This is a genomic window from Peribacillus sp. NPDC006672 (assembly GCF_050274955.1).
Lineage (GTDB): Bacteria > Bacillota > Bacilli > Bacillales > DSM-1321 > Peribacillus.
The window spans coordinates 1-57,671 of record NZ_JBNNOR010000005.1 but is presented as its reverse complement, the minus strand read 5'-3'; the positions used below and the strand labels follow the sequence as shown (position 1 = coordinate 57,671).

At 38.6% G+C, this 57,671-nt stretch carries 38 protein-coding genes, 3 pseudogenes and 1 riboswitch (1 of these 42 running past the window's edge); of the genes and pseudogenes, 8 read left to right on the top strand and 33 right to left on the bottom strand.

All coding sequences use genetic code 11. The annotated features are described in order from the left end of the window. From ACQKKK_RS09730 to ACQKKK_RS09720, 3 genes are all read right to left on the bottom strand, one after another. Positions 1–681 carry the 5' end (the start) of an ATP-binding protein gene (locus tag ACQKKK_RS09730; RefSeq protein ID WP_427615905.1) on the bottom strand. Its footprint begins 2,208 nt before the window's first position, so only the first 681 of its 2,889 coding nucleotides appear in the window; its start codon is at positions 679–681; its stop codon lies beyond the left edge, outside the window. Next, entirely contained in the window at positions 656–1,039 is a 384-nt protein-coding gene (locus ACQKKK_RS09725) for a response regulator transcription factor (RefSeq protein WP_427616204.1), read from the bottom strand. The genes ACQKKK_RS09730 and ACQKKK_RS09725 overlap by 26 nt, the downstream gene beginning before the upstream one ends. 157 nt (positions 1,040–1,196) lie before the next feature. After that, the gene (locus ACQKKK_RS09720; RefSeq protein WP_427615903.1) at positions 1,197–2,819 is read right to left on the bottom strand and encodes a diguanylate cyclase; all 1,623 of its coding nucleotides are present in this window, start codon (positions 2,817–2,819) and stop codon (positions 1,197–1,199) included. Between the two features lie 299 nt (positions 2,820–3,118). Here ACQKKK_RS09720 and ACQKKK_RS09715 point away from each other — a divergent pair, with 299 nt between their 5' ends. Then, positions 3,119–4,309: a hydrolase gene (locus tag ACQKKK_RS09715; protein WP_427615902.1), complete on the top strand. Its 1,191-nt coding sequence runs from the start codon at positions 3,119–3,121 to the stop codon at positions 4,307–4,309. A gap of 97 nt (positions 4,310–4,406) precedes the next feature. Here ACQKKK_RS09715 and ACQKKK_RS09710 read toward each other — a convergent pair whose 3' ends face one another. Both ACQKKK_RS09710 and ACQKKK_RS09705 read right to left on the bottom strand, forming a co-directional pair. Continuing rightward, positions 4,407–4,820, bottom strand: a complete 414-nt coding sequence (locus ACQKKK_RS09710) for a hypothetical protein (RefSeq protein WP_427615901.1) — start codon at positions 4,818–4,820, stop codon at positions 4,407–4,409. A gap of 80 nt (positions 4,821–4,900) precedes the next feature. After that, positions 4,901–5,092 (bottom strand): hypothetical protein, encoded by a 192-nt coding sequence (locus ACQKKK_RS09705; RefSeq protein WP_427615899.1) that lies wholly within the window; start codon positions 5,090–5,092, stop codon positions 4,901–4,903. 142 nt (positions 5,093–5,234) lie between these two features. Between ACQKKK_RS09705 and ACQKKK_RS09700 the strand changes: the two genes are divergently transcribed. Then, positions 5,235–5,756 (top strand): N-acetyltransferase family protein, encoded by a 522-nt coding sequence (locus tag ACQKKK_RS09700; RefSeq protein ID WP_427615897.1) that lies wholly within the window; start codon positions 5,235–5,237, stop codon positions 5,754–5,756. 39 nt (positions 5,757–5,795) lie between these two features. On the opposite strand, the gene ACQKKK_RS09695 is transcribed toward ACQKKK_RS09700, so the two are convergent. Continuing rightward, on the bottom strand, positions 5,796–8,045 hold the full coding sequence (locus ACQKKK_RS09695; RefSeq protein ID WP_427615895.1) for a HelD family protein: 2,250 nt from the start codon (positions 8,043–8,045) through the stop codon (positions 5,796–5,798). 578 nt (positions 8,046–8,623) lie between these two features. Beyond that, a pseudogene (locus tag ACQKKK_RS09690) lies at positions 8,624–9,004 on the bottom strand (transposase); the annotation flags it as partial. Between the two features lie 488 nt (positions 9,005–9,492). Here ACQKKK_RS09690 and ACQKKK_RS09685 point away from each other — a divergent pair. Further along, positions 9,493–9,732: a hypothetical protein gene (locus ACQKKK_RS09685; protein WP_427615894.1), complete on the top strand. Its 240-nt coding sequence runs from the start codon at positions 9,493–9,495 to the stop codon at positions 9,730–9,732. A 411-nt stretch (positions 9,733–10,143) separates the two neighbouring features. On the opposite strand, the gene ACQKKK_RS09680 is transcribed toward ACQKKK_RS09685, so the two are convergent. Beyond that, on the bottom strand, positions 10,144–10,545 hold the full coding sequence (locus ACQKKK_RS09680) for an RDD family protein (RefSeq protein WP_427615893.1): 402 nt from the start codon (positions 10,543–10,545) through the stop codon (positions 10,144–10,146). A 340-nt stretch (positions 10,546–10,885) separates the two neighbouring features. On the opposite strand from ACQKKK_RS09680, the gene ACQKKK_RS09675 reads away from it, so the two are divergent. Then, the gene (locus tag ACQKKK_RS09675; RefSeq protein WP_427615892.1) at positions 10,886–12,505 is read left to right on the top strand and encodes an ABC-F family ATP-binding cassette domain-containing protein; all 1,620 of its coding nucleotides are present in this window, start codon (positions 10,886–10,888) and stop codon (positions 12,503–12,505) included. 191 nt (positions 12,506–12,696) lie between these two features. Here the strand turns inward: ACQKKK_RS09675 and ACQKKK_RS09670 are convergent. Beyond that, a pseudogene (locus ACQKKK_RS09670) lies at positions 12,697–12,885 on the bottom strand (IS3 family transposase); the annotation flags it as partial. An 8-nt stretch (positions 12,886–12,893) separates the two neighbouring features. Between ACQKKK_RS09670 and ACQKKK_RS09665 the strand changes: the two are divergent. Then, positions 12,894–13,097 (top strand): annotated as a pseudogene (locus ACQKKK_RS09665) (transposase); the annotation flags it as partial. A 1,020-nt stretch (positions 13,098–14,117) separates the two neighbouring features. Here ACQKKK_RS09665 and ACQKKK_RS09660 read toward each other — a convergent pair. Together ACQKKK_RS09660 and ACQKKK_RS09655 are read right to left on the bottom strand one after the other, a co-directional pair. Next, positions 14,118–15,659 (bottom strand): SPFH domain-containing protein, encoded by a 1,542-nt coding sequence (locus ACQKKK_RS09660; protein WP_427615890.1) that lies wholly within the window; start codon positions 15,657–15,659, stop codon positions 14,118–14,120. A gap of 17 nt (positions 15,660–15,676) precedes the next feature. Beyond that, positions 15,677–16,198, bottom strand: coding sequence for a hypothetical protein (locus ACQKKK_RS09655; protein ID WP_427615889.1), 522 nt, complete (start codon positions 16,196–16,198; stop codon positions 15,677–15,679). A gap of 297 nt (positions 16,199–16,495) precedes the next feature. On the opposite strand from ACQKKK_RS09655, the gene ACQKKK_RS09650 reads away from it, so the two are divergent. After that, the gene (locus ACQKKK_RS09650) at positions 16,496–17,068 is read left to right on the top strand and encodes a biotin transporter BioY (protein WP_427615887.1); all 573 of its coding nucleotides are present in this window, start codon (positions 16,496–16,498) and stop codon (positions 17,066–17,068) included. 258 nt (positions 17,069–17,326) lie between these two features. Here ACQKKK_RS09650 and ACQKKK_RS09645 read toward each other — a convergent pair whose 3' ends face one another. Further along, positions 17,327–17,878 (bottom strand): YusW family protein, encoded by a 552-nt coding sequence (locus ACQKKK_RS09645; protein WP_427615886.1) that lies wholly within the window; start codon positions 17,876–17,878, stop codon positions 17,327–17,329. A gap of 30 nt (positions 17,879–17,908) precedes the next feature. Then, positions 17,909–18,553 carry a PAQR family membrane homeostasis protein TrhA gene (gene trhA / locus ACQKKK_RS09640; protein WP_427615885.1) on the bottom strand — a complete coding sequence of 215 codons (645 nt, stop codon included), beginning with the start codon at positions 18,551–18,553 and terminating at the stop codon, positions 17,909–17,911. Positions 18,554–18,710: 157 nt separating this feature from the next. Here trhA and ACQKKK_RS09635 point away from each other — a divergent pair, with 157 nt between their 5' ends. Then, entirely contained in the window at positions 18,711–19,298 is a 588-nt protein-coding gene (locus ACQKKK_RS09635; protein WP_427615884.1) for a metalloregulator ArsR/SmtB family transcription factor, read from the top strand. 65 nt (positions 19,299–19,363) lie between these two features. Here the strand turns inward: ACQKKK_RS09635 and ACQKKK_RS09630 are convergent, their stop codons facing one another. From ACQKKK_RS09630 to ACQKKK_RS09620, 3 genes are all read right to left on the bottom strand, one after another. Further along, entirely contained in the window at positions 19,364–19,963 is a 600-nt protein-coding gene (locus tag ACQKKK_RS09630) for a cell wall hydrolase (protein WP_427615883.1), read from the bottom strand. 110 nt (positions 19,964–20,073) lie between these two features. Continuing rightward, positions 20,074–20,649, bottom strand: coding sequence for a GNAT family N-acetyltransferase (locus ACQKKK_RS09625; RefSeq protein WP_427615881.1), 576 nt, complete (start codon positions 20,647–20,649; stop codon positions 20,074–20,076). Positions 20,650–20,687: 38 nt separating this feature from the next. Then, positions 20,688–21,092 (bottom strand): secondary thiamine-phosphate synthase enzyme YjbQ, encoded by a 405-nt coding sequence (locus ACQKKK_RS09620; protein WP_427615879.1) that lies wholly within the window; start codon positions 21,090–21,092, stop codon positions 20,688–20,690. A gap of 187 nt (positions 21,093–21,279) precedes the next feature. Between ACQKKK_RS09620 and ACQKKK_RS09615 the strand changes: the two genes are divergently transcribed. Then, positions 21,280–21,648, top strand: coding sequence for a VOC family protein (locus ACQKKK_RS09615; RefSeq protein ID WP_427615877.1), 369 nt, complete (start codon positions 21,280–21,282; stop codon positions 21,646–21,648). 45 nt (positions 21,649–21,693) lie between these two features. Here the strand turns inward: ACQKKK_RS09615 and ACQKKK_RS09610 are convergent, their stop codons facing one another. The 17 genes from ACQKKK_RS09610 to ACQKKK_RS09530 form a co-directional block, all read right to left on the bottom strand. After that, complete coding sequence (locus ACQKKK_RS09610) at positions 21,694–23,583, bottom strand: PTS fructose transporter subunit IIABC (protein WP_427615876.1); 1,890 nt, start codon at positions 23,581–23,583, stop codon at positions 21,694–21,696. 4 nt (positions 23,584–23,587) lie between these two features. After that, positions 23,588–24,508: a 1-phosphofructokinase gene (gene pfkB, locus ACQKKK_RS09605; RefSeq protein WP_427615874.1), complete on the bottom strand. Its 921-nt coding sequence runs from the start codon at positions 24,506–24,508 to the stop codon at positions 23,588–23,590. Beyond that, positions 24,508–25,260 (bottom strand): DeoR/GlpR family DNA-binding transcription regulator, encoded by a 753-nt coding sequence (locus tag ACQKKK_RS09600; RefSeq protein ID WP_427615872.1) that lies wholly within the window; start codon positions 25,258–25,260, stop codon positions 24,508–24,510. Before ACQKKK_RS09600 ends, pfkB begins: the two co-directional genes overlap by 1 nt. A 236-nt stretch (positions 25,261–25,496) precedes the next feature. After that, the gene (odhB, locus tag ACQKKK_RS09595) at positions 25,497–26,765 is read right to left on the bottom strand and encodes a 2-oxoglutarate dehydrogenase complex dihydrolipoyllysine-residue succinyltransferase (protein ID WP_427615870.1); all 1,269 of its coding nucleotides are present in this window, start codon (positions 26,763–26,765) and stop codon (positions 25,497–25,499) included. Between the two features lies 1 nt (position 26,766). Further along, positions 26,767–29,619 carry a 2-oxoglutarate dehydrogenase E1 component gene (locus ACQKKK_RS09590; RefSeq protein ID WP_427615869.1) on the bottom strand — a complete coding sequence of 951 codons (2,853 nt, stop codon included), beginning with the start codon at positions 29,617–29,619 and terminating at the stop codon, positions 26,767–26,769. 366 nt (positions 29,620–29,985) lie between these two features. Next, positions 29,986–30,180: a hypothetical protein gene (locus tag ACQKKK_RS09585; RefSeq protein WP_427615867.1), complete on the bottom strand. Its 195-nt coding sequence runs from the start codon at positions 30,178–30,180 to the stop codon at positions 29,986–29,988. 36 nt (positions 30,181–30,216) lie between these two features. Beyond that, positions 30,217–30,609, bottom strand: coding sequence for a dioxygenase family protein (locus tag ACQKKK_RS09580; RefSeq protein ID WP_427615865.1), 393 nt, complete (start codon positions 30,607–30,609; stop codon positions 30,217–30,219). Then, complete coding sequence (locus ACQKKK_RS09575) at positions 30,581–30,772, bottom strand: hypothetical protein (protein WP_427615864.1); 192 nt, start codon at positions 30,770–30,772, stop codon at positions 30,581–30,583. The genes ACQKKK_RS09580 and ACQKKK_RS09575 overlap by 29 nt, the downstream gene beginning before the upstream one ends. Before the next feature lie 53 nt (positions 30,773–30,825). Then, positions 30,826–31,704 (bottom strand): polysaccharide deacetylase family protein, encoded by an 879-nt coding sequence (locus ACQKKK_RS09570; protein WP_427615863.1) that lies wholly within the window; start codon positions 31,702–31,704, stop codon positions 30,826–30,828. Next, on the bottom strand, positions 31,691–35,140 hold the full coding sequence (gene metH / locus ACQKKK_RS09565; RefSeq protein ID WP_427615862.1) for a methionine synthase: 3,450 nt from the start codon (positions 35,138–35,140) through the stop codon (positions 31,691–31,693). The genes ACQKKK_RS09570 and metH overlap by 14 nt, the downstream gene beginning before the upstream one ends. Continuing rightward, complete coding sequence (locus ACQKKK_RS09560) at positions 35,133–36,980, bottom strand: bifunctional homocysteine S-methyltransferase/methylenetetrahydrofolate reductase (RefSeq protein ID WP_427616203.1); 1,848 nt, start codon at positions 36,978–36,980, stop codon at positions 35,133–35,135. The genes metH and ACQKKK_RS09560 overlap by 8 nt, the downstream gene beginning before the upstream one ends. A 103-nt stretch (positions 36,981–37,083) precedes the next feature. After that, positions 37,084–37,182: riboswitch (SAM riboswitch) on the bottom strand. Between the two features lie 182 nt (positions 37,183–37,364). Then, positions 37,365–38,102: a thioesterase II family protein gene (locus ACQKKK_RS09555; protein ID WP_427615860.1), complete on the bottom strand. Its 738-nt coding sequence runs from the start codon at positions 38,100–38,102 to the stop codon at positions 37,365–37,367. Positions 38,103–38,240: 138 nt separating this feature from the next. Further along, entirely contained in the window at positions 38,241–39,311 is a 1,071-nt protein-coding gene (locus ACQKKK_RS09550) for a DUF3810 domain-containing protein (protein ID WP_427616202.1), read from the bottom strand. 74 nt (positions 39,312–39,385) lie between these two features. Then, positions 39,386–40,450, bottom strand: a complete 1,065-nt coding sequence (locus ACQKKK_RS09545) for a saccharopine dehydrogenase NADP-binding domain-containing protein (protein ID WP_427615858.1) — start codon at positions 40,448–40,450, stop codon at positions 39,386–39,388. Positions 40,451–40,532: 82 nt separating this feature from the next. Continuing rightward, entirely contained in the window at positions 40,533–42,257 is a 1,725-nt protein-coding gene (locus ACQKKK_RS09540) for an ABC transporter ATP-binding protein (RefSeq protein ID WP_427615857.1), read from the bottom strand. A 199-nt stretch (positions 42,258–42,456) separates the two neighbouring features. Then, the gene (locus tag ACQKKK_RS09535) at positions 42,457–53,760 is read right to left on the bottom strand and encodes an amino acid adenylation domain-containing protein (RefSeq protein WP_427615855.1); all 11,304 of its coding nucleotides are present in this window, start codon (positions 53,758–53,760) and stop codon (positions 42,457–42,459) included. 11 nt (positions 53,761–53,771) lie between these two features. After that, positions 53,772–57,647: an amino acid adenylation domain-containing protein gene (locus ACQKKK_RS09530; RefSeq protein ID WP_427615854.1), complete on the bottom strand. Its 3,876-nt coding sequence runs from the start codon at positions 57,645–57,647 to the stop codon at positions 53,772–53,774. Positions 57,648–57,671: the final 24 nt, after the last annotated feature.

Below are 57,671 nucleotides of genomic sequence, written 5' to 3'. Positions count from 1 at the left end.
AATTTCATTCGCAGCTATTGAAAAATCCGAAAGGGGCTTTCCGATGTTCCTGATGATCGTTCTGACGATGAATAGGAAAATGAATAAAAAAATAAGAACAAACCCAACAAAAGCTCCTTGAAGAATGGATTGCTCCTTCGTGAGGTCCTCCACATTTTTATTTAAGCTTTCCGTTAAAGTGCCAGAGTAGGATTTTATAATACTGCGAAAACCCGTAATTTGTGCCGTAATTTCAGTACTATCCATTTCGACCTTTGAATCCTCCCCTTTTTTCTCGGAATCAAAAAGGGATGGAAGAACTCCTCTAAAATAATATTCAGTAAAAGTCTCAAGCTCGTTGGAGATATCCTTATCCTCCTTAGTAATAGTAATCGCCTTGAATCCTTTAATATTTTCCCTGATTGAGGTTTCCTCTTTTAATGCTTTATCTTTTAATGCGTCATTATTAAATGCAATATATCCTCTAATATCTAAAAAAACCGTATTATATTGATCGAATATTTCATCCATCAACAATTTTTTATCTACAATCCTTTGCCTTTGTTGGATATATTCAGCATTCAAGGACTGTAAAAGGTAAAATAAAATTCCTGTTCCGAAAATAAATAAAATGATGCACCCCGTCATTAAAGACACTACTTGCCTAGATAGGCTCTTAGTAAAGTAAGGATTCAGTTTCATGGAGTATGACCTCTATTTTTTCAATCAGTTTTAACGGACTAAATGGTTTGGTCATGAAATAATCAGCCCCCGCTTCCAATATTCTTTCTTGCTCAAATTGTTGGCTTTTAGCAGATAACATCAAGATTTTCCCTTGGTTCTTAATTTCGGACGAGTGTATTTTTCCAACTATTTCCAATCCGGTATATCCAGGCATCATATAATCAAGAATAATAAGATCATACGTATTGCTTTCGAGAAGCTGTACGGCCTCCATTCCATCCGCTGCTTCGTCAACCTCATAATCTTCATCCTCTAAAGTGTCTACAACGAGCATTCGTAACACTTCCTCATCTTCCGCTAATAATATCCGCTTCATCATTCACCCTCCTAATTAAAATCACTCTCTCATTTAAAATCTGACATTTTCCGAGCACAAAGGCGTCCAAAATCGAAGGGTTTCTAAGTAACTCCTGAAGTGTTTTGCACATAAGATTACATCCGAAATTCACTCCTAAATAACCCTTTGGCAAGGTTTAAATTAACTTAGTCAATAGACGCTCTATCCTAGTCTGAAGCTCCCTAATGCTAAAGGGTTTTGTTACATAATCATCTGCGCCAAGTTTCAATGCATTTGCAATATCATCCTTACTTTTCCTTCCAGTTAGCATTAAAACGGTAAAAAAATCCGCGTTGTTGCTTTGTTTCACTTTTTGCAGCACTTCAATTCCATCCATTATAGGCATTACTCCATCTAGGATTAAAAAATGTGCTACATCTTCTTTGGCCCGATCGGAGTTTAAAAAGGAAGGACCGTCTTCATACACAGCGATATTCAAATCAAAGTGCGGAATTTGAAGCGAATGCAAGGCTTTAGTTAAGACGGTCCGGATAATGATATCATCATCGATAACGGACACATTGAGGGATTTCTTGTAAATACTCGCTTTTTGCACGCTTTCAACTCTTCCGCGACCTGAGCGTTTCGCTTCATATAAAGAAGTGTCAGCTTCTTCAAAAGCCTCCTTAGGCGTAACATTTTCATTTTCAACCGTAAAAACACCCGCAGAGAATGTAACTGAAAATATTTGACCATCCTGGTTGAATTGTTTTGCAGAATAATCCTTGATTAATCCTGTTAATTTGTGTTTAGCTTCTTCATTCGATGTATCAGGGAAAATAATGACAAATTCTTCCCCTCCATACCGGCAGATTAAGTCTGAACTCCTGATATTGCTTTTGATAAATTGGGCAAAATCAGCCAGTACAAGGTCACCCATTGAATGCCCGTATAGATCATTCACTTTTTTAAAGTGATCTAAATCAAGGATACTTAACGAAAAATGGAGTCCCGAACGTTTATAGTCATTAAAATAGCGTGGAAGCGTGTCTTCCAGGAATCTTCGGTTATATACCTGTGTCAACTCATCAATAAGGACCGATTGATCAAAGATTTTCTTCCGGTGAATATGCCTTTCCATCTTGACAATAAACTCCTCGATATCAATCGGCTTACCAATAAAATCATCCGCCCCCATCTTGAATGCTTTTATGCGAGAATGTTTATCGTTCTGAATGCTGATCATGATCTTCGGTATGAAATATTTCTCGTTATGCAGGTGAATTTCCTGAAGGATTTGAAAACCATCCTTGGCAGGTAATTGAATATCAAGGATAAGGCAATCCGGCTGCATTTCAAAATATTGATTTGTCGCTTTTACAGGATCAGCATTCGTTATTACCATCCACCCTTTATCCTCTAAAAGATCTTTCAATAAAATCAACATGGAAATATCATCATCAATGATTTGGATGAGCGGAGCGTGTGAAGCGCGGACAGGCTTTCCCTTTATTTCAACTTCATCAAAATGCTCATATTCGTATGTAAGTTCTATGAGTTCAAAAAGGAAATTCCTAAGGTCAGATCGATTCCAGACCATCTCACCATCTTCATCAATTCCATCTAATAGCCGTTCTGTAATTGCCATAAGTCCACATAATTCCAGCGTTCCAGCCGTCCCTTTGATTGAATGCAGAAAACGGAATATCTCTTGAGCCGGAATAGTCTGTGCTTCATCCAGTTCTAGCCAGTCAGAAAGTTTGTTTTTTATATTTCCAAATAAGCTATTTTTGTATTTTTCCATATTTACAAGATTCACTTGTTATCACTTGACCCTTTCTTGCCAGTTATCTTATTTCCAACAGTTTCGAACATGACCTTTTGACTATAAAGTCACATCCACTTACCTTTAATTAGGTCTAAAGTATAATCTTTCAGGAATATTTTACATTATAACGGTTTGTCTAGAAATAGAATATTTCCATTTTACACAACTTATTTAACATATGTCATAAAGTTTACTTATTTAGCCTGCTAAGCTTCTGCTCCGATAATTTCATACTCAGGTATTTCGGTGATATAATTTATTGATTAACTGAAAGGAAAAAGAAAACATTCATGACAAAAAAATTATATTATACGTCCACCAAGACTTCCGAATGGGATACCAAAATCCGGGAGTCCGTTGAAGAAAATGGCTTTTACTACATTACTCTTGAAGAAACCGCTTTTTATCCAGAAGGGGGCGGCCAGCCTTCAGATACTGGCAAAATAGAAGGAATCACTGTTCTGGATATTATAAAAAGCAATGATGGGAAGATCCTTCATAAGACTGAGAGACGGCCAAGTTCAGAGATAGTTCACTGTGAGCTTGATTGGCCCCGCCGCTTCGATCATATGCAGCAGCATAGCGGCCAGCATTTACTCTCTGCAGTCTGTGTCGAACTGTTTGATTCGAAAACGGTCAGCTTTCATCTTGGAAAGGAATATTTAACGATCGATATAACGCCCGAATTTAAATGGACTGAAGTACATACAGCGGCAGTTGAAAAGCAGGTTAATCAATATATCATTGAGAATCGCGAAATACATGCATATTACGTGACAGAAGAGCAATTGCAGGCACTTCCTGTCGTCAAAATGCCTACTGTGTCCGAAAATATCCGTATAGTTGAAATAGAAGGGATTGAGTATAACCCTTGCGGCGGAACCCATGTAGAGCGAACCGGTGAGATAGGCTTAATAAAGATTTTCAAAACGGAGAAGCAGAAAGAATATACCCGCCTCTATTTTAAGTGCGGCTTCAGGGCATTGAACGATTTTTCCGAAAGTCTTGGTATTCTTTCAGCCTTATCGAATAAATTCAATACCGGACGTACAGATATACTGAATAGGGTGGAGAAACTGGAAAATGACTACAAGCAGCTGCTATCGGTAAATGAAAACTTAAAACTTGAAAATGCAAAGTTCCTTGCTGACTCCCTGCTTGCAGAAAGTGAAAGGGGATTCATCTTTCATATTTTCGAAGATAGCTCAATGAAAGAATTGCTATACCTTTCAGGCACGATTGTAAAAAAGGAAAAGGTAATCGTATTATTAGCATCACGTAATGAGCAAAAGGTGGTTCTTTCGCACAGCGGGTCCTTCCCCTTACATTGCGGAAAATATTTTAAAGCTGAACTCAGTTCGTATAATGGGAAAGGCGGAGGGAACGAACAGACTGCACAAGCAGGTTTTTCATCACAAGATGACCTACTGGCATTTTACCAATATACAATTGAAAGATTAGGCCAATATTCAAGTGAATAAAACCTCTGCAATATGGTCGATGCCCATTCGTGAAAAACACAGAATTTATTTTTTTCAGAATTAGAAGAGAGAGGACAAATTGTGCCCTCTCTCTTTTTTATACTTCTATCTTCAATTTCCGTAACCCTTGTTCTTCAATATGAAAATGATATTTTTCTTCGAGATCCATGATACGTTTAAAGGCTTCCTCCTGATTATATTCATGGTTTTGCGATTCCTCGGCAAACTCTTTTCTTGCCAGATGATAGGCAAGCTTATCCCTGAATACTCCTTCTTCATACTCATCTATGACTTCATGAAGTTGATCCTCCAATTCCCTGCTTAAATCATATATTTCGTATTCCTTCAAAAACTGGACTCCTTCTATGCCGAAATCTTTGGCAAAGGAATTGAGATACTGTTCAACCTCACTGAATTCTTTATTATTTTCAGTATCGGAAGCAATCCAATATCCGTACTGAACCATTTTGAATAATGTTTCAAACTGTTTCTTGGTAAAATTGATTTTCATTGTCCATTAACCCCTTTTCCGGTTTCCTTACACCAAAAAGAATAAACCGCAATGGAACAAAAGTCCAATGCAGTTTATTCTCAATCCAATATTTCGGTTACAGAAAAATAAGCAGCTTTTTCCGTATCTATGACATAATGGCAATCGCCTTTAACCAAATTATAATAACGGTGCTTTTGAATATTTGAAATCATTTGAGTTGAGTCATCTCCTTCTACCTCATGCTCTATTTCTTTGCCTCCCGGAAAATAAAAACCAACTTTCAATTTCATCTTTTTCATCCTTCCCTTCATCTGATTGAATCTCTCTTTTATTTCTTATCCTTTATCATGAAGTTATAAACATAAATTAAATGCTTATTCACTTTTTCCATGATATTCTAGAAAAAAATACTAAAATCAGAAGGTGTTTTTAATGAAAATCAGGAGAGCCATAGAAGAAGATGTAAATGGAATAGCAAATGTACATATAAACAGCTGGCAAACGACTTATAAAGGCATCCTCCCCGATCAATACTTGTCTTCCTTGAATCTGGAAGCAAGAAGAAAAAACTGGTTAAGAAATTTAAAGATGCTGCATAATGCAACTTTTGTTGCGGAAAATGCCCATGGGGAAATCATCGGTTTCGCTGCGGGTGGACCTGAACAAACGAATGATCCGCATATTCAAGGTGAAGTATATGCAATCTATATTTTAAAGGAATATCAACGACAAGGATTTGGCCGACAAATGATAAATGCGGTCATACATGAACTCATTAGAATGGAACATAAGAATTTAATAATCTGGGCATTAAAGGATAATCCTTCATGCGGTTTTTACAAGGCACTCGGCGGTCAAGTCAAAGCTGAAAAAACCGTTAAAATGGCTGGCATCGAGCTCATCGAAGTCGGTTTTGAATGGGAAGATATTAAGGATATCCTTTTGCATTTGTGAGCATAACCCAGAGGATGGTTACATTCCATCCTCCATCTCTCATGTCTCAATTAAGAAAGCATTTTTCTCATTACCTAAAAAATAAAGCCGGTGCAATGGTCTTGTCATTGTTACGTATAGCAGTTTAATATCAAGCTCATTTTCGCGGCAATACGCTTCTTCCAGGGATATTGCAAATACGACATCGAATTCCAGACCTTTTGCTTGATATGAAGGAACAATTAACGTTTTATCTTTAGGAATGTTTCCCGCTTCACCTATTAAATGAAAGCTTTGATGGAATGCACTTAGTTTCTCGTTTGCCAGTTTGCAATCTTTCATCGTTTTGGCAATAACGGCAAACGTTTTGAATCCTTCTCCTTTAAGGCTTTCAATAAGTTCGATCAGCTCTTCTTCCCAACCTTTCTTTTCAATGGAAATGAACTCTGGATCCCTGCCATGACGGACTACAGGTTCAACTTCCGGGAAATCGTAGGTTAACAGCTGAAGAATCCTGTTAGCTTGTTTCATTATTTCAACAGTGGTTCTGTAGCTTTTTTGTAATTCAGTGTAGGTCGCCCGCGGGAAAATACGATGGTGGACCTCATCCCATGTTTGTACCCCCCGGTATGAATGGATGCCTTGTGCAAGGTCACCTACAAGTGTGAACATATCCGTATCCACTGCTGTTTTGAGTGCCTGTAACTGCATGAAACTATAATCCTGAGCTTCATCAATGACGACATTTTTTGCTTTGTTTTCTTTGTCGACACCAAAAAGCCGCTCCTGAAGATATAATAAAGCACCTAAGTCCTCCATCTCATAACTTTTATCAGAAAATAATTTATGATTATACTCACATAAAGCACTTGCATCTTCAAAAGTAAGTTTACCATTACTGTACGAAACCAACCGCTCCGGATCTTGGTATAATTCCTGATAGTAATGTAGAAGATCTTTATTTTTGAATTGCTTAAAATAGCCTTTTACAGAAGAACGGATCGCTTTTTGGATCTGTCCGATTCTTTCCTCTTTTTTATCGAGGCATTTTGTAACAAATTCCTTGCGTATGTCTGGATTTATATTCTTATTGAGTGCCTTCTCAATTTTAGCCTCATAAAAATCAAGAACACGATCAAGCATTATTTTCTTTTTCAATTTAACTTCATTTTGTAAAATGCCCTTCAGTTTGTCCAGCCTGCCGTATAACGGTAAATACCAATAATCCTCTTCCAATAATCTAATGAACTTCTTAGCGGAATAGAGGCGATATTTATCACAATAAAAATCTGCATCCGGATGAAACCCCCTGAAAATATCCTTTACATATTCGTCCAAAATATATTTAAATGCAGGGGAGCCCTTTAGACCTGATATCCAGACAGCGGACTTTATTTCTTCATCATCCTTTTCCAGCATTCGAGTTAGTTTATCATCCGCCACAAGCTTCACTTGCTTTCCTATCGCTGCCTGCACATATTCGGAAAATGTGAATTGTTTTACTTTTTCAACACCTAATTCAGGTAATGCTTCAGATATGTAATCAATGAACACCCGGCTCGGGGCTAGAATCATTAATTGTCGCGGATCGAACAAGTCTTTATAGTGGTAAATGAAATAAGAGATCCTATGTAAAGCAATTGTCGTTTTACCACTGCCCGCTGCGCCTTGAACAATGATGGGTTTATTCAAATCTGCCCGAATGATTTTATTTTGTTCTTCCTGGATCGTTGTAATGATATCTGTCAACCGATTGCTGGAACTTTTAGAGAGGGATTCCTGCAACAATTCATCCGTTGTTGTTAAATCAATGTCCCTCACCTCTTCCAAGATACCTTCTTCAATCATTAATTGTCTCTTTAAGGTGATGTTCCCGCTAAATGTTTCCCCTTCCGCCTCATATTCAATTTCACCAATCCGTCCCTCATAGTAGAGGTTTGCAATCGGTGAACGCCAATCTACGATGATCTGTTCCTGGCTTTCCCTCTGATAAAGGGACGTTTTTCCGAAATAAAGTGCTTCCCCTTTATCACCATCATTCCTTTCAAAATCCACTCTTGCAAAGTAGGGCTTTTTACTTGCTTTACGTAAACTTTCAAGTTCAGTTTTGGACATTTCAAAAAAGTTGGCTGTCGTCAACAATTGAGAATATAAGCCGGATTCAGACCAATCGGCATCACCAAAAGCTTCTTGCATATTCCGCTGAAATTGATCTTTGCTTGTTTCTGATGTTTTGATGACTACATCTATATAACGTTTGGTAAAATCCAGCCGCTGCCGTTCCAGTTCAAAATCAGGGTGACTTCCCAATAAAACCCCTCTCCCTTCCTCGTTTAATTATCAAACTTATAAAAATGCCGATGCTAAGGCGAAATGGACATTTATACTATCAGAAAACCCAATGGTTGACAAATCTGAACAAATAGAATTATATAGTTGAAATTAACTTTTCAGAAAATACGAAAGAGACATATATAATTATTACATCTTTAAAAATGTCATTTCCATTCTTGAATTAGGAAGTTTATCTTTATTTCATCCTATGGATATCACTTTTGCCGATGTAATGATATTAATGGCTATTATTCTATTCTCGTTATTCATTATGATATGCAGTGTATTTATTGGATATCAAAAAGATGTCAAACCCATCAATCAGGCGAACCCTTATCGTGCATTTAGGTTTAATACATAATGGGCCGAGCCGGCCGATCATGATTTTCAAGGAATGACCTTTACCATGTAATTAAAAAACACTTTTGCCTATTAGGGAAAGTGCCAGTTTGTAGACAAAAGGGGTTCGGAATGTTTTAATTCCGGACCCCTTTTGAAATCCCCTTTGAATTTTGCTCAAGATTAAGAGATTGTGCCTCTATGAGCCCCCTATATTAAGCCATTCTTGGACTTTGCCATGTCCAATTGGCCATCTTCTTTACATTCATGGCAGCTAAAGTAAGCATCGCCTGCATCGACAATTTTTTAAGTCCCCTTAAAGTAGTCCAACGCATACCATGCTTTTCTTTTGCATCTGCGAATACACGCTCTCTATTTTTTCTTTACGTTTCGCATATATAGGTTTTACATCCTTGTGATGACACAGATGATCTGCTTCTTCCATATAATTTTGCCAGATATGGCGTGTCACCACTTTTTGATGGTCTTTGCTTTCTGTACACTTTGATAAAAATGAGCATGTCGCACGTGTTTTTGGGTGAATTGTACTCTCGATAGCCCTCTTTATTTGTTGTTGAGTACTTTAAAATCTCGCCCGTAAAGTAATCATTTCAAGTTGATCTCGCTGAATAGAATGATGTTTCGAAAGCATCGTCATCACCTCAAGTTTTTATACTCCTATTTTAAAACAAAAAAGACTGTAGGCAAAAGCGGTTATATCTAATTGTTAAAACAAAGTTGATTGGAACGGAAGGTGTGAGACTCCTGCGGGGAAAGCGCGTCCAAGGGAGACCCCACAGGCTGAAAGCCGAGGGCGGACCGCCCGCGGAAAGCGAGTGCCTGGAGTGGAAATCAACGTTCGAATTTTACAAGCCAAAAAAAAATGTAGACAAACTCGATTTTCATCGAGTTTGTCTACATTCTGACACGTTCCCCTAATAGGGGAACGTGCTCGGTTAGACCTTTCTTCCACAAATGTCATCAATTCTTAACATAAATAACGCTAATTTAATGTTTCATTGGAAACTCACATTATATACTTAAATTACAATTAAATAATTTTCTTACGAAAGTGGGTACTGTCATGGAAATAAATGAGAGACAACCAATGCTATCCCCTAAATTAATCCATGAACTTGAAATTTTATCATCTAAAACAAATATGTCTATCCCTGAATTATTAGAAATATCTGTAGTATCACTGTTAGAAAAGGTGAATAATACCCAAGAAATGAATGTTGGACTTAATAATAAGGAAATGATTTTAAGAAATAAAATCATCATTAATCAAAATAGAGAAGTTCTGAATAACCAAAGCACTTGACCATATAGGTTAAGTGCTTTTTTGTACTTTTACATTTACAATGTATGAACAACACCCGATTACTCCGCTGACATATGTACTTAATGATCGTATTCATGACCTGATGTTTAAAATCAGCATTAAGCCTTTTAATATGGTTATTTTCATTTATTTATTCCTATATCTATAAACACCTTAACTGCCATTATGTTAAATTAATTAGATATTCTAACGTGGTTTCCAATGTAATATTTACTCCTTATTATGTAATTCCTCACCAATACAATCAGTAAATTCCCCTTCATTTGCCCTGTTTATATTTGATGAAAATACACCTAGAGTTCATTCAAGGATTTTCCATGAAAAATTATATCCGTTTGAATTTGTATTTTCGCATAAAAAAAAGCAGCTATTAAACTGCTCATCCATTAATCATGGTTTATTTGATGTCACGTATGTACCAGCTATGAAATCATGTATGGACCTATGATCTTTTCTTAAGCCAACCATGAATGCACTGACAATATACCCTATCCCTAATGTAACGGCATAAACTAAAGTAGCAACAAAATGCCTCATTAGCATTGTGCCTATGCCTAATTTTTTACCGTCCACCCTTACTATACGTATACCCATTATCCTTTTACCCACTGTATAGCCATACCATAGTATCGGGACAATCAACAAGTAAAGAAAGTGTACAAACGTTGAAAAGTTTTCGTTTTCCCAATCACCAGTAATCAACCCGAAAATTATCGCTACTGGTATAGATACTATTAAGAAATCCAAAAATCCTGCTAAAAAACGTTTCCAAAACCCTACTGAATCGCTCATATATGACCCTCCTGTTGTATTAGTTACAGTTACCTTTATTACCAATTATAAGGTTAATGTGTAATGAGTCTTTATGCTCATAATTTTCTTCAGCAAAAAAATACAACTTTCATTACAGTCGATAATTGTTCTTCAAAATTAAACTACTGAGTAATTTTTGCTTATAAACGTTTGTTTTTGCTAATCTAACTTTAATTTTCCTACGAAATAAGATACAATTTAACGAACGGCATTTAATAAATTAATGGACATAAACTGCTGTTTGTGTGAATCAGCGTAAAACTAGTGCAACAAAGTGTTGGAAACGTTGAAACAAAAGATTTTGGAGGAATGTAAATAAATGATTACTGTAAATAATGTTGGTTTACGCTATGGCGATCGTAAACTGTTTGAAGATGTTAATATAAAATTCACGCCTGGTAACTGCTACGGACTGATTGGTGCAAATGGGGCAGGTAAATCGACGTTCTTAAAAATCCTTTCCGGTGAAATTGAAGCACAATCCGGCGATGTCCATATGGGGCCTGGCGAACGCCTTGCTGTTCTAAAACAAGATCACTTCGCTTTTGAAGAAGAAGAAGTCCTTAAAGTTGTCATTATGGGACATGAAAGATTATACGAAGTCATGCAAGAAAAAGATGCCATCTATATGAAGGAAAACTTCACGGACGAAGACGGAATGAAAGCCGCCGAACTTGAAGGTGAATTTGCCGAATTAAACGGCTGGGAAGCTGAACCTGAAGCTTCCATCCTTTTAAAGGGCCTTGGCATAGCAGAAGACCTGCATACAAAGAAAATGGCCGAATTGAACGGTGGAGACAAAGTTAAAGTATTGCTTGCCCAGGCACTATTCGGTAAACCGGATGTTCTTTTACTGGATGAGCCTACCAACCACTTGGACTTAAAAGCGATCAAATGGCTGGAAGAGTTCTTAATCAACTTCGAAAACACTGTTATCGTAGTTTCCCATGACCGGTACTTCCTTAACAAAGTTTGTACACATATCGCGGATCTCGATTTCGGTAAAATCAAAGTTTATATCGGTAACTATGACTTCTGGTATGAATCAAGCCAGCTTGCCCTTAAACTGACTCAAGATGCCAATAAGAAAAAAGAAGAAAAAATCAAAGAGCTTCAAAATTTCATCGCCCGTTTCAGTGCCAATGCATCCAAATCGAGCCAGGCAACATCCCGTAAGAAATTATTGGACAAAATCAGCTTGGATGACATACAGCCTTCTTCGCGCCGCTATCCATATGTCGGCTTTACACCTGAGCGTGAAATCGGGAACGACCTGCTTCGTGTAGATGGAATCTCGAAAACGATCGATGGCATAAAAATATTGGATAACGTCAGCTTCACGATGAATAAAGGAGACAAGATTGCATTTGTCGGTAAAGATGAGATTGCTAAAACAACCATGTTCAAAATCTTGGCAGGTGAAATTGAACCGGATAGCGGCTCATTCAAATGGGGCGTTACGACCTCACAGGCATATTTCCCTAAGGATAATGCAGAATTCTTTGAAGGTGTCGATTTAACATTAGTCGATTGGCTCCGTCAATATTCTCCTAATGACCAGAGTGAGAGCTTCCTGCGCGGTTTCTTGGGCAGAATGTTATTCTCTGGTGATGAAGTCACCAAAAAGGCAAGTGTCCTTTCTGGGGGCGAAAAAGTCCGCTGTATGCTTTCTAAAATGATGTTAAGCGGTTCGAACGTCCTAATGCTTGATGAACCTACTAACCATTTAGACTTAGAGTCGATTACGGCGCTGAACAACGGTTTGATCAGCTTTAAAGGATCGATGATCTTCTCCTCTCATGATCATCAGTTCATCCAAACTGTAGCGAACCGAATCATTGAGCTTACACCAAAAGGTACAATCGATAAGCAAATTAGTTATGATGAGTACCTTGAAAATGGCGAATTGCAAAAGCAAGTAGCTGAAATGTACAAGTAATACTTTTATGAAAGCACATCCTTATTGGATGTGCTTTCATACTGTAGACAAACTCGATGAAAATCGAGTTTGTCTACAGTTTTTTATGGCTTGGCCGTTGATTTCCACTTCAGGCACTCGCTCCAATCAACTTTGTTTTAACAATTAAATATAACCGCTTTGATTTGACCCAATAAAGTTAGACATATAGTTTAAGCAGCTTCTAAGACCTGAGTTCGATATTCAATCGGACTCAGGTCATTTAATTTTACCTTCATTCTTTTGTGGTTATAGTAATGAATATAATCATCTAATTCCTTTTCGAAGTGCTCTATACTTTCAAACTCTTAGAGATAAAGCCATTCGAATTTTAACAAGCCAAAGAAGTTTTCCATGACTGCGTATCTAAACAAATTCGGTAACAAGCCATATCTGGCAAAATTATATGGAAGAAGCAGATGCAAAAGAAAAGCATGGTATGCCTTGGACTACTTTAAGGGGACTAAAAAATTGTCGATGCAGGCGATGCTTATTTTCGCTGCCATGAATGTAAAGAAGATGGCCCAATTGGACATGGAAGGTTCAAGAATGTCTTAATATAGTGGATTCGTAGAGGCACAATTTCTTAATCTTGAGCAAAATTCAAAGGGAATTTCAAAAGGGGTTTGGAATGTTTTAATTCCGAACCCTTTTGTCTACAAACTGAGCACATCCTTATTGGATGTGCTTTCTTCGTTTGCGATTATTCCTACAAGCATTCGTTTCCAGCCTTTAATGCATTAAAGGTATAAAAAACAGTCTGCAATAAATATATAATGATATTCCACGAAATATAACACTGAATAATTTCATGGATAACAAGGTATATTGGTAAGAAAGGAGTGAATTAGAATTGGATGGTCATTCAGTGAAAAATATCTTTGAGGATACAGGATACCTTTTTTTATATGATAAATTCAGTTATCAATTTTATGTATCCGGATTGTTCGACTTAGTGGGTCAAGAAAATATAATTTCTGATTTTTTAAACTCTTATGCCTTTGACGAAAAGAATTCACTCTTTTTTGATGACTTTTCCTTTTACTTTAATTGTTTTCATTATTCGCATCAAAAGCAGAAGATGTTGAATTTCCTTAGAACCGAGTATGATGATCATATTTGTTGAATAAAAAAAGGTAAGAGCGGCCTATTCCTCTTACCTCAGACTGTAAACAACTCGATTTCCGCGAACGGTTCGGAAACCTCGGCTCCTTAGCGACTGCAGGGTTCCCTTGGACACGCTTTTAAGCAGGAGTCTCGCACCCTTACGTACCAATGACTTTGGTTTAAACATGTAGATGGAACCCCTGCCTGCAGTCTTTTTTGTTTTTTTAATAGAAGAAGTAAACTTGAGGTGATAAGGATGCTTTCTTTCCACATATGTTAGAGCCAGTGCAAAAAAAATCAAGATCGTGTAAACCGTGGAAAGACCGGATAAGTTTATCAAGGAAGAAACCAAGGTTGTTAAAAATTACAACTGCTCCGCCTAACCGCGGAAAGGCGTCTCAAATCCAATAAAATTAAAAAAGGTTTCGGAAGGGAAACCATTCCGAAACCTTTTTGGTAAGAAGCGTTCTATAAGCTCTTACCTAGCTTATTTCGCTCCCTGCTGCTCTTCCTTGCCTGCTGCAATATTCGCTTCAACATTCTCTTGATTCATGGTGGATAAAGGTAAATTGCGCTTCCCTGAGAAATTTTCAAGCAAGTCTTTGACATCAATGCCCGAAGATGCCTTTAATGACTCCTGCAATGTTGCCATTAAATTCGTTGCATACCCGGTCACTTTATTAGCTCCGCCATTCGCACCGCTTCCACCTGTGTCAACAACAGTAATTTTGTCGATATTACTAAGAGGGCTTGCCACTTGTTTAGCATACTCAGGCAGCATTTTCAAAATCATATCCATTACGGCTGCTTGACCAAACTGTTCAAAAGCCTCAGCAATCTTTTGCTTGGCCTCGGCCTCTGCTACCCCTTTTAAGCGAATGATTTCCGCATCTGTCGTACCTTGTGCCCTTTGTGCGTCCGCTTTAGCAAGACCGTCCATTCGAACACGTTCCGCTTCCGCTTTGGCCATGGCTTCAATTTTATACTTATCGGCATCCGCTTCTGTAATCTGTTTCATCTTGTTAGCGGAAGCTGCCTGCTCTACCGCATAACGATCGGCATCCGCCTTTTTCTTCACTTCTGAATCATATTGCTTTTCACGGCGGAGGATTTCTTTTTCCTCTAACTCAATCTGCTTCTGCCGTTCGATAATCCTAATTTGCATTTCCTGTTCTGTTACATCCTGCTTAGATCTGGCCGTTTCAAGATCGTAAGCTTGGTCAGCCCGTGCTTTGGCAATATCCTGCTCACGCCGGAATTCCGCAACCTTTAGCTTGTTGATTTTTTCGGCTTCGGCTATTTCAGTTGCCCTCTCAAGTTCGGCTCGTTGGGCTTCCTTCGAAGCTTCGGCTCGCTTGATTCGCGTTTCTTTCTCTGCATCGGCGGTAGCTATATCCGCATCCCTCTTCACTTGTGCAATCCTTGGCTTACCTAGCGATTCAAGATATCCATTTTTATCCCGAACATCTTTAATTGTGAACGATACGATAATGAGTCCCATTTTAGCCAAATCCTGCGAAGCTACCCTCTGTACTTCCTGGGAAAACTTTTCACGGTTTTTATAAATTTCCTCGACTGTCATCGAACCCAGGATGGAACGAAGATGTCCCTCTAAAACTTCCCGCGCTTCCTGTTCACGGTCATCTTTTGATTTACCAAGGAATTGCTCTGCCGCAGTGGCAATATCAGTGATTGAACCACCAATTTTTATAATTGATACACCATCAGCCATGACCGGAACACCCTGCTCTGTGTACACTTCGGGAGTAGAGACCTCAAGTTTGCTTGACAGCAAGCTCAATGGCTCTGCTTGCTGGAACACCGGCAAAACGAAAGCACCTCCACCGCGGACGATTTTAATTTTATTTCCTGATTCGTCGATGTGGACATTCTTGCTGCCCAAGTAACTTCCAGTCACTATCAAGGCCTCATCAGGACCAGCAGTACGGTATTTCGTAACAAACACAGCAATAAGTGCGATTAATAAAAATGCAACAATGGCGACAACAATCCAAATTAAACTAAACATAAATGACCTCCTACCTTTTATTCATTCTCATGGGGCATGACATAGACAACCCCATTTTTAACTTCGATGATCAAGACTTTTGTATCCGAAACAATTCCTTCATTATTATAACTGGCCGCAGTTTTCGCGATGCTCCCGCTGATGCTTTCGATTAAGACTTCCCCAAACCCATCAACCGGGACTGATGTCAGAACCCTGCCAACCCTGCCCCTCAGGTCATTGTCATGAAACGTTAAGCTTTCCTCCGCCGATGAGATGGGAATCAACACAAATACATTCAATAGGGTGACAATTGTAAATGAAATGAGAACAGAAATGCCTGCACTGATTCCACTATTAAGTCCTGTAAGCGATTCAAGCAAAAACCCGCTTGCAAAAAATACGGTCAAAAAACTAAAAATGAGGGTTGGATTAAATATATCCGGTAATTCCAGGCCAGAAAATATATCATTAAACAAGATAAATAGGAATGTTAGCCCCCCGAATATAATTAATCCATATAAATAGACTGTTTCTAATGGAACTCCAAATAACTCCATCTCTTTCATCCTTTTAATTCGATTTTTCTTTCCGCTTACTACTATTAAGACCTAGAATAAGCGTTTTAACTCCTTTTGAAAGAAATATGGCAATAATCCCCCCCATTTACTTCACTTACCATTAATACGATTGACGTTACAGAAAGTTTCATTTTTTTCCAAGTTTTACGAAACTGCAACAACTAGGACTTTATTAAAATAAAAATCATAATATCATTGACAGTGTTTACTTATCATATTAAAATTCTTTATATGTTAACTCATTTTATAACTAGGTTTACAATAGGAGGAAGCACGATGAGGGAAAGTCACGAAAAATTAAGAATGATGATGGTTACAGCCTTATTTGCAGCACTTATTGGGATCCTTGCCCAAATTACAATCCCTCTGCCGTTAGTACCGATTACAGGACAAACTCTAGCTATTGGTCTGGCAGCCACTATACTAGGTTCACGTTATGGAACCTCTTCGGTTTTATTATACTTGTTCATAGGAGCTGCAGGAGTACCAGTGTTCGCTGAAATGTCTGGAGGACTAGCGAAGATATTCGGTCCGACTGGCGGTTATTTATTATCCTATATCCCGACAGCTTATCTTACCGGGCTGATTTTGGAAAAAACACGTTTCTCAGTTGCAATGGCTTTCCTTGCAAATATTATCGGGATGATCATAACATTGATCATCGGTACGATTTGGTTAAAATATATGAGCTCATTATCATGGACAGTTGCATTTGCCAGCGGTTTTGCCCCATTTATAATCGTGGGCATTTTAAAGGCATTCCTTGCATCTTGGCTTGGCATTACAATCCGATCAAGGTTAGCATCAGCTAATATGCTGCCCAAAAAAAATGCACCACTTTCCCAATAATGGGTAAATGAGAAAAGGGTACCGCAAGCGGTACCCTTTTCTTCATTATTCAAAATTCCAGAACACTACAAAAAAAAGACTCTTAAAAAAGAATCTTTTTTGCAAGTATTTATTGCGGTCCTATCCCCATAAGTCCGAATATGAATAGCAAATGTATGTTATCCCCTTTGCTAACCGTAATCATTTTACTATAGGAACAGTAATTTGACAACTATTGAAGGCACATATGAACATGCGGAATATGAAAACGTATTTTAGTTACTTATTATTCACTTTATATTCTTTTTTTGTACCATCTTCGTAAACGACCTCTAAATCAAATTCTTGATAGTCATCCTTCAAATTAAAAGCTTTTGTCACTTCTTGAATGACTTCCTCATCTGTTGAATCTTTGGTGAATGTCAATTTTTCTAGAATCGGGGTCAATTCTTTCATTGCTTCATCACCGTGAACTTCGTGTTTGTTAAGTTTATCCTCAATCGAAGCTTCTGTTTGAGCTCCCATGGTATCATATTCAGCTTCGTATTCGTTATCATTGCCGGTATAATCCACTTCTAATTGAAAATCCTTATATGTGAAAGGCAGTTTTTCATTATTATCCGTGCCTGTTTCAGGATTATTTTCCGCTTGATTTTCATTTTCCTGAACCGGTGGGTTTTTCACTTCATCATTTTCTTCGCCGCATCCAGCCAAAACAAGCATAGTGGCAAACGGCACTATATTTTGATTGATCTTCTCATTAGTTTTTTCCTCCTTTAGTCTGTTTACCTTAATTATTTCCTTATAGGAGTCATTTAAAACCTCAACCAATCTCTCAGATACATCAAATCGCCCAAGTGATCATAGTGGTAGGATATAAAACAATACCGCAAAAAAGTGTGTGGCAGTTCCCCCAAGCACGAATACATGCCAAACCGCGTGATGGAACGGAAAACCGCGCCAAACATAAAAGATGGCTCCAAACGTATAAAGCAATCCCCCAGCAATCAGTAACTGGATACCAGCTGAAGGCATCGTTGCTGTAAGTGGTCCCCAAACGATAACGATCATCCACCCCATGGCAATATAAAGAATCGTCGAAAGGAAGAGGAACTTTTTCACATAGAAAGCTTTAAAGACGACGCCAATGATTGCAACTCCCCAAATGATACCTAGCAGTGTCCAGCCTAGTGACCCTTTGATCACAAGAAGCATGATGGGCGTGTATGTTCCAGCAATGAATATATATATGGCTGAATGATCAAAGATTTCAAATATATCCTTTGTTTTACCTTCTGGAAAACTATGCACTAACGTGGAAGAGACGTATAAAAGAAGCATGGAAACACCATATATGACTGAAATGACAACATTTAAAGGCGATCCTGTCTGGGCTGAGAATATGATTAAAAACACAAGTGCCGCAATACTTAACAAAACCCCGACACCGTGGGTTATCGCATTGACTACTTCTTCTTTTTTTGTATAAACATGTGTATTGGCCATGTTACAGCTCCTTAATACCGGATAATTTTTTAGTATTCCCCTAAAGTATACATCAGATCTTCCAATCAATATAGAAAAGTGAATATTAGCTTGATATCCTCCACTAATTAGATTATCATCTAATTAGATAACAATCTAATTACAGAGGGGGATAAAAGTGCAATTAGAAAAATTGGTCGCTTTCCATAAAACGATTGGTGATGTGACCAGGATTAGGATTATATCCATTCTGGCAAACGGTCCAAAACACGGACAGGCTCTTGCGGGAATATTAAAATTGACTGCCCCGACAATTTCACACCATTTAACGAAATTGAAGGAAATTAATTTAGTGAAGGATCGGAGGGAAAAAAATACGGTATATTATTTTTTGAATGAAGATGTCCTAGAGCATTATTCTTCAGCATTGCCTAAAATCGTTTCAAATAAGGGGGACTCCAATAAAGTGGATAAACAAAAGCTGATTTTAGAGCATAAAAAGATCCTTGAAAACTTTTTTACACCAGATGGTCGACTAAAAACCATACCAGCACAAAGAAAGAAGAAAATGATCGTTCTTTATCATATTGCAGGTCTTTTGGAAAAGGGACGTAAATATTCAGAAAAAGAACTGAATGAATTCATCCAGTCATTCCATGATGATTACGCAACGATAAGACGTGAACTCATTATCGGAAGCATCATGTACCGGGAAAACAGTATTTATGAACTGAATCCCCGCGAGATGTGGGCTGAAATTGTTTAAGGGTTAGTTTTATGCATGAAAAACCGGCCTCCCTTAGTTGGTGAGACCGGTTCTTGAAATGTAGTTTATATGGCAAAATGATGGCCGCCGATGATTTTGATTACCTCCAATTGTTTCATCCATTCGCTGTCCGAAATACTGGGATTCCAAAAATACAAGGCATCATTTGTGTAGCCATGAATAGCCAATGCTTCATTGACAGCCTTCTTGGCATCATCTCCGGCTGCTTTGTTTATACTGCCATCAGCAACGGGCGAGAATTGGTTTTTTTGATATATCACTTCCCGGACCGTATCAGGGAATTCTTTGCTATCAAGGCGATTCAAAACTACTCCTGCCACCTCGACCTTTCCTCTGTAAGGCTCCCCTTTGGCTTCTGCATGCACAAGCCTTGCTAATAATTCTTTATCATTTTCATTCATTGCATGTGGAATAACCAATGTTTTACCAGGTTCGGCAACATTATTTACATTATTATTGACTTCTTTTAACTTTTTGATTGGGACACCATACTGCTTCGCAATATCCCATATCGATTCACCTTGTTTAATGACATGTTTGGTTGCTCCATCAGAAGCTATACTGGTCGCTCCCTTAGGAATAGCTATCCCAAGTACGATGACACTTAGAGTCATTATCACGGTTATTAATACTGATAATTTCATCTTGTAACCTCCTCGTTAAGCATCTTCCTAGGATAACAGACCATATGGGAGAAAACAGTGCTAAATTTTTTCCAAGGAAACCAAGGAAAAACTTTCACGGGCCAATTAACTTAGAAATTTTGAAGATTCCCATTCCATTCTTCACGTAGTATACCCATTCTGATTGAATCATAATAATAACCATCATAATAACGGCATTTTCTCATTCTTCCCTCAACTTGCATGCCTACCTTTTCCCCAACAGCCATCATACGTTCATTACCTGACCATGTCGTCAGTCCAACCCGCTCAATCTCCAAGTTTTCGAATAAATAGTCTATGAACATCATTAACGCTTCTGTCCCATACCCGCCATTCCAATACTTGGGCTCAAAAATCGTAATCCCGATTTCCAGCCAACGTGATGGTTCATGTTCCCAGTAATATACAACAGAACCTATTATTTGATCGTTTTTTTCCATTAACAGCTCGGAATAAGTCCCCATTTTCCCATCATAGGTTCTGTGCTTTGTTTCTTTATCGATATAAGTATGGTAATCCATGATTTCAAGAGGAAAGTAAGGTGCATCCCACTTCTTCCATTCTGGATTGACCTCTCCATATTTCAGGCTCCATAAACGTTTTAAATCGGCTTGTTTAACGTTCCGCAATATTACTTTGCTTCCTTCAATCCAAACATCGTCCAATCCTTTTCCTCCTCTTGTTCCTGACTGTACCTTCCATTTTAACGATCGACAGATAATTTAATGAAATATTGCCTATCTCTGGGACCATCGAATTCACAAAAATATATCCCCTGCCATGTACCAAGGATTAAAGTACCTTTATGGATGATCACCTGTTGTGAAGAACCAACCGTACTTGATTTCAAATGGGCAGCCGTGTTTCCTTCCATATGTAAATCCAATGTATGATTCCATGGGTATTGCTCATCCAATCTTCTTAGCATATCCTTTTTGACATCGGGATCTGCATTTTCATTAATCGTGATCCCTGCTGTCGTATGCGGACAATATATAAGAGCTACCCCCTCTTGTATCAAGTTTTCATTGATGAATTCCTGCACTTCTGCCGTAACATCAATCATATCATCTCTTTTAGTTGTTTTTAAGGTGTTTTTCTTTAGCATGTACATCCACTCCTTTCTTCTTTTTAAAACTCCTTTACCCATAAACATGACATTTATGCTTTAATAAACGATTCAAGAACGAACGATAAGCAAAACCTATCGATGGCGATTAAAAAAACAAGCTATTTTTATTGATCTTTTTATTTTAATATTGGATATATAAGGAAGCGAGAGGGGGGGGAGAAAAATGGGTTTCATTTTTAAAGCAATCGATCATTTCCAATTAGCATCTCCCAAAAATACCGAGGACCAATCAAGGAAGTTTTTCACTGAGATTCTAATGTTCCGGGAAGTGGATAAGCCTGCAGCCTTAAGGTCAAGTGGCGGAGTATGGTTCGAATCAGGATCGATCAAAATTCATGTTGGAACGGAAGATCAGTTCATTCCCGCGAGAAAAGCCCATCCAGCACTTGAAGTAGAAAATCTTAGAGACTTTAAACAACATTTAATAACGAATCGTGTTTCTTTTACTGAAGACAAAAGGTTACCTGGGGCGAACCGGATTTATATATCCGATCCCTTCGGCAATCGGATTGAAATTTTGGAATGGATATAATAAAAGCGGGTCCATAATAAATTTGGACCCGCTTTGTATTATTAATTATTTCTGTTTCTTTTTCCAGAACCCCAACATTAAAGCGGTAATGAGGGATCCTATTAAAATGGCCAGCAAATAGAGAAAAGGATGGTTGACAAGGGGGATGACAAAAATTCCTCCATGTGGTGCGGGCAGAGTTACACCAAAAGCCATTGACAGGGCTCCTGCTGTCGCTGCTCCTACAACACTGCTGACGATAACGCGCAATGGATACGCCGCCGCAAAAGGAATGGCTCCTTCTGTAATGAATGACGCACCCATAAAGTAATTAGTGAATCCAGACTTTCTTTCCATTTCACTGAATTTACTTTTAAAGAATGTAGTCGCAAAGGCAATTCCTAGAGGAGGTACCATTCCACCTGCCATTACGGCAGCATGAGGTCCGAAACTTTGAGCTTCAATAGCTGCAAGTCCGAAAGTGAAAGCGGCTTTATTCAGGGGCCCACCCATATCTACAGCCATCATACCTCCTAGAATCAATCCAAGCAAAATAGCATTCGTACCTGATAAACCTTGCAGCCAGTTGGTCAGGCCCATGTTAATTGCGGTTACTGGTTCATTTATGAGAAAAATCATGATCAATCCTGTAATTAACATACCGAATACAGGATAAAGTAAAACGGGCTTAATCCCTTCGAAGTTCTGTGGCAACTTGGAAAACAATTTTTTCAATAATAAAACGACATAACCTGCAAGGAAACCGGCGATTAGTCCGCCAAGAAAACCGGCATGAGCCTGTGCTGCCAATAAGCCCCCAACCATACCAGGAGCAAAACCCGGACGGTCGGCAATACTTGAAGCAATGAATCCAGCCAGGACAGGGACAAGTAAGAAGAAGGCACCATTTCCCCCGCCAATATCACTTAATGCTTTGGCAATGGGATTATAAGCCGGATTTGCCGGATCGGCTGCCTCAATTCCAAAAAAGAAAGAAAGCGCAACCAAGATTCCGCCTCCTACAACAAATGGAAGCATATTACTTACGCCATTCATTAAGTGCTTGTAAATCCCCAGCCCTCCTTTTGATGAATCACCTTCGTCACTTTTATCATTCCCAGTTCCTTTGTAAACGGGTGAATCCTGATTCAAGGCTCTATTTAACAGCTCCTCGGGCTTCCGGATCCCCTGGGCAACCGGGACAATAATGACATGTTTACCATTAAAACGATCCATCTCCACCTGCTTATCCGCTGCAACGATAATCGCATCCGCCTCATCAATTTCTGCCGCAGTTAAACTATTTTTGATTCCTGTCGATCCATTTGTTTCCACTTTGAAATCGATTCCCATTTCCTTCGCTTTGGCCTTTAACGCATCAGCAGCCATATAAGTATGGGCAATTCCTGTTGGACAAGCTGTAACAGCAAGGATTTTCCCTTTTTTGTTACCGCTGGCAGCATCACTTGATTGCTGTTCTTCTCTTTCTTCTTCATCTGCTTCCATCTCTTTTTGATTGATTATCTCTAACACTTCTTCACCAGAAGAAGCCGAGATCAATCGCTCTCTGAATTTTTCATCCATCAGTAATGAAGAAAGCCGGGAAAGGGTTTCCAAGTGATCCGCATTCGCTCCTTCACTTGCTGCAATCATAAAGAACAGATGAGCTGGCTGTCCGTCAAGCGATTCATAATCCACACCATTAACCGATTTGCCGAAACAGATGGCAGGTGCCCTCACAGCATTTGTTTTAGCGTGTGGTATGGCTATCCCTTCACCAATCCCTGTCGTGCTTTGTTGTTCACGTTTTAAGATGGCAGCTTTGAAAGCCTCCACATCGTTTAACCTGTCGGCCTCGGCTAACTTCCCTGACAGTTCATCAATGACAGCTTGCTTTGTAACACTTTGTAGATTGATTATGATTGTATCCAATTTCAACAAGTCTGTAATTTTCATAGAGTCAGCCTCCTGTTAGTTGATTGATATCAATTTGCGGTAATAACTCTTCGATTTTATCTAATGTACCAAGATCGGATGAAAAGGCTGTAGCACTTCCTGCTGCAAGACTGAATCGGAAAGCAGATAAAATATCGTCTGTCTTTTCATATGTCCCGATGAAACCGGCCACCATGGAATCACCGGCACCCACCGAGTTGAGGACTTTACCTTTTGGCACATTAGCGGAATATGACTCACCACCGGAGCAAAGCACGGCACCCTGTCCTGCCATTGAAACGATAACATTTTGTGCTCCTGAATGAACCAATTTAGAACCATATTCAATAGCATCATCAACCGTTCTAATTTCGGTAGAAAAAAGTTCACCCAGTTCATGGTGATTAGGCTTTATCAAAAATGGCCGATGTGGAAGGACACCCAGTAATTCCTTACCACTTGTATCCACTACCACTTTAATGCCATTATCAGAACAAGACTTTGCCATGGCTTCGTATACATCCGAAGGGACGCTTGGAGGGATGCTCCCTGACAAAATGAGAATATCATTATTTTTCAACTGTTCAATCTGACTAAATAATTGTTGATAATTCCCTTTTGAAATAACTGGCCCTTGGCTATTGATTTCGGTCTCAAGCCCTGTTTTCAATTTAATGTTTATTCTTGTATCTCCTGTTATCTCTGTAAAATCCGTGAAAATCTCTTCCTGTCTTAAAAACCTTTTTACAAATTCACCTGTTTGTCCACCTATGAATCCTAAAGCTGTTGTACTGTTTCCAAGCCTTTTAAGCACCCGGGAAACATTAATCCCTTTTCCTCCAGGGAATTTGGCATCATAACTAGTTCGATTCACCTTGCCCATTTTAAAACTATCCACCTCGACCAGATAATCGATGGATGGGTTAAGTGTTACTGTATAAATCATTAAATGGTCACGACCTTTACCTTTGGATTTTTATGGAGCTGAGCAACAGCCTCTTCATCATTGCTGTCAGTAAGGATTATGGCATCGCTTACATCTGCCACCTTAGCGAAAGTAGCTTCATTTAATTTTGTACTGTCAGCAAGCACGTAGGTTTCGTTAGAGAGTCGTAATGCCATCTTCTTCAGCAGAGCTTCTTCCGGATCTGGTGTTGTGAAACCCAATTCTTGATGGATGCCGTTCATTCCCAAGAAACATTTATCAAAACGGTATTCATTTAAAAATTGTACAGCATTACTTCCTATAACCGCATTTGTCGAGAATTTAATCGTTCCGCCCACTAAGACTGTTTTGATTTCCAATTCAATAAGTTTTGGAATATTCATAAGACCATTTGTCATGACCGTTATATTCTTATCCTTTAAATAAGGAATCATTTCCGCAGTGGTTGTGCCTGCATCAAGATATATGCAATCATTTTTCTCTATGAATGAAGACGCCAGCTTTGCTATCAGTTGTTTTTCAGCTAATGCTTTGTTTTGCTTTTCAATAGTTGTTGGTTCAAGGCCTTTTCTTTGAAGTAAAGATGCCCCGCCATGCACGCGTTTCAAGAGCTTCATTTCTTCGAGCTGTACTAAATCTCTCCGAATGGTCGATTCCGAAGCATGTAACTGATCTACAAGCTCCTGAAGCTTAATCGTTCCCTGTTCTTTAAGGATCGATAAGATGAACTGGTGCCTTTCAGTTGTCAACAATCCGCCCACCTCACTTTAATATCATCATCATATATGAAAACAAAGGAATAATCAATCACAAACATTTAAAAATATTCAAATTCATTCAAAAATACATTCAAAAACATTCAAAACAGAGATAAACCCTTTTCATGACTCCCATTATCTTTTTTTCAATGAAAATATACCATTCAGTTAAACTCCTTCACAAAAAAATCCCCCATGTCATTTTGACATGGGGGGGTTTCATATTATTATTAGCCTTGAAGTAAAAGTTGTTCTGGATCTTCTAGCATATCTTTGATAGCTACTAAGAAACCAACCGCTTCTTTTCCATCAACGATACGATGATCGTAAGATAATGCAAGGTACATCATTGGTCTGTTTTCGATTTGATCTCCAACAGCGATTGGACGAGTCTTAATTGTATGCATGCCCAAGATTCCAACTTGAGGGGCATTCAAGATAGGTGTAGATAATAGGGAACCGAAAGTCCCTCCGTTTGTGATAGTAAAAGTACCACCAGATAAATCTGAAAGTCCCAGTTTGTTGTTACGCGCTTTTACAGCCAAATCAGAAATGTTCTTTTCGATTTCAGCAAAGCTTTTGCGGTCAGCATCCCTTACCACCGGAACAACAAGACCTTCATCAGTGGATACCGCTACACCGATATCATAAAAGTTCTTTTTCAGGATATGGTCGCCTTTGATTTCTGCATTCAATAACGGATATTTTTTCAATGCGCCAATGACCGCTTTAGTGAAGAATGACATGAAACCAAGTTTAACATCATTTGCTTTCACGAAAGAATCTTTATGGCGGCTACGCAATTCCATAACTGCAGAAAGATCGACTTCGTTAAAAGTAGTAAGCATGGCTGCTTCGGATTGTACTTGAACTAGACGTTTGGCAATGGTTTGACGACGGCGAGTCATCTTCACCACTTCAATGCGATCATCATTCACTTCAACAGGTGCTGCTGCTTGTTTAGCTGCAGGAGCTTGTGTTGGAGCTGCTGCAGGTGTCACAGGTGCATTACTTGCTGCTTCTACATCTTGTACACGTACACGACCAAGTGGATCGACTACAGGCACTTGAGTCAAGTCAATTCCTTTTTCACGAGCCAATTTCCTTGCAGCTGGTGAAGCAATGACTTGTTGATTTGATGATGCTTCTTTCGTTTCAGCTTTAGGAGCCTCTTTAACAGGAGCCGCTTGTTCCGCTTTAGCTGGTTCTTCTTTGGCTACTTCGGCCTTAGGAGCTTCCGCTTTTGGAGCTGCTGCAGCTGACCCATTTTCATCAACGATAGCGATAGCCTGTCCAACTTGGACAGTATCGCCTTCTTCTGCTAATTGTTCCGAAAGTGTACCCGTATAATCTGAAATGATTTCCACGTTTACTTTATCCGTTTCAAGTTCAAGGACATATTCGCCTTTTTCAACGTGATCACCGGGTTGTTTTAACCATTGCGCAATAGATCCTTCAGAAATTGATTCTGCTAATTCAGGTACTTTTACTTCAGCCATTTTATTTCTCCCCCTCATTATTGCGTGTAATTGCTTGAGTCATAATCCGTTGTTGTTCATTTTTATGGACAAGCGGATCTCCCTCAGCCGGGCTTGATCTGCGTTTCCTTCCTATATATGTTACTGAAAGATTTCCAGGAGCCGCTGCATTAAGGCGAGGTTCAACAAAAGTCCAAGCCCCCATATTCTTAGGTTCTTCTTGAGCCCAGAAGATCTCTTTAAGATTTGTATATTTTTTCAAAGCTTCCTGAACGCCAGTGAACGGGAATGGATAAATTTCTTCGATACTGATGATTTGCAACCAGTCCGTATTTTGTTCAGTTGCCGCTTTTTCACGAAGTTCAACCGCCAATTTACCTGATGCAAAAACAATGCGTTCAACCGATTTAGGTTTTTTGCCTAATGCTTTTGTTTCTACGAATGATTCAAAAGAACCTTCACTGAATTCTTCAGCTGTAGAAGCCATCACTTGATTACGAAGCATACTCTTCGGTGTCATGATGACAAGCGGACGAACTTGCTCTTGATCCAAAATCTTAGCTTGTCTTCTAAGGATATGGAAGTATTGAGCTGCCGAACTTAAGTTAGCAACAGTCCAGTTGTTTTCAGCCGCTAATTGAAGGAAACGCTCTAGGCGTGCACTTGAGTGCTCTGGCCCTTGTCCTTCGTAACCATGTGGAAGCAGCATAACAAGACCTGATTTTTGACCCCATTTTGCACGGCCAGCCGCAATGAATTGGTCAAAGATCACTTGTGCTGTATTTGCGAAGTCACCGAATTGGCCTTCCCATAATACAAGTGCCTCAGGAGCAAATACATTATAACCATATTCATAAGCCAAAACTGCCGTTTCAGTAAGCGGACTGTTATGCACAGCGAAAGAAGCTTTAGCAGTTTTAAGTGTGTGAAGTGGTGAATATGTTTTTCCATTAACACTGTCATGTAACATGATATTACGTTGAGCGAATGTTCCACGCTCTGAGTCTTGTCCTGTCAAACGGATTGGAGTACCGTCACTCAATATGGATGCAAATGCCAGTGTCTCGGCATGAGCCCAATCAATTTTACCGTCAGCACCAAAGGAATCCAAGCGACGTGATAAAATCTTACCTAATTTTTTATTAGGAGTGAACCCTTCCGGCCACTTAACAAGTTCTTCGTTAATTGAAACCAGTTCTTGTTTCGGAACAGCCGTTTCAATGGCTGGAAGTCCTCTTTCGATAATCCCGGGAGGATTACATTCTTTAGAAGCTTCCGGTTTATTTCCGGAAATTTTCGCATATGCATCTGCAAGCCTTGTATCCACTTGCTCAGCAATTGCTTTAACTTCAGCTTCAGTGAACTCGCCAGATTGAATGAGTTTCTTCCCATAAAGCTCTTTGACTGTTTGGTGCTTATGAATTAATGCATACATTTCAGGTTGAGTCACCAATGGCTCATCCATTTCGTTATGGCCGAAACGTCTGTAACCGATCAGGTCGATCAAGAAATCCTTATTGTATTTTTCGCGATATAGGTTAGCAAGGTTCACCGCAGCCATACATGCCTCTGGATCATCTGCATTCACATGTACGATCGGCACTTCAAAGCCTTTTGCCAAATCACTGGCATATAGGGTTGAACGTGAATCTTCACTTTCCGTTGTGAAACCAATCATGTTATTGGCGATGATATGGATAGCGCCGCCAACTTGATAACCGCGTAAACGGCTTAAGTTAAACGTTTCCGGAACAATACCTTCACCAGGGAATGCTGCATCACCATGAATCAGGATTGCTAGTGATTTGGAAATGTCTTGAACAGGGAATCCTTTTTCTGAACGGTCTTCTTGTGCCGCACGAGAATACCCTTCCACGATTGGACCGACTACTTCCAAGTGACTTGGGTTATTGGCAAGTGTAACCCTTGCTTTTTGTATGTTAGCATTCGTAATCTGTTTATCCAGACCTAAATGGTATTTAACATCACCAGTCCATCCGTTGTTAATGCCTGTTGAACCTTCGGAAGGAACCAAATCTTTATTAGGTGAATGTTGGAATTCAGAGAAAATGACCTCATATGGCTTTCCTAGTACGTGTGCAAGCACATTCAAACGTCCCCGGTGAGCCATGGCAATATTCACATTCCCTGTTCCATTTTGAACAGTTTGTGAAATCATTTCATCTAAAATCGGCACTAGGGCATCTAGTCCTTCAATAGAGAAACGTTTTTGCCCCACATATGTGCGGTGAAGGAATTTCTCGAAACCTTCAACTTCATTCAATCGCTTAAGTAATAGTTCTTTTTTCTCTTTAGCCACTTCCGGGAACATTTTTCCGGATTCGACCATATCAGTAAGCCATTGCTTTTCGTCCAAGTCATTAACATGGTGAAATTCAAAGGCTATCGTTTTTGTATAAAGTTGTTTTAGGTATTGAACGGCTTCGTATCCGTCTTTCACGTTTTCAGGTGATTCTGGACAAATTAAGTCAGCCGGTATTTTCCTTAAATCATCTGCGGTCAATCCATATTTTTCAAAGTGAATTTGTTCCGTGTCTAGAGCTTCTTCTTTTAAAGGATAAATATTTGCAGCAAGATGTCCGTATGCACGGATGTTTTCTGCTAACTTAACTGCAGACATTATTTTCTTCATTGGAAGAACTTCTCCAGTTTGTACAGTTGGTGCATTTCCGATTGTTGTTTCAGCCGATACATCGAATGAAGGAGGACCTGATACTTCAAAAAAGTTTTTCAGTTCCGGATCTACTTCTTCCGGGTTGGCTTGAAATAGATCGTATTGCTCCATGACATACCCAAGGTTTGGACCTGAAAAAGTTTTCCATGGGTCGTATGCCTTAGCGTCCTTGATGGTCATTTTGTAAACCCCCAAATTTTTCTCATAATTTTTTGCATTTCGTTTTATCTATCCCCAAATTTCTTTCTTCTAAATTTTCCCCAAATATATGATATATAATAAACAACTTTGGTACTTGAATAATAAAATTTTAAAGGATAAAACGTTTTCAGATGTTATATTAACATGTTTTTGTCGAAATATCCAAAGGTTAAACTACTTTATGCAACCTTTTTTAAACTATATTTCTGCTTAATTCGTCAAAATACGCTTTTAATAGACTATTTTGCTCATTTAAGCCTTTTTTTCGTTAAAAAAAGATTTTCGTATTTTTGTATAATGTTTATATTTCAGGTATATTTAACTAGACTGAAAACCCTTTCACGGTCAATCAAACTTCCAAACTGTTAAGCTAAGATTGCCATATTGAAATGTTCTGTAAAGGAGAGCTGCTTTTTTGCTGTCATCTCCTGCCCCCATTGCGATGATTAGTGGAATGAAATGCTCTTTGGAAGACACTGCATCTGTACTATAAGGAGCGATTTTTTCATAATTAAACAAAGATTCCACATCCCATTTCATGATCTTCTCTTCGACCCAGTTCTCAAAGGTGATTGCTCACCCCTCTGCAACATGCATATCCTCCAGAATATGGGTGAAATTATGGACAATTCCACCGCTCCCGATAATTAAAACATTACTTTCCTTTAATTCCCTCAATGTTCTCCCGATTTCATACTGCTTTTCCAATGGAAGTGCATGACTGATGGACATAGATACAATCGGGATGTTAGCTTCAGGATACATAATGTGCAAAAGCCCCCATGCTCCATGATCTAGGGGACGCCTTTCATCAAGTTGCCCCCATACACCTATGCTTGACAATAAGGTTAAAATTCGATCGGACAGCTCCAGGCACCCCGAAACAGGATATGTTATCTGAAATATTTCTTCAGGATACCCTGCAAAATCATAAATGACTTCATGCTTCCCTACTGATCTGATCTTCACTTTCCCAATGTGCTGACAAAATAACGATGGCAGCAAGCTTTTCCATACCCTTCATATATTCCTTCAAAAAAGAAGTGTAGCTATTTTTCTCTAGAGCCAATAAAGGTGTTCCATGTGTTAAAAACAATGATGGCATCCATAGAAACGATAAATCCTTTCGCAAAAGTAATCTCTTATCCCTATACCTTAAATTACTAACCATAAACAATGTGTTCATCAATTAAATTGTATTTTTGGGGTTGTCTCGTCAATCGTATCAAAGGTATACCCTTCTTTTTTAAGGTATTCAATAATATCAGGCAATGCCTTCACTGTATTTTTCATACTATTGATATCATGCAATAAGATATTAACTTGCTTTTGATCTTTCGTGCCTTTTTGTACGGAAGTAATGATTTGTTGTTCACTTATTGATGGACTGATCCCATCTGTCGAATCAATCGTCCAATCAAAATAAATATACCCTTTTTCCTTTAGTTGTTGAAGGATGCCATTTATGATGGGTTTAGTTGCAGCCTGATGCCGAAGACGATTATTGGAACCGCCAGGAAGGCGTACAATACGGCTTTTTACCCCAAACTCCTTTTGCAGCATGGTTTCAAGCCTATTCAAATCTTGAAAGAAGCTCTCCGTCGATCGATAAACGATGGAATAATCATGTGTATAAGAATGAAGGGCAATCGCATGACCCCTGGAAATCATTTCCTGATAGCATTCCTTTGCGTATGGTTCTTCGTTACCTTTAACGAAAAATGTGGCCTTAACATGATAGCGGTCCAAAATATCTAATATCGCCATGGTATTCAAAGAAGGTCCATCATCGAAAGTCAAATAAGCGACTTTCTGATTTTCCTTACTTTTTAGGATTGGTTCCATCTCTTCGGGAACCATTGCATGTACTTGAATGGCCAGCACATCCGTCAAGAACAAAATAATAATGAAAGAACATACTATGAGAAATAATTTATGCGGATTCTTCATATGCTGCATCCCCTTCCTTTTGACCATTAAGATGTACCATTCAAGAGGTTTCATGCGCAATAAGGCAGCGGTAAAAAATACCGCTGCCTTATCCATATGCTTATCGATCGACATTAAAGTAACGAGCTTCAGGATGTGCAAAAACAATGGCTGAAACGGAAGCTTCAGGTTCCATCATGCATCCTTCAGTCAATTCCACGCCAATATCCTGAGGTTGTAACAGGCGGAATAGCTTTTCCTGGTCCTCTAGATTAGGACAAGCTGGATAGCCAAATGAAAATCTTTGCCCGGTGTACTTAGCGGCAAACCGCTCTTTCATAGACATTTCAATCGGATCGCTTATACCTAAATCATCACGCATTAATTGATGAATTCTTTCCGCAAACCCTTCAGCCGTTTCGAGAGCAAGTGATTGAAGGGCGTGATTTTTCAAAAAATCACCTTCAAGCTTTAGTTTTTCTGCCCATTTTCTGATCCCTTTTCCTGCGGTTACCAGGAAGAAACCAACATAATCCATTTGCCCGGAGGAAACCGGTTTCGCGAAGTCCGCTAAACAAAGGTGCGGATTGGTATCTTGCCGAGGAAAGTCAAAAGTTTCCAATATCTCCTGGTGATTTTCCGGGTTATAAACCAAAAGTTTATCTCCTTCACTTTGAGCAGGGAAAAATTGATAAATTGCATGCAAACCGTAATCGGGTTCTGTCTTTAAGAATTCAATCAATTCATCAACAAGCGCATTAAGCTGCACTGCTTTTTCATCCCCTTGCTTTAGCAATTCGGCGACTTTACCTTTTAAGCCCAAATGATGTCCAATCAGCATTTGCCTATTAATGTATGGCTGGATTACATCCAATGGATAGTTTTTCAAGACGTGACGCTTGATATCACGCGGTTTTTGAACAGGAACATTACTCAAAGGCACAGCTGCGGACTGCCTGCGAACAGGTTTTTCCATTGTGGCAGCAATGGCGGCATTGACTTTCGATTTTTCTCGTTTCTCGACTAACTCTTCTAAATACACCATTTTTTTGTCAGTGTCATGTAAAATATTCGTTACAGCCAAACCATCCATCGCATCTTTGGAATATAAAACAGGTCCTGCATATTCTGGTGATATTTTAAAATCGGTGAATTTACGGGATAGAGCTGCCCCTCCCACTAAAATAGGGGTATCTATTCCCGCCTGCCTTAAATCCTGTGCGGTTAGAACCATTTGCTGTGCTGATTTAACCAGTAACCCAGATAGGCCAATGATGGTTGGCTCATGTTTCCGAACCTCTTCAATGATTTGTTGCGGTGCGACCTTGATACCCAAATCAATGACTTCATAGCCATTATTGGATAGGATGATATCCACTAAGTTTTTCCCAATATCATGTACATCCCCCTTGACGGTAGCTAAAAGAATCTTTCCTTTTTTAGCGCTATCTTCAGAGTTTTCCATTAGCGGCTCAAGGTGAGATACAGCCGCCTTCATTGCCTCAGCACTCTGAAGCACTTCTGCGACAATAAGTTGGTTGTCGTTAAATAACCGACCCACTTCACTCATGCCATCCATCAATGGTCCATTGATGATTTCCAAAGGGGTATCACCGCGCTCAATTGCTTGATTTAAATCATCAATTAATCCTTCTTTCGTTCCTTCGATAATATAGTTTCCTAAACGTTCGTCCAATGGCAGGATAACACCATTATCCTTCTTCTCCGCTTTTTTTCCACGATAGAACTCGGTAAAGATACCTAAAGTTTCTGTAGATGTCTCAAACAGGAGTGCCTCAGCCAATTTCACTTCCTCTTCAGGTATCAGAGCGAAACGTTCAAGTTTTTCTGTATTCACGATAGCATAATCGAGACCCGCTTTTGTACAATGGTATAGGAAAACGGCATTTAGAATTTCCCTTCCCCTTGCTGGCAGACCGAATGAAACATTCGAAATGCCAAGTATCGTTAAGCATTCCGGAAACTTTTCTTTGATCGCCTTTATTCCTTTCACCGTTTCTAAAGCAGATCCGATATATTGTTCATCTCCCGTCCCTACAGGAAATACAAGCGGATCAAAAATGATGTCACTTTTGTTTAGACCATATTTATTGACAAGCAAATCCACCGACCGTTTAGCCACTTCCAATTTCCGTTCAGCATCGACGGCCATCCCAATTTCATCAATCGTTCCTACGACAACGGCAGCACCATATTGATGGACGAATGGTACAATTTTTTCAAAGCGTTCTTCACCATCTTCAAGATTAATGGAATTAATGATGGACTTTCCTTGTGAATGTTTTAATGCTTGTTCAAGTACGGCTTCATCAGTAGTATCGATGACCAACGGGACTTTCACTTTTTTGACGACCTCTTCTACAAACTCCTTCATATCGCCAAGCTCATCCCCATCAGGATCTGCAAGACAGATATCAATGACATGGGCACCTTTTTTCACCTGGGCACGTGCAATTTCAGCAGCTGGCTCGTAATGCTTTCCACGGATCAGCTCCTTGAATTTTCGAGATCCGATAACATTCGTTCTCTCACCAACGAATAAAGGACGCATTGAATCATCATAAATGAGCGGCTCTATGCCCGATACGGCATGACCATGGGCTGAGGCCGTAATGGTACGGGGCTGAATGCCTTCGAGGACCCTGGAAAGTTCTTTAATATGCTCTGGTGTCGTACCACAACAACCCCCAATGATATTGACCCATCCCTTTTCGGCAAATTGTTTCATTTTCTCTGCAAGGGAAGTCGGTGACTCATGATAGTGACCCTCTTCATCCGGGAGTCCAGCATTCGGATAACAACTGATGGCGCTATTTGCTATATCTGCAAGTGTCCTGATATGGTCTATCATGAACTCCGGACCTGTTGCACAATTCAGGCCGACAGCCACTGGCTTCATATGTTCAACCGATAAATAGAAAGCGTCTATGGACTGGCCAGCGAGTGTCGTTCCCATCGGTTCGATCGTACCTGATATGATAACAGGCACATCTTTTCCTGTTTTAGCGAAGGCTGCTTTGATTCCAGAAAAGGCTGCCTTGACATTAAGCATATCCTGACAGGTTTCCACCAATAGCAAGTCCACCCCACCATCCAAGAGACCAAGTGCCTGTTCTTCATAAGAATCGGTTAAAATATCAAAAGTCGTTCCCCCTGTTACGGAAAGGGTTTTTGTAGTGGGACCCATCGAGCCAGCCACATATCTTGGCCAATCTTCATTTGAATACTTTTCACATGCTTTAACGGCAAGCTCGGCTGAAATTTTATTAAGCTTATAAGCGACCGTGCTTATTTGGTATTCTTCAAGAACGATGCTTGTCGCTCCGAAGGTATTTGTTTCAATGATATCAGCGCCTGCTGCTAAATATTTTTCATGGATGGATTGGATGATTTCTGGTTGTGTCAGTGATAAATACTCATTGCAGCCCTCGAATTGTTCCCCACCAAAATCCTCTACTGTTAAATTCTCCGCTTGAAGCATGGTTCCCATCGCTCCATCAAGAAGGAGAATCTTAGTATCCAACTGATCTTGAATCGCTTTTTTATTCATGTACTGCCACCTCTGATGTTTGTTTACTATCTACTTTTCTAATATATTTCGTAAGTTCCGCCGTCATTTCATAGCGAAGGAACGGAGTGATTAAATATATTCCCTTGAATTTTTCCCTTGCCGCGTCCACTAGCTCTCGTGCGATATTCACCCCTTCAATCCTTGACTTTAAAGGGTCATCCCCCGCTAAAGCCATAGCCCTTCTAACATTATCGGGCAATTTGATGCCTGGGATCTCATTATGGATGAATTCTGCATTCCGTGTGCTTGTCAAAGGCATGATACCGATGAAAATCGGGGTCTCTAAATGTTTTGTAGCTTCATATACTTCTTCAATCTGCTCCACCGAATAAATTGGCTGTGTCAAAAAGGATTGAGCACCACATGCAATCTTCTTTTCCATTCTTTGTACAGCTTTATCCAGATATTTCACATTGGGATTAAAAGCGGCGGCAATTTTAAAATTTGCCCGTTGGCCCAAACTTTGACCGGAATAGGAAAGACCTTCATTAAATTGTTTGACCATACTTATCAGGTCAAACGACGATAAATCATAAACCGAAGTGGCACCTGGGAAGTCCCCAATTTTAGAAGGATCTCCGGTGATGATCAATAACTCGTTTAGCCCCACCGTCTGCAAGCCCATTAAATGTGACTGCAGGCCAATTAAATTTCGATCCCGGCATGTTATATGCACCATCGGCGTTACATTCAATTGGTTCTTCAGTAAATTAGCCAGTGCATCATTCGATATCCTTGGTGAAGCAAGTGAATTATCCGCTAATGTAATTGAATCGACCCCTGCTTTTTTCAAAACCTCAGCACCATTCATGAAACTCTCTATTCCCAACTTTTTCGGTGGATCAAGCTCAACTAGAATCGTCCTTTCAGTTTTTGCCTTTTCGTACAGTGGGATTTCCAACTCTCTATCGATCACTTCAATTATTTCTATTTCACGGGTTTTCGTAAATTTTTCTTTTACTGGTACCAAGCTTCCAATCGCATTCTTTACAGCTTGAATATGCAAAGGAGTCGTTCCACAGCACCCTCCTATGATCGTGGCACCTTGTTCACGCAGCTCTAGGGCACTTGAACCGAAATATTCCGGCACAGCTTTATAGACAAGCCTTCCATCCACATAATCCGGAAGGCTGGCATTAGGATAAATGGCAATCGACGCTTGCTTTGGCAAACTCACTTCTTCCATGGCCCTAATCATATGATGTGGACCGAGACGGCAATTCACCCCAACAACATCGGCACCCAATTGCTCTAGTTTTTGAAAGGCTTCATTTAAATGGATTCCATTTTGAAGATTACCCAGTTCATGCATCGAAACATTTGCGATGATCGGCAGTCCAGTTTCATTTTTAACGATTTGCAGGACGGTTTCAAGTTCTTCCAGGTCATAGAATGTTTCCAGAAGAATCCCATCAGGATTTTCCATCAGCAGACTGTATAGCTGTTCTCGAAAACCTCGCTTTATCTCTTCCATGCTTAAATCCGATTTCCTGATACTCCGCTGTGCACCTATTGTACCGAAGACATATGCCTTTCCTTTTGCCGCTTTTTTAGCAAGGATGATTCCCTGGCGATTGATTCTGCTTACTTCATCTTCTAGTCCATGGCGTTTCAATTTGTTGAAGTTGGCTCCGTAGGTATTCGATTGAAGGATATCTGCACCAGCTTCCAAATAGGCACGGTGAATGGACTCTATTTTATCTGGGTTCGTACAGTTTAATTCCTCATAACATTGATCGATACCATTAGAGTACAGTAAGGTCCCCATTGCCCCTTCCCCAACCAGCATTCTTTCTTTCAATTCTTTACGAAAATTCATCATTACACCCTCTCTCAAAAACAATCCTGTTTTTGGCGTTTTCTATGAGTATGAGAGAAAAGAAAAAAAACCTTCTCAAAGAAGAAGGTTTTTTGAAACATTCTCCTCATCTATCAAGCTCTGCTTGCTGGATTTAGCACCTTTGCCTAAGCTGGTTGCTGAGGTTTCTTCGGGCCAGTCCCTCCACCTCTCTCGATAAGATCCATTTATATAATTTTCATAAGATTTCAAAATTTGATTATATTTAATTTACATTAATAATCTGTCAATTTCAATACCTGATCGAATTTTTTTCACTTTTGAAGCACCAATTCTTTCTCCAAACATCAAAGAATCTGTAAGAAATGCTATATCATTTCCTTCGGAATCAATTACTTCAATTTTTTAATCCCCTCGAAAAGGTTGAGTATCTTTAACAATAAAATTTACAATGTCATTAGGATATCTATTTAAAAAAAAATGTTCTCCTTTAAACTTATGAAATTTCGCATTCCCTTCAACAACTTCGGTCCATTTTGGAATTTTTTTGATAGGAGTCGAAAAATCATTATCCGCATAAAAAACGCTTATTCCACAACTTATTTTTTCTGCTTTGGGTTGAAACTTATAATTGTCCAATATTATAAAATCTGCTCGCAAAATCGGAAGAAATATATCCATAATCTCTTTTGTATAAAATTCCTCTGAAAGTCCCCCATATTGTTCTACCGTTTGCAAGAAAGTTTCATTAGTCATATTTTCAATATTATCTCTCTTTTCAGAAATATGCGGAGCATTTCGCCCAGAAAAAAACAGATGGGTTGGTTCCTTAGTTCCCATTTGCTTAAGTTTATAATATATCTCATAAGTCAATAAGGCTCCCATACTGTGTCCAAATATAACATATTCATCGTCATATTTTAATTGTTCACTTATTCTTTTTGCGATATCTTCACTTGCTTCACCAACAGACTTGTAGCAAGGCTCTCTGAATCGAGTTCCTCTTCCAGCCAATTCACACATACACAATTCATATCTATCCGGCAGTAGTTTTTTCCATTCATAATATACATTTACCGACGCTCCAGCATATGGAATCGGAAATACTTTTATTTTATTTATTTCACTCACTCCTATGTTCAACTAAAGCCCACTATAAATTACTATATAGACCAATAAATATTCAAGATACAACCATATGTAACAAAAACGGACAATAGAAATTCAAAAGAAACATTTACAAAAAAATAAACTTCGCTCCTAGTAACTTTTATACTTTATTTAATTATACTTCTCTATTCCTCGCTGCTCTGCCAGCAACAAATTTACCATACCACTATAGCTATTTAAACCGTCTGTCTGGTTATTCGCCTTCAGATAAAAGTCATTTACAATTCTTGAAATACTTGAAATAACACTCTCATACTTATCCCGATACTGCTCATTTTGTTCTATGTCATGCTGCACCGCCTTGGACAGACTGGACATTATATCAGACGCCTTATCTGCATCAACTTTCTTTAGCGCTGATATAGAATAATCAAACGCTAGAAAAAAACCACTGTAAAGTATCATTGGATCATCCTGCTGCTTACATGCCAGATAAGCTATAAAATTTGCCTCATCCTCATGCATAAAACCACTCTGATGTGCCAATTCATGTGCCATAGTAGCAGGCGTCAAAAAAACTGGCACATGAACATTGATATTGGATTCAAAAGTAAAAGGGACAAAAATACCATTTATCCCTGCACGCGACATTAGTTTTGACATCACCACTGGTTTTGGTGTTGAATATAAAGAATGCTCCAAAATAGGATATTTCTTTGATAACATTTGCATCGACAAAACTGCGTGTTGTGCATAATAATCAAAATTATCTGATGCTTGAGCCAAAAGATCAGTATCCTCTAACTTTTCCCTTGCCAATTCCATTTCAACCGCAAGTGACTTACATAATTTCACCAGTTCCTCATCACTGTAGTTCTCCTCTTGATATGCGGTATAAGACAAAAAAGAATATCTATGATAGTTTATTCCACCCAAAACAGTATAACAAAAATATATCACGCTACAGATCGCAACTATTCCTAGAGTTCCACGATAAACTACCATCCTACGTGCACCTTTACTCATGATGGCCTTGCGCACATAATAAACTATATAAAATAGCAAAAGCATCACAACCAACACTACGAGCCATTCACTAACAGAAAATTTGACCCAAGAAGGTAAAAATCCTACTATTTTTGACAATATCGGATATACAGACCTACTGTATTTTTCTGCCCAATCCTGATGGTTCTGCGCGTATTTTGTCAGTATATAAGCCATAACTCCAAGTGAGATCAACGGCAATCTCTTAAGTAAAAGCTTTTTCATAATATACTCCTCCTATCGAATTAGTATAGGATGTACGCATAATATCATTTCTTTATTTCAATATACTTTTCCTCATAAAAATCATGTTTATTAGAAAAGACATATTGATTCATAAAATCTATAGGAAGTACTTCATAAGCCCAGTAGATACCATTAGGTCTATTACTTGAAATAGCTTGTCGGGCGATTTCAGCAGCCACCGTACCCGTTAACTCTGAACTCGTTTCCATTTGTAAATTCAATCTGCACCTAACATTCTTTCCATTTTTCACTCCTGTAGCATCAATGACTAACGCTATCCATTCCTCTTTAGGTTGCTCCTCTAAACTAATGTCTAGTTTTTTCATGGCTTCTTCAACCGAAGACTCAAGTTGCATTTGATAAAATTGCATTGCCAAACGAAAAATATAATCATTTGCTGCTATATTGTACCAGTGAAGTTCTTGTACCGAACTAACTTCTAGAATATCAATTATCTCTTGACTTAAATACGGTTTCTTATAGACAGGGACATCCACTTCAGGTACAAATTCTTTCTGCATCATATTTATATTTTCCGTTTTAACAGAATTATCACTCCAATAAGAGTCTGTTTTTCCAATTACACTATGCCCACTCATTAATATATCTGAGATAGAAGTTTTCGTATAATGTTCCGCACCACCAATATAACAATTCACATACTTAGTTTCGTCTAGTAAATGATTTATCACTCGTTTTAATAGTAGCCCTGTGATTCCAGGACAAAAACCAGCTCCTATGTAATTTACACCGTTAGCTTTAAGCTCTAGCTTTTGCTCCTGATTCAATAATAAAGCATTGGAAGCATCAACATATTTTGCTCCTACTTTCATAGCTGCCTGAGCAACTCTATCTTTAATTACAAATTCAGGTCCTGCACAATTAATGACAACCGTACAATCAGTACAGAATGCAATCAAGTTCTCCCAGTCGAAAATATCCAAAAAATGGTAGTTAAAATTATTAAGGTTCAATAATGCTGTAGGTTCACGCCGCTGTCCGCCCTTAACTATAAAGTCTTTACATAAGTTCTTACAAATGACTTCACCGATCATTCCGCCACACCCAACAACTGCTATTTGCTCCATCCGTACGACACCCCTTTAATTTGATACAAACATAAAACAGTCCAAACTTATACATACAGTGAGATTTAAAATACAAGACTAGTTATACCTTTTCTATTAAAAGATCATTATTATGTCTACTCAACATACTCAATGCATAAAATCTTTGTCTGGCTTCCATTAATTCATGATACGTCCCGTGTTCTTCAATTTTGCCATTATTCAATAAGACAATTTCATCATATCCACTAAGAATTGATTCATCCAGCCTATGTGTAATGGAAATTCTCGTAATACCCTGCATTTCACTTAACATACACTCAAGGTCACTAGCTGTTTGATTGTCCAACGCTGAAGTCGCCTCGTCCATAAGTAATATAGGTGATTTTCTCAGGAGTGCTCTTGCTATAGAAATTCTCTGTTTTTCCCCACCTGAAAAATGGATTCCATTTTCTCCACATAATACATCAAAGCCGCCTCTGTCATTAATCAATTTCTGTAACATACTCTTCTTTATTACTTGCTCAAACTCATCTGTGTCACATTCACGAAACAATTTTATATTTTGTTCAATCGTATCATCAAAGATAAAACAGTCCTGATGAATAAAACTAACATTTTGGAAAATGGACTGATCACTTATTTTCTCAAGATCAACCCCGTCATACCTGATATTTCCTTCATACCCATCATAAAACCCAGTCAACATCTTTAATAAGGTTGTCTTTCCACTCCCACTTGTTCCTACAATTGCATAAGACTTTCCATATTCAAATTCAAAATTAATATCATCTAAAATTTTTTTCCCATCTACGCTTAACGAAAGCCCATTTAAAGAAATTTTATTACTAAATTTAGGAATATCAAATCTTTGAGTTTGATCCGTTTTTGCCTCTCCTATTTTATTGAAATTCATTAATATAGCCCGACTGGCCTGCCTTTTGGTAAAACCAGTGATGAGTCTATTAATAGGAATTGTTACACAATTTAACAATTGAATAAAAGCCATAATCTCTCCTACTGTAATTTCTCCTTTCATTAGCTGCTGAGTTCCCACAATAAATATGACTACAGCAACAAGAAATGTTGAAATATCAGTAAGTGAAAGAATTAGTGACAGCAGATTTTCGTATACCATTTTTGCTTTTTCCTGCTTGTTCGCCTTTGCCTTTGCCCTTTCAAAAATCTCTTTTTCGATGTTAAAGCTCTTAACAACCTGATTTCCAGATAATATATCTTTAATAAAAGATACATAACTTTTATTTTGCTCAGCCACTTCACCTTGTGCTTTTTGCATACGATTATTAAATATACTCGAAACTGCAAGTGGAATGATACAAGTGAGTAATATACTCAATGCAAGGAATGAATTAATGATAAACATCATAAGCACTCCACCTACAAGCATAGCTAGCTGAACAAATATTTCCACGGTCCCTTTTATATAATCGTTTTGAATTATAGTTATATCATTTGACAATCGTGATATGTAAGTTCCATTACTCTCCTTGTTGAAACTTCTCATATCTAACCGTAAAATATTTTCAACAAGGGTATTTTTCAGGTTTAACGTTGCCCTTTTTGTATATAAATTTTTAACAGCATACCCCACATACATTCCCACTGCACCTAAAGGCAATAAAATAACTGAAATAGTAGTTAACTCAACGATATTTTCAATATCTTTGTTAATAGAATAATCAATAAATTTTTGTAGTATAATCGCCAGTGCAATAAACAGAATAGAAGTCACGATACCAAGTAAGCAGGACAAAATTAGTAAGCCTATATTCTTTTGGTATATACTTTTTGAAATATTTTCGTTCATACTATAAGCCCTCTTCTTGTTTCTAATTTCATTTAGAGCGTGTCTAATTTACACTCCAATTGTTTATTGCTAGATCATGTGCATATTTCAGATATTTTGGGTGGGACCGCCACGAGCATATGCACATGATCCAGCATCATATGTCCTTTTATGACCCCTCCACCTGCATAGCAGGTGGTTTTACGGGTAAGATACAACATTAAATATTCTTCATGACATCATTAAGGAGCTCTTCTTCAATTGTAATGCCTGTAATGCGAGCAATTAGAGTACTATTTTGAATGTAGAAGTGCATGCTAACTCCAAAATCTTCAGACTCTATAATCTGTGTTTGTAAAAACATCCTCTCTAATGATATGTCATCTCTACTTGCAAACTTATCAAGGACTCCCTGATAATTAATGATTGGAATGCGATTAGACATTTCATTAAAACCGTACTTTTGTGCTATAAGAAACAACTTTTCTGTAATTGCAGATTGATTAATACTCGATTTTTCTGATGCTGATAAAAGCTGTTTTTGCATTTTACTTTTCCTATCATAAATTGAGTAATCTAAATTTAAAGTTAGTCCCAACATTCCCTTATTGAATTCATCTCTGTTATGTGTCAAAACAGAAACAGGTATGTTATTTAATTCTTCAGGTAAGTCACTATACATAAGCCTTGATATAAATTCTGCTGCTGTATTAATGGGTTGTTCGCTAAATTTCTGATATTGTAACTCATTTAGTTTTACATGAATTTCTGTATACCTCTTAGTGTCTCGTCGAGAGACTAAATTAGCTGATTTTTTAGCAACTTCAATATACTCTTCCATTTTAGACTCTTGATTATTAGAAATTTCCAGTTCATCAACTTTCTTTTTAATCATTTTGCAATATTCTATGAAAGAATAGTTGGGAGTGTTAAGTCTGTTGTTCAAAGTTTCATGAAGCATAACCTTAAACAAATCTTGTGAGACTCCATCCCATATTAAATGATGAATTGCACTAAGTACTAAGCAATTATCTGCATCTATTTCTACGATTAAAAATCTAGATAACAGCTTATCGTCAGTTAGAAAACTCATTTCATTCACAATTTCCTTAAATTGTTCTGCAGATAATTCTAAGGTTCCTTTCACTACTGGAATTTCCCATTCATCTGAATAATCGTATTCTTCTAAATAGGTCATTTTTTGATTTAATTTTGTTCTTAATGCCCCATGCCTGGAAATTATTTCTCTGACTGACAAAGAAGCATTCTCTGCCGTTCCTTCTATTCTTATGATTTCAGTAATAATTTCTGTATCTGGTCGCAAGAAATCTTCATGTCCTGTCAATACAGGACATTCTAAAGTAGAACGTGTTTTAATATAGTTATCTCCATAATAATTCAACTGTTTTTGTATCATGCACTTTAGATCGCCATCACGGTTATCACCAATAAATGTTACATCTAATGGCATTTTTACTGTTCCTTTTCTGGTTAAACACGTTTCGACAACATCCTTAATTGCTCTTTCATATGCCAACACAAATGTTTGAGCATCTTCGTCAGTATACAATCCAGTATCATATATTATGTCAAATTCAAGTTGCCCATTTAAAACAGCCCCATTTAGAGACAATCCCATTCCTGATGAATTTTTTTCTGACATACTTCTTCCTAATGGCATTCCCGACATTGATATTCCTTCAATTCTGTCTATCTCGTTATCCAATTCTCCAAGATAATTGAATGTTATTGCTGCGCTCATCTCAAGTCCACTATGCTCACCAAGATATCTCAAAACTCCATATCCAATTCCATGATTAGGGACCTGTCTCAATGTTTTTTTTGTCTCAAAAATGCTTTCTTCAACAGTATCTTTTGTCTCCAAAATAATAGGATATACACTTGTAAACCAACCAACTGTACGATCGATGACTATCTCTCTATCTATTGTCTCTCTACCGTGACCCTCCATTTCTATGGTTAGGTACTTAGAGTTTCTCCATTCTTTTACCGCAATTGTCAGCGATGCCAGTAACAAGTCGTTTATTTCTGTTTTATATGTCTTTCCAGCTTCAAGTAACAACTTTTTCGTCGTTTCAGAGTCCACTTTCACTACTTTATTTTTATATTGACCACTTGCTGTTTGTGTACTCTTGAATGTCTCAGTACTATTTGATTTATCTGATATATTTTTCCAGTATGCTATTTCATTTGAAAGCACTTCACTCTTAGTATATTGTGTTAAAGCGTCTGCCCATTCCTTGTACGAAGCCGTTTTCATTGGCAGCCTGATTTTACCTGTCTCTTGTATTTGTCGATATCCACTAAATAAATCCTCCAGCAGAATTCTCCATGATACACCGTCTATGACCAGATGATGTACACAAATTAGTAAATGATCTCCACTGTCTGAATGGAACAGCCCTATTTTTACCAAAGGTCCTTTGGCCAGGTCTATGCTTGCCTGTAATTTATCGCTGGCATACTCTATCTCTTTCGATACATCTTGCACTTTTGTATAATCTTTTTCATACCAATCATATAGCTTGCTTTCCTCTGTAGACAGCGTGATTTGACGTTGTCCATCATATACATTTCTTAAAGCGTCATGATGTTTAATGATTTCAGTAATTGCTGTCTTTAAACTAGGTATATCAAACGGCTCATCACTTCTTAACATTAAGGCCTGATTAAAATGATTTGGTACTATGTGATACTTATTGAAAAATTCTAGTTGTATAGGGGTTAGTGAACTTTCCCCATTGATTTCTCCCTGTTCGTATACTTGACTTATTTCTCCCTTTTGAATATTTTCCCCAATCTTTCTTGGTGTCTGCTGATACATTAATGCTGCAAAAGAAAGCTTATACCCTTTTTCCCGTAACTTCGAAACTGCCTTAATCGCTTTAATAGAATCTCCACCAAATTCAAAGAAACTGTCTTCTATTCCGACTGGAGATATTCCTAAGATTTCTTCAAATACTTCCGTAATTACTTTCTCTGTTTTAGTTCTTGGTGGCATATATTCCTGTCCCGCTAATGCATTTGGTTCTGGCAGTGCCTTTGCATCCAGCTTCCCATTTGGAGTCAGTGGCAATGCACCGATCTGCATCATAAAGCCAGGTAACATATACTCGGGTAGTTTTTCTCTCAAATCATTTTTAATTTCAGACATATCCAGTTTCTGCTCTTTATTTGTCGGGATCAGGTAGGCACATATACGCTTGTCACCGCCTACTTCCCATGCAACAACTGCTACATCAGATATACCCGGCTGATTCCTTAGAACGCTCTCTATCTCGTACAACTCTATCCGATATCCTCGGATTTTAACCTGTTCATCTATTCTTCCCAGGTATTCCATCTCACCGTTAGGCAGCCATCTCGCCAAATCTCCAGAGCGGTATAACTTCCCTTCTCCATATGGATTGTCGATAAACCTCTCCGCTGTTAATTCAGGCTGGTTTAGATATCCTTTGGCTACTCCGTCTCCTGCGATGCATAGCTCACCAGGAATGCCTACACCACATAACTCCATCTCATTCAGTATATATAGCTGCATATTGGCAATGGGATGTCCGATTCCTACACTTAAACCCTTATCTTTTTCTTTGGAATAGACATAATCACAGCATCCTACGGTAGTCTCTGTAGGGCCATATTCGTTATGAATCTTTACGCTTTCTCCTAATAGCTTCTGCGTTTTCCATGCCGTATCTGTTGTTAACTCTTCTCCACCGACAATCAGTGTTTCTAAATTCGGTACATCTACGCCGTCTGCATAGGTTTCCAGCATCTTTAAATGAGAAGGGGTAAGCTTAAGGAAGGTTACCCTGTTATCTTTTAATGCTGCACTTAACCTTTCCTCCGTGTCTCCTCCCTTTAATAGAAGAGACCCACCACTAATAAGCGGTAAATACAAGGAAGTTACGGAGAGGTCGAAACTTAAGCTTGTAATTAATACCGTAGTACAAGCTTCTTTCTGGTACTCTTTATCTGCATATGACAAGTAATGATCCAAATTGCCTCGTGTAACCGCCACGCCTTTGGGCTTTCCTGTAGTTCCTGATGTGTAAATCACATAGGCTATGTCGTCTTTTTCAACGGCACACTCTGGATTTTTCTCCTTCTCACCCAGGTCTTCAAGATTCATAGTGATGAATGGGATTTCCGTTTCCAGCTTCTTCTCTCTTGTTAATATGACTTTGGGTGCTGCATCGTTAAGGATATGTTCTATTCGTTCCTTCGGAGTCGCTGGATCAATCGGGACATAGGAGGCTCCACTCTTTAGCACGCCTAAAATTCCAATAATCGTTTCCGCTTCCAGTGAAGCCATGATGGCAACTCTATCATTTGGCTGGACACCTAACGAAATCAGTTCCCATGCCAATGCATTTGCCTTTCGGTTTACTTCTCCATAACGAAGTACTCCCGTTTCGTATTCGATTACCGTCTTCTCGGGTGTCTGTTCCGTATGTTTCTCGAAGCGTTCTACTACCGTATGATTCTGTGCATACTCCGTATGTGTATCGTTGAAAGCAGTTAATATTCTTTGTTGTTCTACCTCACTGACCATGTTTAGTTCAGACAATTTCATTTCAGGGTTAGCAATCACCCTATCTAGCAATACCTTAAAATGTTCCAGTATGACCTGTGCTGAAGTCTGGGTAAATAAATCACTACAATATACCAGATTTAAAGCGTACCCCTCTTCATACGCTGTAGCTTGTAAATCCAAATCAAATTTTGCATCAATGAAATGAATTCCCAACATGTCTACTTGGGCTTCGCCCATCGCAAGATGGATTTCTTCGTTATTCTGCATGGTAAACATAACGTCAAACAGCGGATTGCGTGACAGATCACGGCGTACTTCTACTTCCTCTACCAATTCTTCAAATGGGTATTCTTGATTCTCATACGCATTCAATGCCAGCTCTTTTATCTCGCTTAAAAATTCCAGGAACGTTTTCTCATCCCTTGGATATCCTCTCATTGCTAGCGTATTTACAAACATGCCTGCTATCGTCTCGGTATCCTGATGCACCCTGCCTGAGATGGGGGTTCCTACCACTATATCTTGTTGCCTGCTGTATTTATGCAGTTCTATCATAAATACAGCCAGTAAGGTCATGTAATCTGTAGTTCCATTTTGTTTATTTATATTTTCAATTCCAACTTTTTGTTCTTTACTAAGCTGAACAGACACTTGTGCTCCTTTGTAACTTTGGATTTTGGGACGTGGATAGTCCGTCACCAAATCCAAAATCGGTGCCTCTTCTTTAAATACTTCTTTCCAATAGTCTCTCTGACTCTCCAGGTTTCTACCACGCATCCATTCACTATAATCTTTGTATTGGATTTCAAGTGGCTGTAATCCTTCACCGTTATACAACCGTGAGAAATCTTCGATGAATATATTTAGAGTCTTATGATCGGAAATAATATGGTGCATATCAAATAGTAAAATATATTTGTTACGATTCCTTTCTTTCACTACTTTAAAACGCATAAGTGGTGCTTTTCCGATGTCAAACGGGCGTACAAATTGTTCCATATCTGCTTCGCTGTAGCTGTCGGTTTCTTCATATTCCACTTGGTAGAATACCTCGTCTGCAATGACTTGAAATGCTTCTCCTTCTGTCATTACAAAACTTGTTCGCAGCGACTCATGACGCTTGATCAGGCTATCTATTGCTTGGTGTATTTTTTCTAAATCAAGGTTACCCGTTACTTCTAATGCTGACGGCATGTTATATGCTGTACTACTGCCTTCCATCTGATCCAGAATAAACAATCGTTTCTGTGTAGAGGATGCTGGATAAGTTTCTCTCTGTTCTGCTTGTGGTATTGGACTATATTCGCCTTCTCCCGCGGCCTCTATCTTTTTCGCCAACATGGCAGGAGTTGGTGAACTAAATATCTCTTTTACTGGCAAACGAATCCCTGTTTTCTTCTCTATGGCATTAATTGCTGTCGTCGCTTTTAACGAATGTCCACCCAATTCAAAGAAACTGTCCTCTATTCCGACTGGAGATACTCCTAAGATTTCTTCAAATACTTCCGTAATTACTTTCTCTGTTTTAGTTCTTGGTGGCATATATTCCTGTCCTGCTAATGCATTTGGTTCTGGCAGTGCCTTTGCATCCAGCTTACCATTTGGAGTCAGTGGCAATGCATCTATCTGCATCATGAACGCCGGTATCATATACTCCGGCAGTTCTTTTCTCAGCCCATCCCTGATTTCAGAAATGTCTAGTTGCTGAGTTCCGTCTGTCGCTATTAGGTACGCACATAAGCTCTTGTCACCTCTCGCTTCCAACGCAATTACTGCCGCATTTGATACACCAGGCTGATTCTTTAAAACACTCTCTATCTCGTACAACTCTATCCGATATCCTCGGATTTTAACCTGTTCATCTATTCTTCCCAGGTATTCCATCTCACCGTTAGGCAGCCATCTCGCCAAATCTCCAGAGCGGTATAATTTACCCTCTCTATATGGATTGTCGATAAACTTCTCCGCTGTTAATTCAGGCTGGTTTAGATATCCTTTGGCTACTCCGTCTCCTGCGATGCATAGCTCACCAGGAATGCCTACACCACATAACTCCATCTCATTCAGTATATATAGCTGCATATTGGTAATGGGATGTCCGATTCCTACACTTAAACCCTTATCTTTTTCTTTGGAATAGACATAATCACAGCATCCTACGGTAGTCTCTGTAGGGCCATATTCGTTATGAATCTTTACGCTTTCTCCTAATAGCTTCTGCGTTTTCCATGCCGTATCTGTTGTTAACTCTTCTCCACCGACAATCAGTGTTTCTAAATTCGGTACATCTACGCCGTCTGCATAGGTTTCCAGCATCTTTAAATGAGAAGGGGTAAGCTTAAGGAAGGTTACCCTGTTATCTTTTAATGCTGCACTTAACCTTTCCTCCGTGTCTCCTCCCTTTAATAGAAGAGATCCACCACTAATAAGCGGTAAATACAAGGAAGTTACGGAGAGGTCGAAACTTAAGCTTGTAATTAATACCGTAGTACAAGCTTCTTTCTGGTACTCTTTATCTGCATATGACAAGTAATGATCCAAATTGCCTCGTGTAACCGCCACGCCTTTGGGCTTTCCTGTAGTTCCTGATGTGTAAATCACATAGGCTATGTCGTCTTTTTCAACGGCACACTCTGGATTTTTCTCCTTCTCACCCAGGTCTTCAAGATTCATAGTGATGAATGGGATTTCCGTTTCCAGCTTCTTCTCTCTTGTTAATATGACTTTGGGTGCTGCATCGTTAAGGATATGCTCTATTCGTTCCTTCGGAAACGCTGGATCAATCGGGACATAGGAGGCTCCACTCTTTAGCACGCCTAAAATTCCAATAATAATTTCCGCTTCCAGTGAAGTCATGATGGCAACTCTATCATTTGGCTGGACACCTAACGAAATCAGTTCCCATGCCAATGCATTTGCCTTTCGATTTACTTCTCCATAACGAAGTACTCCCGTTTCGTATTCGATTACCGTCTTCTCGGGTGTCTGTTCCGTATGTGCCTCGAATAGTTCTACTACCGTATGATTCTGTGCATACTCCGTATGTGTATCGTTGAAAGCAGTTAATATTCTTTGTTGTTCTACCTCACTGACCATGTTTAGTTCAGACAATTTCATTTCAGGGTTAGCAATAACCCTATCTAGCAATACCTTAAAATGTTCCAGTATGACCTGTGCTGAAGTCTGGGTAAATAAATCACTACAATATACCAGATCTAAAGCGTACCCCTCTTCATACGCTGTAGCTTGTAAATCCAAATCAAATTTTGCATCAATGAAATGAATTCCCAACATGTCTACTTGGGCTTCGCCCATCGCAAGATGGATTTCTTCGTTATTCTGCATGGTAAACATAACGTCAAACAGCGGGTTGCGTGACAGATCACGGCGTACTTCTACTTCCTCTACCAATTCTTCAAATGGGTATTCTTGATTCTCATACGCATTCAATGCCAGCTCTTTTATCTCGCTTAAAAATTCCAAGAACGTTTTCTCATCCCTTGGATATCCTCTCATTGCCAACGTATTTACAAACATGCCTGCTATCGTCTCGGTATCCTGATGCACCCTGCCTGAGATGGGGGTTCCTACCACTATATCTTGTTGCCTGCTGTATTTATGCAGTTCTATCATAAATACAGCCAATAAGGTCATGTAATCTGTAGTTCCATTTTGTTTATTTATATTTTGAATTCCAACTTTTTGTTCTTTACTAAGCTGAACAGACACTTGTGCTCCTTTGTAACTTTGGATTTTTGGACGTGGATAGTCCGTCACCAAATCCAAAACCGGTGCCTCTTCTTTAAATACTTCTTTCCAATAGTCTCTCTGACTCTCCAGGTTTCTACCACGCATCCATTCACTATAATCTTTGTATTGGATTTCAAGTGGTTTTAATCCTTCACCGTTATACAATCGTGAGAAATCTTCGATGAATATATTTAGAGTCTTATGATCGGAAATAATATGGTGCATATCAAATAGTAAAATATATTTGTTACGATTCCTTTCTTTCACTACTTTAAAACGCATAAGTGGTGCTTTTCCGATGTCAAACGGGCGTACAAATTGTTCCATATCTGCTTCGCTGTAGCTGTCGGTCTCTTCATATTCCACTTGGTAGAATACCTTATCTGCAATGACTTGAAATGTTTCTCCTTCTGTCATTACAAAACTTGTTCGCAGCGACTCATGACGCTTGATCAGGCGATCTATTGCTTGTTGTATTTTTTCTAAATCAAGGTTACCCGTTACTTCTAGCGCTGACGCCATGTTATATGCTGTACTACTGCCTTCCATCTGATCCAGAATAAACAATCGTTTCTGTGTAGAGGATACTGGATAAGTTTCTCTCTGTTCTGCTTGTGGTATTGGACTATATTCGCCTTCTCCCGCAGCCTCCATCTTTTTCGCCAACACGGCAGGAGTTGGTGAACTAAATATCTCTTTTACTGGTAAACGAATCCCTGTTTTCTTCTCTATGGCATTAATTGCTGCCGTCGCTTTTAACGAATGTCCACCCAATTCAAAGAAACTGTCTTCTATTCCGACTGGAGATACTCCTAGAATTTCCTCAAATACATCTACGATTGCTTGCTCCGTCTTATTACTTGGTGGTACGTATTTCAAGCTTTCTAACATATCTGGTTCTGGCAACCTAGTTTTATCCAGCTTCCCATTTATGGTTAGTGGAAATTCATCGATCTGTATCATAAAGGCAGGAATCATATACTCCGTTACTTCTTCTCTTATCGCTTCTTTAATTTCGGGTATCATTAGTTCCTGACCCTTCTCTGCAATGAGATATGCACAGAGAATTTCATCGTTTCCAACTTCTTTTAAAACTACGACAGCATCTGCGATTTTACTCTGTTTTCTTAACACACTTTCAATTTCACCTAACTCTATCCTGTAACCACGGACTTTCACTTGTTCATCTATTCGACCTAAATACTCTATATTTCCATCTGGCTGCCAACGTGCCAAATCTCCTGTACGGTACAATTTTCCCTCACCGAAAGGATTTTTAATAAACTTCTTATCTGTCAATTCTGGCTGATTCAAATAACCTCTTGCTAAACCATCTCCTGCAATACACAACTCGCCAGGTATTCCAACACCGCATAGCTCCATTTCATTTAGAAGATATACCTTTGTATTTGCAATCGGACGTCCAATGGTAATTGAAGTAGAGTCTGTATTCACTCTAAAACTAGTTGCATTTACAGTAGATTCTGTAGGGCCATATGTGTTTAGCACTTCTACTTTTTTCGCCCATTCTTTTAAGCTTTCTAGATTACCTGCCTCACCACCTGATTCCAGCAAACGAAGTGTCGGTAATGCGTCAGCACACAACCCTTCTATTACCTTAGGTGTCAATGATGCTGTTGTTACATTATTTCGATCTATATAGTTTTGTAGTTGCTCCATATCATATGTTAAATTTTTTGGTACAATGCATAATGCCGCACCATTGCAAAGTGCAGGGAAGATATCACCAACCGCTTGGTCAAAAGATACATTTGCAAATTGCAGCACCGTATCCTTGTCGTTCAGTGCAAATGTATCCTTATATGTGACCCACATATTGACCACATTTCGATGTTCAATTAAAACTCCTTTAGGATTTCCAGTTGTACCAGAAGTGTAGATACAATACACCAAATCATTAGACCTGTTAACATGCAAAAGATTGTCCGTTTCATTAGCATAATTATTCTCATCTTCTAAATCTAATACCGGAATCTCTACCTTCCCTGGCAACTTATTCTTATACGTCAATACAATCTTTGGACTACTGTCCTCCAGCATATAGCCAATTCTATTATCTGGATATTCCGGATTGATTGGTACATAAGCTCCCCCTGCCTTAATGATTGCTAATATTCCTACAATCATTTCCATGCTACGTTCTGTAACCAAAGCCACCAAATCGTTTGGAACCACTCCTAAATCCCGAAGGGTTCGCGCCAACTGATTTGCTCTCTCATTCAGCTCGGCATATGTCATCTTTTTATCATCAAATTTAAGTGCAATATTTTCTGCTGTTTTCTCTACCTGATTCTCAAATAAGCTGACAACTGTTTGTTCTCGAGAGTATTCTACATTCGTTGCATTGAAATCAACCAATATCTTCTCTTGTTCCCTGATATCAAGTATTTGCAAATCCTTAAGCTTTTTTTCTGGATGTGTTACTGCTTCCTCAAGCAGCGTTACATAATGCTTTGCCATATATTCAATAGTTTCTTGTTTGAATAAATCTGTGCAATACTCAAAATCAATTTCATACCCTTCTGACATACATTCAACCAGAACGGATAAGTCAAACTTTGAAACATTTCTTTTAATGAATGCACTTTTTCCGCCAAATAGGCCTTGCATTTCCGTCGGTTTTTTCTTTTCTTTTAATCCGAACATAAAATCAAATATCGGATTTCTTGAGAGATCTCTCTTCTTCTCTACGGCTTCAACTAAATCTTCAAATTGGTATTCTTGGTTATCATAAGCTTGCAGACACTTCTCCCTCACAGCTAAAATCAAATGCTCAAATGTATCATCAGGACAAACTTCTCCCTTTATTACCAGAGTATTGACAAACATCCCCAGCATACCTTTAGTATCTGCATGAACTCGGCCTGACACGGTTGTTCCTACAATAATATCTTTTTGGCGACTATATTTGCCTAATAATAAAATGAACACAGATAGGGTAACCATAAATTCAGTAGCACTATACTTTAGGGCTAAATTTTTAACCCTTGAGCTTAATGGCTCTTTTACCTTTGCTACAACATTGGCTCCCCTGAAAGACTGGATTTGAGGACGGAGGAAATCCGTCTTCAAATCTACCCTAGCAATTTCACCAGCGAATTCCCTCTTCCAATATTCTTCCTGTTTTGTGATATCATAAAAATTCTGCCATACGCTGAAATCTTTATATTGAATTCGGTTAGAATTTTTATTCATAAACTCTCCTCTTATTCATGATCAGTTCCATCATTTTCATAAAATTCGTTCACTTGATGCAGTATAACTGGCAGGCTTTCTCCATCACATATAATGTGATGAATATCAACAAATAGATAGGAGGCCGTTGTTGTCTTCATTAATTTCACACGCATCAACGGTGCTTCGGATAAGACAAACGGTTGTATAAATTTATCGTATTCTGTTTGTATATCTATTGCGTCCACTTCGCTGTAGTCTAATAAAACCCTTGCGTCTGGAGAAATCGTTTGAATGGGTTCACCGTCCACAACATGGAAACTAGTTCGCAGTATCTCTTCTTGCTTTAACAGCTTATCCAAAGCTTTCTGTAATCTTTCTTTATCTAGCGGTTCTTCATAAGCATAGACATCCGATACGTTGTAGTTAATGTTAGGTCCGGTCATCTCGTCTAGAAGATAGAGTCGTTTCTGAGCTGAACTTGTAGGGTAGTATTCAGCTGCTGAAGCTTGTTCTATTGCCACAAACATCTCGTTCTCTATCGACCCCATATTTTCCGCTATCTGCTCAGGCGTACCAAAAGTAAAAATATCTCTAATTGACAGTCTTACTCCTATAGCTTTCTCCAATTCATTACACAGCAACACTGCTTTCAGTGACGATCCCCCTAGATCAAAGAAACTATCAGTTACACTAATATTTTCAATATCTAGGATGTGCTCAAATGCCTGCACGATCAGAGTTTCATATTCATTTCGTGGTGCAATATATTCCTTTGACTTATACTGCGGCTGTGGTAATGAAGCTTTGTCAAGTTTACCATTACTTGTCAGTGGAATCGTATCAATTGAAATAATATGTGCAGGCACCATGTAATCTGGTAACACTTTATTTAACTTAATCTTTACGTTCTTTTCTTCTATTTCTGTCTCAGCTATTATATAGGCACACAAGAATTTCTCTTTCTTTTTGTCTTCTCGCACTACTACTACAGCTTCACTTATCCCTTCAAGCTCCAATAAACGGCTTTCTACTTCTCTTGGTTCAATACGATATCCTCTAATTTTTGCTTGGTCATCCATACGTCCAATATATTCAATGTTTCCGTTAGGTAACCAACGTGCCAAATCACCTGTCCGATACATCTTTCCGGCTCCAAATGGGTTGTGTACAAACTTCTCGTCTGTCAGGTTTTGTCGATTTAAATATCCTTGAGATACACCCTCACCTGTTATACATAACTCACCTGGAACTCCAATTCCACAAAGTTCATTTCCATTTAACATATAAATCTTTAATGTTGGAAGTGGCTTTCCTATGTCGCTAATTCCGCTCTCGATGGCTTCAGCATCAATATCGCGATAAGTAGCGTATACCGTGGTTTCTGTAGGCCCGTACATATTAACCAGACGACAATGCCTATTGTTCTCATGCCATTTCTTCAAATGTGTTGGATAAAGTGCCTCTCCTGCAAAAATAACATATCGTAAACTATTTATTGTTTGTCCTGTCATTGCATCGATCAACGTATAAAATGGTGAAGGTACCTGGCATAAGATTGTTACCGCTTCTTTTTGCAGCAGCTCTCCAAATGCATATCCATCTTTTACCGTATCTTCAGAAGGAATTACAAGCTTTGCTCCATTCAATAGGCTTCCGAAAATTTCCCAAACCGAAACATCAAAACAATAAGAATGGAATTGAACCCAAATATCATTTTCATATAAATCAAGCTTAAACTTGTCATTCTTAAGTAATCGCACTACATTTACATGCTGAACCATAACACCTTTTGGCCTGCCAGTCGTACCCGAGGTATAAATAACATACATCAAATCACTTGATTGATTTACATGGACAAGGTTACTGCATTCCATTTTATAATTTGCCTCATCATGAAGATACATGATAGGAATGTCAACTTCAGGTTCTTTTGTACCGCATAATACTACCTTTGGTTTACAGTCATTAATGATATAATTAATTCTTTCCTCTGGATAAGATGGATCAACGGGTACATAAGCTGCTCCAGCCTTTAAAATAGCGTATATGCCCACCACCATCTCCAAACATTTTTCTGTTGAGATAACCACAAAATCATTTGGTTGAATGTTATAGTCCTTTCGAAGTTTTCTTGCCAGAGCATTCGCTTGTTCATTTATTTGTGCATAGGTCATCTGTTGTCCTTTAAATGAGATTGCTATACTATTAGGTATTCTGGCAGCCTGCTCTTCTAATAACTGCACAATCGTCTTATTATGAGGGTATTCTGCATCCGTCATATTGAACTCATCCAATATTTTTGCTTCTTCGTACATATCTATCATGGCAATATCCTGCAGCTTCTTTTCCGGAGACATTAAAACTCCTTCAATTAGTGTTAAGAAGTGTTTTGCCATGTACTCGATCGTTTCTGGTTTGAATAAGTCTGTAGAATATTCAAAATCAATCTTATAGCCTTCTGAATCACTTATCATGGTTAAGGTAAGATCAAATTTAGAAATACTTCCTTCAACGGATTCCCTCGTTCCAAATTGAATACTATCCGAATAACTCTCTCTCTCATCGTCCTGCAATACAAACATCACATCGAATACTGGGTTTCTTGAGAAATCTCTTTTTACTCCCACTGCTTCAACTAAATCTTCGAACTGATAATCCTTGTTATCATATGCCTGTAAACATTTCTCTTTTGTACTTAATAATACATCCTCAAATGTATCATCAGAGCAGACATTCCCTTTGATTGCCAGAGTGTTTACAAACATGCCCAACATATCTTGGGTATCCGTATGGTTTCGTCCCGATATTGGAGTTCCTACTATAATTTCTTCCTGTCGACTGTATTTTCCTAACATTGAGAAAAAGGTGGATAACAAAACCATAAACTCAGTTGCACCATACTTCTTCGCTAACTCTTTTACTTTAATACTCGCTTTTTCTTCTACCTGTGTTCGGAAATTAGCACCTCTAAAGCTTTGTTTATGAGGGCGTGGATAATCCATGATTAACTCCAGGACTGGTATATCACCAGAGAATTCTTTCTTCCAGTACGCTGCCTGTTCTGTTATATCTCTAGCATTTTGCCAAACACAAAAGTCTTTATACTGTACTCGTGGTGTTAACAATTTTCTTCCTTCATATAACTCTTGTATTTTGTAAAGCATAATTGGCATGCTGCCTGCATCACATAAAATATGGTGAATATCCAAAAACAAGTATGAATCATTTGGAGTATCCAGTATTTTTGCTCGCATTAGTGGTGATTTTGACAGGTCAAATGGTTGGACGAAAGTATTATATTCATCTTGGATATACTGTGAATCTGCTGTATTTACTTCACTGTGCTCCAGCACAATTCTTGCATCTGAAGAAATTTTTTGAATTGGCTCGCCATCCACTATATGGAAACTCGTCCTCAAAATTTCCTCATTCTCTAATAATTGATCCAATGCTCTCTGAAGTCGCTCATTGTCTGGTTTAACTTTAAGCTTGATTACTAAAGGAATATTATAAGTTGTACCAGGACCTGTTAGTTGGTCCAAAAGATAAAGTCTCTTTTGAGCTGAGCTTATAGAATAGCTTTCTGCTTCTACTATTTCTGGTATTTCTTCAAACGTATTTACCTTTGAGTTTTTAATGGTTTCTGCAATATTCTTTGGTGTAACTAAATCAAAAATTTCTCTAAGTGGTAACCTTACCCCTGTACTCTTCTCTAATTCATTACACAGCCGGATTACATTAAGCGAGTATCCACCCAAATCAAAGAAATTGTCATTTACACTTACTCTTTCCATACCAAGTACATATTCAAATGCCTCTACTACCAATTTCTCAGTCTGGGTCTTTGGTGCCTCATAACCCCTTATCATCTTACTTTCTTCAATATGCTTTTCCGGGTTCGGCAATAATTTACGATCTACTTTACCATT

Bases quoted from the DNA above. Each gene is read 5' to 3' on its own strand.
- ACQKKK_RS09725 (WP_427616204.1), bottom strand. From the start codon at position 1,039: ATGAAGCGGATATTATTAGCGGAAGATGAGGAAGTGTTACGAATGCTC.
- ACQKKK_RS09715 (WP_427615902.1), top strand. From the start codon at position 3,119: ATGACAAAAAAATTATATTATACGTCCACCAAGACTTCCGAATGGGAT.
- ACQKKK_RS09710 (WP_427615901.1), bottom strand. From the start codon at position 4,820: ATGAAAATCAATTTTACCAAGAAACAGTTTGAAACATTATTCAAAATG.
- ACQKKK_RS09705 (WP_427615899.1), bottom strand. From the start codon at position 5,092: ATGAAATTGAAAGTTGGTTTTTATTTTCCGGGAGGCAAAGAAATAGAG.
- ACQKKK_RS09700 (WP_427615897.1), top strand. From the start codon at position 5,235: ATGAAAATCAGGAGAGCCATAGAAGAAGATGTAAATGGAATAGCAAAT.
- ACQKKK_RS09685 (WP_427615894.1), top strand. From the start codon at position 9,493: ATGGAAATAAATGAGAGACAACCAATGCTATCCCCTAAATTAATCCAT.
- ACQKKK_RS09680 (WP_427615893.1), bottom strand. From the start codon at position 10,545: ATGAGCGATTCAGTAGGGTTTTGGAAACGTTTTTTAGCAGGATTTTTG.
- ACQKKK_RS09675 (WP_427615892.1), top strand. From the start codon at position 10,886: ATGATTACTGTAAATAATGTTGGTTTACGCTATGGCGATCGTAAACTG.
- ACQKKK_RS09660 (WP_427615890.1), bottom strand. From the start codon at position 15,659: ATGTTTAGTTTAATTTGGATTGTTGTCGCCATTGTTGCATTTTTATTA.
- ACQKKK_RS09655 (WP_427615889.1), bottom strand. From the start codon at position 16,198: ATGGAGTTATTTGGAGTTCCATTAGAAACAGTCTATTTATATGGATTA.
- ACQKKK_RS09650 (WP_427615887.1), top strand. From the start codon at position 16,496: ATGAGGGAAAGTCACGAAAAATTAAGAATGATGATGGTTACAGCCTTA.
- trhA (WP_427615885.1), bottom strand. From the start codon at position 18,553: ATGGCCAATACACATGTTTATACAAAAAAAGAAGAAGTAGTCAATGCG.
- ACQKKK_RS09630 (WP_427615883.1), bottom strand. From the start codon at position 19,963: ATGAAATTATCAGTATTAATAACCGTGATAATGACTCTAAGTGTCATC.
- ACQKKK_RS09620 (WP_427615879.1), bottom strand. From the start codon at position 21,092: ATGCTAAAGAAAAACACCTTAAAAACAACTAAAAGAGATGATATGATT.
- ACQKKK_RS09615 (WP_427615877.1), top strand. From the start codon at position 21,280: ATGGGTTTCATTTTTAAAGCAATCGATCATTTCCAATTAGCATCTCCC.
- ACQKKK_RS09610 (WP_427615876.1), bottom strand. From the start codon at position 23,583: ATGAAAATTACAGACTTGTTGAAATTGGATACAATCATAATCAATCTA.
- pfkB (WP_427615874.1), bottom strand. From the start codon at position 24,508: ATGATTTATACAGTAACACTTAACCCATCCATCGATTATCTGGTCGAG.
- odhB (WP_427615870.1), bottom strand. From the start codon at position 26,765: ATGGCTGAAGTAAAAGTACCTGAATTAGCAGAATCAATTTCTGAAGGA.
- ACQKKK_RS09590 (WP_427615869.1), bottom strand. From the start codon at position 29,619: ATGACCATCAAGGACGCTAAGGCATACGACCCATGGAAAACTTTTTCA.
- ACQKKK_RS09585 (WP_427615867.1), bottom strand. From the start codon at position 30,180: ATGAAATGGGATGTGGAATCTTTGTTTAATTATGAAAAAATCGCTCCT.
- ACQKKK_RS09570 (WP_427615863.1), bottom strand. From the start codon at position 31,704: ATGTCGATCGATAAGCATATGGATAAGGCAGCGGTATTTTTTACCGCT.
- metH (WP_427615862.1), bottom strand. From the start codon at position 35,140: ATGAATAAAAAAGCGATTCAAGATCAGTTGGATACTAAGATTCTCCTT.
- ACQKKK_RS09560 (WP_427616203.1), bottom strand. From the start codon at position 36,980: ATGAATTTTCGTAAAGAATTGAAAGAAAGAATGCTGGTTGGGGAAGGG.
- ACQKKK_RS09545 (WP_427615858.1), bottom strand. From the start codon at position 40,450: ATGGAGCAAATAGCAGTTGTTGGGTGTGGCGGAATGATCGGTGAAGTC.
- ACQKKK_RS09540 (WP_427615857.1), bottom strand. From the start codon at position 42,257: ATGAACGAAAATATTTCAAAAAGTATATACCAAAAGAATATAGGCTTA.
- ACQKKK_RS09535 (WP_427615855.1), bottom strand. From the start codon at position 53,760: ATGAATAAAAATTCTAACCGAATTCAATATAAAGATTTCAGCGTATGG.